51 protein-coding genes, 5 tRNA genes and 2 pseudogenes (2 of these 58 cut by a window edge) are annotated in these 57,049 nt (G+C 65.8%); 51 read left to right on the top strand and 7 right to left on the bottom strand.

The features are described 5' to 3' along the window. The 11 genes and pseudogenes from ACTODO_RS05195 to htpX all read left to right on the top strand — a co-directional run. Positions 1-1,290, top strand: the 3' portion of a protein-coding gene (locus tag ACTODO_RS05195; RefSeq protein WP_003792241.1) for an NADH-quinone oxidoreductase subunit G. 1,272 nt of this gene lie to the left of the window's left edge; the window shows 1,290 of its 2,562 coding nt (coding positions 1,273-2,562); the start codon falls outside the window, past its left edge; it ends in the stop codon at positions 1,288-1,290. Then, positions 1,287-2,615 (top strand): NADH-quinone oxidoreductase subunit NuoH, encoded by a 1,329-nt coding sequence (gene nuoH / locus ACTODO_RS05200; protein ID WP_003792243.1) that lies wholly within the window; start codon positions 1,287-1,289, stop codon positions 2,613-2,615. Before ACTODO_RS05195 ends, nuoH begins: the two co-directional genes overlap by 4 nt. Next, positions 2,608-3,258 (top strand): annotated as a pseudogene (nuoI, locus tag ACTODO_RS05205) (NADH-quinone oxidoreductase subunit NuoI). The gene nuoH and the pseudogene nuoI overlap by 8 nt, the downstream one beginning before the upstream one ends. Continuing rightward, positions 3,258-4,235 (top strand): NADH-quinone oxidoreductase subunit J, encoded by a 978-nt coding sequence (locus ACTODO_RS05210; RefSeq protein WP_003792246.1) that lies wholly within the window; start codon positions 3,258-3,260, stop codon positions 4,233-4,235. The pseudogene nuoI and the gene ACTODO_RS05210 overlap by 1 nt, the downstream one beginning before the upstream one ends. Beyond that, the gene (nuoK, locus tag ACTODO_RS05215; RefSeq protein ID WP_003792247.1) at positions 4,232-4,531 is read left to right on the top strand and encodes an NADH-quinone oxidoreductase subunit NuoK; all 300 of its coding nucleotides are present in this window, start codon (positions 4,232-4,234) and stop codon (positions 4,529-4,531) included. Before ACTODO_RS05210 ends, nuoK begins: the two co-directional genes overlap by 4 nt. Before the next feature lie 15 nt (positions 4,532-4,546). Continuing rightward, the gene (gene nuoL / locus ACTODO_RS05220; protein WP_003792248.1) at positions 4,547-6,523 is read left to right on the top strand and encodes an NADH-quinone oxidoreductase subunit L; all 1,977 of its coding nucleotides are present in this window, start codon (positions 4,547-4,549) and stop codon (positions 6,521-6,523) included. Positions 6,524-6,548: 25 nt separating this feature from the next. Beyond that, complete coding sequence (locus tag ACTODO_RS05225) at positions 6,549-8,096, top strand: complex I subunit 4 family protein (RefSeq protein ID WP_003792249.1); 1,548 nt, start codon at positions 6,549-6,551, stop codon at positions 8,094-8,096. Between the two features lie 11 nt (positions 8,097-8,107). After that, on the top strand, positions 8,108-9,661 hold the full coding sequence (nuoN, locus tag ACTODO_RS05230) for an NADH-quinone oxidoreductase subunit NuoN (RefSeq protein ID WP_003792250.1): 1,554 nt from the start codon (positions 8,108-8,110) through the stop codon (positions 9,659-9,661). Next, complete coding sequence (locus tag ACTODO_RS05235; RefSeq protein WP_003792251.1) at positions 9,658-10,671, top strand: polyprenyl synthetase family protein; 1,014 nt, start codon at positions 9,658-9,660, stop codon at positions 10,669-10,671. Before nuoN ends, ACTODO_RS05235 begins: the two co-directional genes overlap by 4 nt. A 786-nt stretch (positions 10,672-11,457) precedes the next feature. Continuing rightward, positions 11,458-12,969: an FAD-dependent oxidoreductase gene (locus tag ACTODO_RS05240; RefSeq protein WP_003792252.1), complete on the top strand. Its 1,512-nt coding sequence runs from the start codon at positions 11,458-11,460 to the stop codon at positions 12,967-12,969. 180 nt (positions 12,970-13,149) lie between these two features. After that, entirely contained in the window at positions 13,150-14,025 is an 876-nt protein-coding gene (htpX, locus tag ACTODO_RS05245; RefSeq protein WP_003792253.1) for a zinc metalloprotease HtpX, read from the top strand. 65 nt (positions 14,026-14,090) lie between these two features. On the opposite strand, the gene ACTODO_RS05250 is transcribed toward htpX, so the two are convergent. Continuing rightward, a complete protein-coding gene (locus ACTODO_RS05250; RefSeq protein WP_003792254.1) occupies positions 14,091-14,594 on the bottom strand; it encodes a YajQ family cyclic di-GMP-binding protein in 504 nt (167 codons plus the stop codon). Between the two features lie 98 nt (positions 14,595-14,692). Here ACTODO_RS05250 and ACTODO_RS05255 point away from each other — a divergent pair. From ACTODO_RS05255 to ACTODO_RS05275, 5 genes are all read left to right on the top strand, one after another. Next, positions 14,693-14,777: transfer RNA gene (locus ACTODO_RS05255), tRNA-Tyr, on the top strand. Between the two features lie 91 nt (positions 14,778-14,868). Beyond that, positions 14,869-14,941, top strand: a tRNA-Thr gene (locus tag ACTODO_RS05260). Between the two features lie 27 nt (positions 14,942-14,968). After that, positions 14,969-15,045 (top strand) — tRNA-Met (locus ACTODO_RS05265). Between the two features lie 54 nt (positions 15,046-15,099). Continuing rightward, on the top strand, positions 15,100-15,270 hold the full coding sequence (gene rpmG / locus ACTODO_RS05270; RefSeq protein WP_003792256.1) for a 50S ribosomal protein L33: 171 nt from the start codon (positions 15,100-15,102) through the stop codon (positions 15,268-15,270). A gap of 83 nt (positions 15,271-15,353) precedes the next feature. Further along, entirely contained in the window at positions 15,354-16,370 is a 1,017-nt protein-coding gene (locus tag ACTODO_RS05275) for a sialidase family protein (protein WP_003792257.1), read from the top strand. Positions 16,371-16,428: 58 nt separating this feature from the next. On the opposite strand, the gene ACTODO_RS05280 is transcribed toward ACTODO_RS05275, so the two are convergent. Further along, positions 16,429-17,088: a FadR/GntR family transcriptional regulator gene (locus ACTODO_RS05280; RefSeq protein WP_081445777.1), complete on the bottom strand. Its 660-nt coding sequence runs from the start codon at positions 17,086-17,088 to the stop codon at positions 16,429-16,431. Between the two features lie 172 nt (positions 17,089-17,260). Between ACTODO_RS05280 and ACTODO_RS05285 the strand changes: the two genes are divergently transcribed. The 10 genes from ACTODO_RS05285 to ACTODO_RS05330 all read left to right on the top strand — a co-directional run bounded on the left by ACTODO_RS05285 (position 17,261) and on the right by ACTODO_RS05330 (position 28,995). Next, on the top strand, positions 17,261-18,835 hold the full coding sequence (locus tag ACTODO_RS05285) for an ABC transporter substrate-binding protein (RefSeq protein WP_034512145.1): 1,575 nt from the start codon (positions 17,261-17,263) through the stop codon (positions 18,833-18,835). Between the two features lie 117 nt (positions 18,836-18,952). After that, positions 18,953-19,906 carry an ABC transporter permease gene (locus tag ACTODO_RS05290; RefSeq protein ID WP_034464742.1) on the top strand — a complete coding sequence of 318 codons (954 nt, stop codon included), beginning with the start codon at positions 18,953-18,955 and terminating at the stop codon, positions 19,904-19,906. A gap of 3 nt (positions 19,907-19,909) precedes the next feature. Next, positions 19,910-21,958 (top strand): dipeptide/oligopeptide/nickel ABC transporter permease/ATP-binding protein, encoded by a 2,049-nt coding sequence (locus tag ACTODO_RS05295; RefSeq protein ID WP_003792261.1) that lies wholly within the window; start codon positions 19,910-19,912, stop codon positions 21,956-21,958. Beyond that, positions 21,955-22,773, top strand: coding sequence for an ABC transporter ATP-binding protein (locus ACTODO_RS05300; RefSeq protein ID WP_003792262.1), 819 nt, complete (start codon positions 21,955-21,957; stop codon positions 22,771-22,773). The genes ACTODO_RS05295 and ACTODO_RS05300 overlap by 4 nt, the downstream gene beginning before the upstream one ends. 2 nt (positions 22,774-22,775) lie before the next feature. Continuing rightward, entirely contained in the window at positions 22,776-23,693 is a 918-nt protein-coding gene (locus ACTODO_RS05305; RefSeq protein WP_003792264.1) for a dihydrodipicolinate synthase family protein, read from the top strand. A gap of 107 nt (positions 23,694-23,800) precedes the next feature. After that, the gene (locus ACTODO_RS05310) at positions 23,801-24,721 is read left to right on the top strand and encodes an ROK family protein (RefSeq protein WP_003792265.1); all 921 of its coding nucleotides are present in this window, start codon (positions 23,801-23,803) and stop codon (positions 24,719-24,721) included. A gap of 9 nt (positions 24,722-24,730) precedes the next feature. Next, positions 24,731-25,405 carry an N-acetylmannosamine-6-phosphate 2-epimerase gene (locus tag ACTODO_RS05315; RefSeq protein WP_003792266.1) on the top strand — a complete coding sequence of 225 codons (675 nt, stop codon included), beginning with the start codon at positions 24,731-24,733 and terminating at the stop codon, positions 25,403-25,405. Between the two features lie 92 nt (positions 25,406-25,497). After that, entirely contained in the window at positions 25,498-26,739 is a 1,242-nt protein-coding gene (locus ACTODO_RS05320) for an MFS transporter (protein ID WP_003792267.1), read from the top strand. Positions 26,740-26,859: 120 nt separating this feature from the next. Then, positions 26,860-27,849: an NADP-dependent oxidoreductase gene (locus ACTODO_RS05325; RefSeq protein ID WP_003792268.1), complete on the top strand. Its 990-nt coding sequence runs from the start codon at positions 26,860-26,862 to the stop codon at positions 27,847-27,849. Positions 27,850-27,906: 57 nt separating this feature from the next. After that, entirely contained in the window at positions 27,907-28,995 is a 1,089-nt protein-coding gene (locus tag ACTODO_RS05330; protein ID WP_003792269.1) for a UDP-N-acetylmuramate dehydrogenase, read from the top strand. Positions 28,996-29,180: 185 nt separating this feature from the next. Here the strand turns inward: ACTODO_RS05330 and ACTODO_RS05335 are convergent, their stop codons facing one another. Both ACTODO_RS05335 and ACTODO_RS05340 read right to left on the bottom strand, forming a co-directional pair. After that, positions 29,181-29,576 (bottom strand): ribonuclease HepT family protein, encoded by a 396-nt coding sequence (locus ACTODO_RS05335; protein WP_208853688.1) that lies wholly within the window; start codon positions 29,574-29,576, stop codon positions 29,181-29,183. After that, positions 29,573-30,043 (bottom strand): helix-turn-helix domain-containing protein, encoded by a 471-nt coding sequence (locus tag ACTODO_RS05340; protein WP_003792271.1) that lies wholly within the window; start codon positions 30,041-30,043, stop codon positions 29,573-29,575. The genes ACTODO_RS05335 and ACTODO_RS05340 overlap by 4 nt, the downstream gene beginning before the upstream one ends. A gap of 63 nt (positions 30,044-30,106) precedes the next feature. Here ACTODO_RS05340 and ACTODO_RS05345 point away from each other — a divergent pair. After that, positions 30,107-30,286, top strand: a pseudogene (locus ACTODO_RS05345) (UDP-N-acetylmuramate dehydrogenase); the annotation flags it as partial. 473 nt (positions 30,287-30,759) lie between these two features. Here ACTODO_RS05345 and ACTODO_RS05350 read toward each other — a convergent pair. From ACTODO_RS05350 to ACTODO_RS05360, 3 genes are read right to left on the bottom strand one after another with little or no spacing between them, the layout of a single operon-like run. Beyond that, positions 30,760-31,839, bottom strand: a complete 1,080-nt coding sequence (locus ACTODO_RS05350) for an adenosine deaminase (RefSeq protein ID WP_034512149.1) — start codon at positions 31,837-31,839, stop codon at positions 30,760-30,762. Between the two features lie 3 nt (positions 31,840-31,842). Continuing rightward, positions 31,843-32,652 (bottom strand): alpha/beta hydrolase, encoded by an 810-nt coding sequence (locus ACTODO_RS05355; RefSeq protein WP_003792277.1) that lies wholly within the window; start codon positions 32,650-32,652, stop codon positions 31,843-31,845. Further along, the gene (locus ACTODO_RS05360) at positions 32,652-33,857 is read right to left on the bottom strand and encodes a pyridoxal phosphate-dependent aminotransferase (protein WP_034512154.1); all 1,206 of its coding nucleotides are present in this window, start codon (positions 33,855-33,857) and stop codon (positions 32,652-32,654) included. Before ACTODO_RS05360 ends, ACTODO_RS05355 begins: the two co-directional genes overlap by 1 nt. A gap of 181 nt (positions 33,858-34,038) precedes the next feature. On the opposite strand from ACTODO_RS05360, the gene ACTODO_RS05365 reads away from it, so the two are divergent. The 24 genes from ACTODO_RS05365 to ACTODO_RS05480 form a co-directional block, all read left to right on the top strand. Then, positions 34,039-34,111: transfer RNA gene (locus ACTODO_RS05365), tRNA-Trp, on the top strand. A gap of 35 nt (positions 34,112-34,146) precedes the next feature. After that, positions 34,147-34,443: a preprotein translocase subunit SecE gene (secE, locus tag ACTODO_RS05370; RefSeq protein WP_003792279.1), complete on the top strand. Its 297-nt coding sequence runs from the start codon at positions 34,147-34,149 to the stop codon at positions 34,441-34,443. A 77-nt stretch (positions 34,444-34,520) separates the two neighbouring features. Then, a complete protein-coding gene (gene nusG, locus ACTODO_RS05375) occupies positions 34,521-35,291 on the top strand; it encodes a transcription termination/antitermination protein NusG (protein ID WP_003792280.1) in 771 nt (256 codons plus the stop codon). 161 nt (positions 35,292-35,452) lie between these two features. Then, positions 35,453-35,884 carry a 50S ribosomal protein L11 gene (rplK, locus tag ACTODO_RS05380; protein WP_003792281.1) on the top strand — a complete coding sequence of 144 codons (432 nt, stop codon included), beginning with the start codon at positions 35,453-35,455 and terminating at the stop codon, positions 35,882-35,884. Positions 35,885-35,952: 68 nt separating this feature from the next. Next, positions 35,953-36,660: a 50S ribosomal protein L1 gene (gene rplA, locus ACTODO_RS05385; protein WP_003792282.1), complete on the top strand. Its 708-nt coding sequence runs from the start codon at positions 35,953-35,955 to the stop codon at positions 36,658-36,660. Between the two features lie 194 nt (positions 36,661-36,854). Next, a complete protein-coding gene (locus tag ACTODO_RS05390; RefSeq protein WP_003792283.1) occupies positions 36,855-37,454 on the top strand; it encodes an MptD family putative ECF transporter S component in 600 nt (199 codons plus the stop codon). After that, positions 37,447-38,223 carry an energy-coupling factor transporter transmembrane component T gene (locus ACTODO_RS05395; protein ID WP_003792285.1) on the top strand — a complete coding sequence of 259 codons (777 nt, stop codon included), beginning with the start codon at positions 37,447-37,449 and terminating at the stop codon, positions 38,221-38,223. The genes ACTODO_RS05390 and ACTODO_RS05395 overlap by 8 nt, the downstream gene beginning before the upstream one ends. Then, a complete protein-coding gene (locus ACTODO_RS05400; RefSeq protein ID WP_003792287.1) occupies positions 38,220-39,677 on the top strand; it encodes an ABC transporter ATP-binding protein in 1,458 nt (485 codons plus the stop codon). Before ACTODO_RS05395 ends, ACTODO_RS05400 begins: the two co-directional genes overlap by 4 nt. Then, positions 39,674-41,494, top strand: a complete 1,821-nt coding sequence (locus ACTODO_RS05405) for an ABC transporter ATP-binding protein (RefSeq protein ID WP_003792288.1) — start codon at positions 39,674-39,676, stop codon at positions 41,492-41,494. Before ACTODO_RS05400 ends, ACTODO_RS05405 begins: the two co-directional genes overlap by 4 nt. A 1-nt stretch (position 41,495) precedes the next feature. Then, positions 41,496-43,259, top strand: a complete 1,764-nt coding sequence (locus tag ACTODO_RS05410) for an ABC transporter ATP-binding protein (RefSeq protein WP_003792289.1) — start codon at positions 41,496-41,498, stop codon at positions 43,257-43,259. A 272-nt stretch (positions 43,260-43,531) separates the two neighbouring features. Next, positions 43,532-44,053, top strand: a complete 522-nt coding sequence (rplJ, locus tag ACTODO_RS05415; protein ID WP_034512158.1) for a 50S ribosomal protein L10 — start codon at positions 43,532-43,534, stop codon at positions 44,051-44,053. 92 nt (positions 44,054-44,145) lie between these two features. Continuing rightward, positions 44,146-44,526 (top strand): 50S ribosomal protein L7/L12, encoded by a 381-nt coding sequence (rplL, locus tag ACTODO_RS05420; protein WP_003792291.1) that lies wholly within the window; start codon positions 44,146-44,148, stop codon positions 44,524-44,526. 139 nt (positions 44,527-44,665) lie between these two features. Next, entirely contained in the window at positions 44,666-45,460 is a 795-nt protein-coding gene (locus tag ACTODO_RS05425; protein WP_003792292.1) for a MerR family transcriptional regulator, read from the top strand. A gap of 222 nt (positions 45,461-45,682) precedes the next feature. Further along, positions 45,683-45,754: transfer RNA gene (locus tag ACTODO_RS05430), tRNA-Asn, on the top strand. Positions 45,755-45,812: 58 nt separating this feature from the next. Continuing rightward, positions 45,813-46,994 carry a hypothetical protein gene (locus ACTODO_RS05435; RefSeq protein WP_003792293.1) on the top strand — a complete coding sequence of 394 codons (1,182 nt, stop codon included), beginning with the start codon at positions 45,813-45,815 and terminating at the stop codon, positions 46,992-46,994. 37 nt (positions 46,995-47,031) lie between these two features. After that, positions 47,032-47,388: an MGMT family protein gene (locus tag ACTODO_RS05440; RefSeq protein WP_003792294.1), complete on the top strand. Its 357-nt coding sequence runs from the start codon at positions 47,032-47,034 to the stop codon at positions 47,386-47,388. 189 nt (positions 47,389-47,577) lie between these two features. After that, complete coding sequence (locus ACTODO_RS05445; RefSeq protein ID WP_003792296.1) at positions 47,578-49,095, top strand: sugar ABC transporter ATP-binding protein; 1,518 nt, start codon at positions 47,578-47,580, stop codon at positions 49,093-49,095. Further along, positions 49,092-50,105, top strand: a complete 1,014-nt coding sequence (locus ACTODO_RS05450; RefSeq protein WP_003792298.1) for an ABC transporter permease — start codon at positions 49,092-49,094, stop codon at positions 50,103-50,105. Before ACTODO_RS05445 ends, ACTODO_RS05450 begins: the two co-directional genes overlap by 4 nt. 93 nt (positions 50,106-50,198) lie before the next feature. Further along, the gene (locus ACTODO_RS05455; protein ID WP_003792299.1) at positions 50,199-51,257 is read left to right on the top strand and encodes an ABC transporter substrate-binding protein; all 1,059 of its coding nucleotides are present in this window, start codon (positions 50,199-50,201) and stop codon (positions 51,255-51,257) included. 189 nt (positions 51,258-51,446) lie between these two features. Further along, positions 51,447-53,210, top strand: a complete 1,764-nt coding sequence (locus ACTODO_RS05460; RefSeq protein WP_003792300.1) for an L-fucose isomerase — start codon at positions 51,447-51,449, stop codon at positions 53,208-53,210. Between the two features lie 171 nt (positions 53,211-53,381). Continuing rightward, positions 53,382-54,791: a rhamnulokinase gene (locus ACTODO_RS05465; RefSeq protein WP_003792301.1), complete on the top strand. Its 1,410-nt coding sequence runs from the start codon at positions 53,382-53,384 to the stop codon at positions 54,789-54,791. Next, positions 54,766-55,761 (top strand): LacI family DNA-binding transcriptional regulator, encoded by a 996-nt coding sequence (locus ACTODO_RS05470; protein WP_003792302.1) that lies wholly within the window; start codon positions 54,766-54,768, stop codon positions 55,759-55,761. Before ACTODO_RS05465 ends, ACTODO_RS05470 begins: the two co-directional genes overlap by 26 nt. 13 nt (positions 55,762-55,774) lie before the next feature. After that, the gene (locus ACTODO_RS05475; protein WP_034467793.1) at positions 55,775-56,206 is read left to right on the top strand and encodes an RbsD/FucU family protein; all 432 of its coding nucleotides are present in this window, start codon (positions 55,775-55,777) and stop codon (positions 56,204-56,206) included. Between the two features lie 332 nt (positions 56,207-56,538). Further along, positions 56,539-57,049, top strand: the 5' portion of a protein-coding gene (locus tag ACTODO_RS05480; protein WP_003792304.1) for a DeoR/GlpR family DNA-binding transcription regulator. It continues 239 nt past the right edge of the window; only the first 511 of its 750 coding nucleotides appear in the window; the start codon lies at positions 56,539-56,541; the stop codon falls past the right edge of the window.

Genomic DNA, 57,049 nt, shown 5'->3' on the forward strand with positions numbered 1-57,049 from the left:
CTGGCCTCCTACGTGGCGGGCTCCGGCCTCGAGACCACGTACGCGGACCTGGAGAGCGCCGGCCAGGTGCTGCTGGTCGCCCTCGAGCCCGAGGACGAGTGTGGCGCCATGTTCCTGCGCCTGCGTAAGGCCACGCGTAAGTCGGGCCTGAAGGTCGCGACCGTCGCCCCCTTCACCTCCGCGGGTTCGCGCAAGATGAAGGCTCGCCTCCTGCACGCCGCCCCCGGCTCCGAGCCGGGCGTCGTGGACGCGATCGCGGCAGGCGGTGCCTACGCCGACGTGGCTGAGGCGCTGTCGGGCGGCATCATCCTCGTGGGCGAGCGCGCCGCGCAGACCCCCGGCCTGCTCTCCTCCGTCGTCGCTCTTGCCGAGCGCACGGGCGCCCGCCTCGCGTGGGTCCCGCGCCGCGCGGGTGACCGCGCCGCCATCGAGGCGGGCCTCCTTCCGGGTCTGCTTCCCTTCGGCCGTGGCCTTGACGAGGCCGGCGCACAGTCCCTGGGTTGGGGCGAGCTTCCCGGCCGTGGCCTCGACGCCGAGCAGATGATCGAGGCCGCTGCCTCCGGTGAGCTCCAGGCTCTGGTCGTCGGCGGCGTTGACGTCCGCGACTTCGACGAACCCGCCGCCGTGCGCGAAGCCCTCGAAGAGGTTCCCTTCCTCGTGTCGCTTGAGGTTCGCGCCTCGGAGATCACCGACCGCGCGGACGTCGTCCTGCCGGTCGCTCCCGCGGTCGAGAAGAACGGCACCTACATTAACTGGGAGGGCCGCCTGCGCCCCTTCGGCCAGGCCCGCTCGGCGACGTCCCTCACGGACCGCGACGTGCTCGTGCGCCTCACCGAGGAGTTCGACCTCGACCTGGGCATCACCGCCCTGGCCGACCTCTACGAGGAAGTCAACCCCCTCATGGAGTGGGACGGCGCCCCGCAGGAGTTCACGCCGGTGTCGGCGCAGGCTCCCGCTGCAGCCGGTAAGGGTCAGGTTGTTCTGGCCTCCCACAAGCCCATGATCGACGCGGGTCGTCTCCAGGATGGCGCCCCGTGGCTGGCCGGTTCGGCCCGCCGCCCCGTCCTTCTGGCCTCGGCCGCGACGCTGGCCGCCGCTGGCATTGCCCCCGGCGCCGACGCGACGCTCGAAACCGAGCGCGGAACGATCACCCTCCCGGCCGCCATCGCGGACCTGCCCGACTCCGTCGCGTGGGTGCCCGAGTGTTCGACCGGCTCCGTTATTCACGAAAACCTCGGCGGTGCCGGCACCGTCGCAACCCTGCGCGCCACGCAGGAGGTGGCACGATGACACTCGTACCCTTCGCAGTCCCGGAGTACACCGCCGCGGACTTTAGCCAGGAAACCTGGTGGCTCAGCCTCATCAAGGCTGTGTTCACCATCGTGTTCCTGATCGCCAACGTGCTGCTCGCCCTGTGGGTCGAGCGCCGAGGCCTGGGCCGCATGCAGACGCGTCCCGGCCCGAACGTCGCGGGCCCCCTCGGCCTGTTCCAGGCGTTCGCCGACGCAGGCAAGCTCCTTTTCAAGGAGGACATGTGGACCCGTCGGGCTGAGAGGTTCCTATACTTCCTGGCCCCCGCGATCGCGGCGTTCGCTGCGTTCAGCGTCTACGCGGTTATCCCGATGGGCCCGAACGTGAAGATCTTCGGCCACTCCACGCCGCTGCAGCTGGCCGACATGCCCGTCGCCTCCCTGTACATCCTGGCGATCGCATCGCTGGGCCTGTACGGCATCGTCCTGGGTGGCTGGTCGACTCGCTCGACCCTGCCGCTGTACGGCGCCGTGCGTTCCTCCGCGCAGGTCATCTCCTACGAACTGGCCATGGGCCTGTCCCTCGTGAGTGTGTTCCTCATGTCGGGCTCCATGTCCACCTCGCAGATCGTCGCAGCCCAGGGGCAGTTCTGGTGGGCATTCACCCTGTTCCCTGCGTTCGTCATCTACTGCATCAGCGCCGTCGGTGAAGTCAACCGTCTTCCCTTCGACCTTCCCGAGGCCGAAGGCGAGATCGTCGCCGGTCACATGACCGAGTACTCGTCGATGAAGTTCGGCTGGTACTACCTGTCCGAGTACGTCAATATGCTCAACGTCTCGGCCGTGGCCACCACGATGTTCTTCGGCGGATGGCACGCCCCGTGGCCGCTGTCCCACGTTGAGTTCCTCAACTCCGGCTGGTGGGGCATGCTCTGGTTCTTCCTCAAGATCTGGTTCTTCATGGTCCTGATGATCTGGACGCGCGCCACGCTGTTGCGCTTCCGCTACGACCAGTTCATGAATCTCGGCTGGAAGCGCCTTATGCCCATCGCCCTGGGTTGGCTCGTGCTCGTCGCCCTGGTGCGTGGCATCACCCAGTTCGTGCAGCTGCCCAACCACGTCCTCTTCGGTGCCGTCGGCGTCCTCTTCCTGATTGCCCTCGCGATCATCTGGCTCACCGACAAGTCCGAGCCCGAGGAGATCCCCGCCTCCGAGCGCGAATACACCGGCTTCGAGGACGGATTCCCCGTTCCGCCGCTGCCCGGACAGACCCCCGTTGCCTCGCCGCGAGGCCTCGCCACCATTGAGGGCGAGCTGGCCCCGGCCGCGGCAATCGACAGCCCGAAGGAGTCCACCGATGAGTGAGAAGACCACCGACGAGGAAATGCTCTTCGAGCATGACCCCAAGGGTGCGTTCGCCCAGTTCGTCGCGCCCATGGCCGGCTATGGAGTCACCATGGCTTCCTTCTTCCGGCCCACCGTGACCGAGCAGTACCCGCGCGAACCCGCGCGCGTCATGCCCCGCTTCCACGGTCGTCACCAGCTCAACCGCTACGACGACGGCCTGGAAAAGTGCGTCGGCTGCGAGCTGTGCGCCTGGGCGTGCCCCGCTGACGCGATCTTCGTCGAGGCCGCCTCGAACACGCCCGAGGAGCAGTATTCTGCGGGCGAGCGTTACGGCCGCGTCTACCAGATCAACTACCTGCGCTGCATCTTCTGCGGCATGTGCATTGAGGCGTGCCCCACGCGCGCCCTGACGATGACGAATGACTTCGAAATCGCCAAGTACACCCGCGAGGACGACATCTACTAGAAGGAAGACCTCCTGGTCCCGCTCTCCGATGGCATGCTCGCAGCGCCCCACCCCATGGTCGAGGGTAAGAACGACATCGACTACTACCGCGGGGAAGTCACCGGCCCCACCGCCGCCCAGGTTGACTGGGTCGCGAGCCGCCGCCCCGACGACCCCTCCCTCAAGACGGTACGAGTCGCCGAGGAGGCACACTGATGAACCTGTCCAACGGTTGGCCCATGATGGGGTCAACGGGGGAGATCATCCTCTTCGCATGCACGGCCATCCTCATGGTCGCCTGCGCTCTGGGTGTCCTCTTCTTCAAGAAGGCCGCGCACTCGGTCATCTGCATGGTCGGCGTCATGCTCGGCCTGGCAGTCCTGTACATCGCGAATAGCGCCCCCTTCCTGGGCGTCGCGCAGATCGTCGTGTACACCGGCGCGATCATGATGCTGTTCCTCTTCGTCATCATGCTGATCGGCATCGGCACCTCCGACGACTACGCCCGCCAGAGCCGCGGTGCGATCGTTGCGGCGGTGCTCGGTGGTCTTGGCCTGATCGTCATCGTCACGACCGCGATCCTCAAGGCCGTGCCCGCCCCGCACAAGCCCGTTGAGGTTGACCCCTACTCCAACCAGCCGATCACCGACCTGGCGATCACGCTGTTCCAGGAGCACTGGCTGAGCATGGAGCTCGCCGGCGGCCTGCTGATCACGGCCGCCGTCGGCGCGATGCTGCTGACCCACTCTGATCGCCTCACCCCGAAGGCCGACCAGTTCGAGACAGCCCGCAACAAGATGCGCGCGTTCGCCGAGAAGGGCGCTCGCATCGGCCAGCTGCCCGCCCCCGGTGTCTACGCCCAGTCGAACGCGGCCGACGTGCCCGCCGTCTCCGGCGAGACCCTCGGCCCGGTCGAGGAGTCGGTGCCCCGAGTCCTGCGCGTGCGCGGCCTCACCCGCACGATCGGCGAGGTCACCCCGGAGGTCTCCGAGCAGCTCGCCCTCGCGCGCACCGATACCGCGGCGACCGACGCGATCGACGAGTCGCCCTACACCATCGGGCGCACGCCCGACGTCCCCCGCTCCGGCGCCTTCGGCATGCCCGGCGCGGACGCGCCCACCGGTCTGGCCCAGCCCCGGGCCCGCAAGGCGCGCACCACCACCCCCATTGAGAAGAAGGAGGAGAGCAAGTGAGCCTCGCCTGGTACCTCATCCTTGCGGGTGTGCTGTTCGCCATCGGTGCGACCACGGTCCTCGTGCGCCGCAGCGCGGTCATCGCGCTCATGGGCGTCGAAATGATGCTCAACGCCGCGAACCTCGTCCTCGTGACGTTTGCGCGCATTAACTCCAACGTTGACGGCGAGATCATGGCGTTCTTTGTCATGGTCGTCGCGGCCGCCGAAGTTGTCGTTGGCCTGTCGATCATCGTGTCCATCTATCGTTCGCGCTCGACCACGAGCATGGACGATCTCAATCTGCTGAAGAACTGAGGGAGGACGTAACTCATGACCACCTTCATTTCCCCGCAGACTCTCACCGTCTACGATACGGTCGCGCCCACCGGAGCCGCTGCCTACGCGTGGCTGCTCATTCTCATCCCGCTGGCCAGCGCAGGCCTGCTCCTGCTGCTGGGCCGCGCCTCGGACAAGTGGGGCCACCTGCTGGCAACCCTCGCCTCCTGGTCCACCTTCGTGGTCGGCGCGCTGATCGCCGCCCAGATGTGGAACGCCCCCGTGGAGGCGCGCCGCTTCGGCCAGACGCTGTTCACCTGGATCCCCGCCGGTGACTTCACCGTCGACTTCGGTCTCCTCGTGGACCCGCTGTCGATCACGTTCGTCATCCTGGTGACCTTCGTCGGTTCGCTCATCCACGTGTACGCGATCGCCTACATGGAGCACGACGCGGCCCGCCGCCGTTTCTTCGCCTACCTGAACTTCTTCATCGCGGCGATGCTGACCCTGGTGCTCGCGGACTCCTACGCCGGCCTCTTCGCCGGTTGGGAAGGCGTGGGCCTGGCGTCCTACCTGCTGATCGGCTTCTGGAACCACGTGCCCGCATACGCGGTCGCAGCCAAGAAGGCGTTCGTCATGAACCGTGTCGGTGACATGGGCATGCTGATCGCCATGATGGCGATGGTTGCGTCCTTCCACTCGGTGTCCTTCTCCGAGGTTTCCGCCAAGGTTGGCTCGATCCCCACGGCGTCTGCGACCGTCATCGGCATCTTCCTGCTGGTCGCCGCCTGTGGTAAGTCCGCTCAGTTCCCGCTGCAGGCGTGGCTGGGCGACGCCATGGCTGGACCGACCCCCGTCTCCGCGCTCATTCACGCGGCCACGATGGTCACCGCCGGCGTCTACCTGATCGTCCGTTCCGGCGATGTCTTCATGGCCGCCCCCATCGCGGCGACCGCCGTCGCCATCATCGGCGCGATCACGCTCCTCTTCGGCGCGATCGTCGGTTGCGCGAAGGACGACATGAAGAAGGTCCTCGCCGCCTCCACCATGAGCCAGATCGGCTACATGATGCTGGGTGCGGGCCTGGGCCCCATCGGCTGGGCGTTCTCGATCTTCCACCTCTTCACCCACGGCTTCTTCAAGGCCCTCATGTTCCTCGGCGCCGGTTCCGTCATGCACGGCATGGGCGACCAGGTGAACATGCGTCGCTTCGGTGCCCTGCGCGGCGCCATGAAGGTCACGTGGCTGACGTTCATGATGGGTTGGCTCGCCATCCTCGGCGTTCCTCCGTTCTCCGGCTACTGGTCGAAGGACAAGATCATCGAGGCCGCCTTCAGCGCCGACAGCTTCGGCGGTAACACTGCTCTGTGGGCTGGCTGGGTCTACGGTCCCATCGCGATGATCGGTGCGGGCATCACCGCGTTCTACATGTCGCGCCTCTTCTTCATGACGTTCCACGGCAAGGCCCGCTGGACCACCGAGGCCGAGGGCGCGCCCGTGCACCCGCACGAGTCCGGCCCCCTCATGACGATCCCGATGATCATCCTCGCCATCGGCGCGGTCGCCCTCGGTGGCGCCCTCTCCGTGGGGAACATCTTCACCGAGTGGCTGGTCCCCTCGATCGGTCACGTCACGCACGGCGACCCCGTCCTTAACGAGTACGTCATTCAGGGAGCCACCCTCGCCCTCGTCATCCTCGGCGCGGCTGTCGCGTGGATGAAGTACGGACGCGACGAGGTTCCCACCTCCGTCCCCGCAGGCAACGCCCTGACCGAGGCCGCACGCCGCGACCTCTACCAGGACACCGTCAACGAGACCCTGTTCATGATGCCCGCCAAGGGCCTCGTCACCGTCGCGACCGTTGGCGATGCGAGCGCCATCGACGGTGCACTGAACGGCCTCGGCTCCGGCTCGCAGCTGCTCGGACGCATCGTCGGCATCACCCAGAACGGCCTCGTGCGCACGTACGCCGCCTACATCCTGGGTGGCGTCATCCTCGCCCTGGCCATCGTCCTCGGATTCAGGCTGTAAGGGGTACACGACAATGGAAAGTGCAATGATTGCTGCTAACTTCCCGTGGCTGTCCGTCCTCGTGGCCATTCCGGCTGCGGGCGCGGCCCTCCTCGGCTTCGTCCCGCCCCTGAGGCGCGCCGCCGGGCGCGTCGTCGCCCTGGTGGTCTCCCTCGTCGAGCTCGCGCTCGGCGTGTACGTGGCCGCCTCCGTGTTCGACTGGTCCGCCCCGGCCTCGTACCAGGTGTACGAGTCCCACCTGTGGATCCCCCAGATCGGCATCACCTGGTCCCTCGGCGTCACCGCGCTGGGCCTCGTCATGATCCTCCTGGCGATCGGCCTCGTGCCGCTCGTGCTGATTGCGGGTTGGGACGAGGACGATGCCGCGGACTGCGGCGCCTACCCGGCGCTCGTCCTGGCCCTCCAGGCGTTCATGGTCGTCATCTTCGCGGCCTACGATCTGACGGTCTTCTACTTCGCCTTTGAGGCGATGCTCGTGCCGCTCTACCTCATGATCGGACGCTACGGCGTCGGTGACGAGGCCGCGCGTCACAAGGCCGCCATGAAGTTCCTGCTGTACTCGCTGTTCGGTGGGCTGGTGATGCTCGGTGGCATCCTCTACCTGTGGGCGAAGGGTTCGCAGGCGTTGCAGGACGTGTCGACGTTCTTCCGCATTGACACGCTCGCCCAGATCCTGCCGAGCGCCCCGCTCGCCATTCAGATGGTCGTCTTCGTGACCTTCATGGTTGCCTTCGCGATCAAGGCTCCCATGGTCCCGGTGCACACGTGGCTGCCCGACACGGCCGCCGTCGCCCGCCCCGGCACCTCGGTGCTGCTCGTCGGCGTCCTGGACAAGATCGGCACCTTCGGCATGATCGCCCTGTGCCTGCAGCTGACCCCCGGCGCGGCCGTTTCCGCGAAGTGGGTCATGTGCGTGCTCGCCGTCATCTCCATCCTGTGGGGCGGCCTGGCGGCGAACGGTCAGAACGACATCATGCGCCTCGTGTCCTACACCTCGGTGTCGCACTTTGGCTTTATGGTCCTGGGCATTTTCATCGGCTCGCAGATCGCCCTCGTTGGAGCCATGTTCTACATGGTCGCCCACGGCGTCTCGATCGCCGCGATGTTCCTGCTCTCCGGATGGCTGTCGCGCCGCGGTGGCACGCAGGACATGCGCGAGTACGTGGGCATGCAGCGCGTGACGCCGGTCCTCGCGGGCCTGTGGCTCGTGTCCGGCCTCGCGTCCATCGCGCTGCCCGGCCTGTCCGGCTTCGTCCCCGAGTACCTCGTGCTCATGGGCACATGGTCGGTCAGCGGTCCGCTGGCGATCTTCGCGGTTCTCGGTGTCGTCATCGCCGCCCTCTACGTGCTCATGCCCTACCAGCGTGTCTTCACCGGTGCGCCGGGCAAGGGCAAGGAGGAGCTGGCTGACCTGGCGACGCGTGAACGCGGCGTCATGGTGCCGCTCGTGGCCGCGATGCTCATCCTTGGTATCTGGTCGGCGCCTCTCGTGAGCGCCCTGACCCCGGTTGCTTCAGACCTCGACCTGACCAACTCGCAGGTCCCGGCCGCCGCTGAAGGGAGCGCACAGTGAACGTTCTACCCATGGCTAACTTCCAGGCCCCCGAGGTTCACTGGGTGAGCCTCGCGCCCATCCTCATCGTGCTGGGCGGCGCGGTCCTCGGCGTCCTCGTCGAGGCCTTCGCCCCCGCGAAGGCTCGTCGCCCCCTCGTGATCGCCCTGTCGATCCTGGCGACCGCCGGCGCGTGCGTCATGCTCGCCCTGCGCTGGGTCCCCGTCCTGGAGACCCCGGTGACGCTGGGGGAGTACATGGAGGATCCGCTGACGATTGCCGCTCAGTTGGCACTCGCCGTCATCGGCTTCTTCGCCGTCCTCGTGATGGCCGACCGCACCTCCGTCGGTGACGGCGCGTTCGCCGGCCAGCCGTCGGATCGTCCGGACTCGGCCGCCGAGGAGCTGTCGGAGCGCAAGGGCTACCAGCGCTCCGAGATCTTCCCGCTGACCCTGTTCTCGCTGGGCGGCATGATGATCTTCCCCGCCGCGGATAACTTCGTGACGCTGTTCGTGGCCCTCGAGGTGATGTCGCTGCCCCTGTACATCATGGCTGCTACGGCCCGCCGTCGTCGCCAGCTGTCCTACGAGTCGGCTCTCAAGTACTTCGTGCTCGGCGCCTTCTCTTCGGGCTTCCTGCTGATGGGCTCCGCCTTCCTCTTCGGCTTCTCCAACTCGCTGCGCATCTCTGCGCTGGCCGAGGCCATCTCCACTCACACGAACATGGAGTGGATGGTCCTCGTGGGCGTGTTCTGCGTGATGGTGGGCCTGCTGTTCAAGGTGGGCGCTGCCCCCTTCCACGCGTGGACCCCCGACGTCTACACGGGCGCCCCGACCCCGGTGACGGGCTTCATGGCCGCCGCCGTGAAGATCGCGGCCTTCGCTGCGATGATCCGCTTCTACACGGTCGCCGCCGCCTACCTGCAGTGGGACTTCCTGTACATCTTCACGGCCGTGGTGGTCCTGACGATCCTCGTCGGTACCTTCGCCGGCCTCGTGCAGGATGACGTCAAGCGCATGCTGGCCTACTCCTCGATCGCCCACGCGGGCTTCATCCTGATGGGTATCCTCGCGATCCAGAAGGGCGGCACGGGCCATGTGTTGTTCTACACGCTCGGTTACGGCCTGGCGACGGTCGGTGCCTTCGGCGTGGTCACGCTGGTGCGCGGCCGCGACGCGGACGGCAACGTCCTGGGCGAGGCGACGAGCCTGCGCAAATGGGCGGGTATCGGCCGCACCAACCCGTGGATCGCGGGCGCGATGCTGATCTTCCTGCTGTCGTTCGCGGGCATCCCGCTGACGGGCGGTTTCATTGGTAAGTTCGTGATTTTCTCGGACGCGATCAAGGCCGGCATCGGCTGGCTCGCGATCGTCGGCCTCGTGGCCTCGGCGATCACCGCGTTCTACTACTTCCGCCTCGTGCGCCTGATGTTCTTCACCGAGCCCGGTGAGGAGTCCGTTGTCGTGAAGTCGGAGGGCCTGTCCGCTCTGGCGATCGCCGTGTGCGCGATTGGGACGCTCGCCCTGGGCGTCTTCCCCGGTCCCGTGTTGAGTCTGCTCGAAAAGATCGTCATACTGATCCCGTGAGCGCTCAAACACCCGATCTTCATGTTCCCGACCTCGAGTCCCGTATTACCCCGGGGCTCGAGGTCGTCGAGCGTCGTCTCCTCGACGCTGTCTCCTCGTCTCGTGACCTGACGGACGAGCTGACTCGTCACCTCGCGGTTGCGGGCGGCAAGCGGATGCGTCCGCTGCTCACCCTTGTGTGCGCGCAGCTGGGCGAGCCCGAGCGTGCGCTCGACGAGCAGGTCATCACGGCCGCGACGGCGGTTGAGCTCACGCACCTGGCGTCCCTGTACCACGACGACGTCATGGATTCGGCTCCCACGCGTCGCGGTGTTCCCTCGGCTCAGCACCTGTGGGGCAACAACCGCGCGATTCTGGCCGGTGACATCCTGTTCGCTCGCGCGTCGCTGCTGGTGGCCTCGCTGGGGCCCGAGATGGTCGCGCACCACGCGCGCACGTTCGAACGCCTGTGCGAGGGCCAGCTCAACGAGACCTTCGGTCCGACGGATGGCGCCGATCGCGTCGACTTCTACCTGCAAGTCCTGGCGGATAAGACGGGCTCGCTCGTGTCCACTGCCGCGTCCTTCGGCGCGCTCCTGTCGGGCGCCGGCAAGCTGATGGCGGACGTGGTGAGCGACTTCGGTGAGAAGGTAGGCGTCGCCTTCCAGATCGCCGACGACGTGCTTGACCTGGCGTCCTCGGGCGAGCAGTCGGGTAAGACGCCCGGCACCGATCTGCGCGAGGGCGTGGACACCCTGCCCGTCCTTCTCCTGCGTCGCCGTGAGGCGGCTGGCACGATCGACGAGGTTGGCGCGCGCATCCTGCGCGAGCTGACGGGTGACCTGTCCTCGGATGAAGCCCTGGCCTCAGTCGTCGAGCAGTTGCGCAGCCACGACGTGCTCGAAGAGACCCGCGAGCTCGCTCGCACCTGGGCGAACGACGCGGTCGCCACGCTGGCGCCGCTGCCCAAGGGTGAGGCGAAGACCGCGCTCGAGGCGTTCGCGAACCTGATGGTGGATCGCCTGGTCTGATTGTCGATAACGAGGCCGGGGCTCGGCTGCGCGTGATTACGTGGCTGGCCCCGGCCTCGTCGTATGTGAGCCCCGCGCCCGGGCTTGTTGTGTGTGAACCCCGCGCTGGGGTTCGGCGCCGCGCAAGCGACGCGCCGCGAGCCGCCCGCTCGCTGCCAGCGCCGCGAGCCGCCCGCTCGGCGCGTCGTCTCGAAGCCCCGCCTGGCCCTGCCGTCCCTGTGCCCGGCACCTGTCGGGTCCGTCGACGTCCATTCGGGCAGGTCCGCGGGCTTGTTACGGGGGTGGTGCACCCGATCCGTAGGCATTGCACCCTTTCTGATCGGGTGCACTGCCCCTTAACGGGTGCACTGCCCCTTAACGGGTGCACTGCCCCTTAAGGGGTGCACTGCCCCGTAACGGGTGCATAGGCTCACGACCTGTATCGGTCTTGGCCGGATCGTGTATGGAGCATCGTCATGGTTCCCCAACAATGTCGCATGCAATTTCCCTATCAACCTTTTGGGTATTGAAATAGTCTCGTTGCGATTCCAACGTTTCTGGGTGATGAGAAAAATTTGGTCAGCCGAATTGCATGCGACTTTTGGGTGGACAGCGCAGAGGTTGCCTCTGGACCGAACATGCCAAGGCCACGTACGTGGGGGAGAGACCGCGCCCCGGCCTCGTCGTATGCCCGGGATCCTTGAGGTGTGTGAGGGGTCTCAGCTAAGGTTGCCCTTGGCAACGGCGCGCTAGACTTAGTGCCCAGGTGCGCGCACACGCGCGCGGTCACGAAGAAGGAGAAATTGGTTGGCACCGCTCAACGTCGCCGTCATCGGCGCTGGTCCCGCTGGCATTTATGCGTCGGATATTCTGTCCAAGTCGGGGCTCGAGGTGAATATCGACCTGTTTGAGCGTCTTCCCGCGCCCTACGGTCTCGTGCGCTACGGCGTCGCTCCGGATCACCCGCGTATCAAGCAGATCATTGTGGCGCTGTACAAGATCCTGCAGCGTGGCGACATCCGTCTGCTCGGCAACGTTGAGGTCGGCCGTGACGTAACGATCGACGACCTGCGTGACCACTACGACGCGATCATCATTGCCACGGGTGCGGACCGCGATCACCCGCTCGATATTCCGGGCGTGGACCTGCCCGAGTCTTACGGCGCCGCCGACTTCGTGTCCTGGTATGACGGCAACCCGGACTACCCGCGCACGTGGCCGCTGAAGGCCCGCGAGGTTGCCGTCCTGGGCGTCGGCAACGTGGCGCTGGACGTGGCTCGCGTCCTGGCCAAGCACGCCGAGGATATGCTCAAGACGGAGGTTCCGGCCAACGTGGCCGAGGCCCTTGCTGAGAATCCGATCACCGACGTGCACGTGTTCGGTCGCCGTGGCCCGGCCCAGGTGAAGTTCACGCCGCTGGAGCTGCGCGAGCTGGGCAAGGTGCCGGACGTGGACGTCATCGTCTCGGAAGAGGACTTCGACTTCGACGAGGGCTCGGAGGAGGCGCTGCGCGCGTCGAACCAGCAGCGTCAGGTCGTAAAGACCCTGACGAGCTACGCGATGGCGGATCCGGAGGAACACACAGCCTCGCGTCGCATCCACATTCACCTGTTCCAGGCCCCGGTTGAGATCGTCGCGGACGAGAACGGCCACGTGAAGGCGCTGCGCACCGAGCGTACTGCCCTGAACGGCGACGGAAGCGTGTCGGGTACGGGCGTCATCACGACGTGGCCCGTGCAGGCCGTGTACCGCGCGGTGGGCTACTACTCCTCGCCGATCCCGGGCCTGCCCTTCGACGAGCGCGCCGGCGTCGTGCCGAACGTTGAGGGCCGCGTCATCGAGGGTGACACCACGAAGGACGAGTCCGCCCCTGTCATCCCGGGCGTGTACGCGACGGGCTGGATCAAGCGTGGCCCCGTTGGCCTCATCGGATCGACGAAGTCGGACGCCCAGCAGACGATCTCCCACCTCGTCGAGGATGCCTCGGAGGGCCGTCTGCACGCGAACACCGCCGAGGTGGGCCACGAGGCCATGGTGGCGCTCCTGGAGTCCCGTGGCGTCGAGTTCACGACGTGGGAGGGCTGGGAGCTCCTGGATGCCTACGAGCAGGCTCTGGGCGAGGCCTACGGCGAGCTTCCGGGCGGCCGCGGCACGCGTGAGCGCATCAAGGTCGTGTCGCGTCGCGCGATGACGGACATTTCGCGCGGCGCACAGGTGGATCCGCAGGCGACGGATCTTATCGGCGAGATGGGCGAAATGGGCGTGCCGAGCGCCCCTGAGCGCTTCGATGACTACACGGGTCCGGGTCGCCGTCACTGAGCGTCCCTGATCGTTGCGAGGCCGTGGCCGGGTTGTCCGGTCGCGGCGTCGTTGTGTGGGGGAGCGGGGCTGTGGCGGATCTTGGTGCGCCTGGTGGCGTGGAGCGCAGATGGTTGTTTCCCATTGGAGCTTCGGCTGGTTCTCAGCAGCTTCTCAGGTAATCCCCATAGGATCGCCTGTATGGTGCACCGCAACTATCACAACGGTCTGAAGACGACGCTCCTGCTGGGAGGCATGTGGGCGCTGTTGCTCGCTATTGGTGCGATGATCGCCGCAGGTACGGGGCGTGCCGTGTGGTTGTTTGTGTTCGCGGGCATTGGGCTCGTCCAGACGGCTTATTCGTATTGGAATTCTGCGACGATCGCGCTCCGTTCTATGGGTGCATACCGGGTGAGCGAGGTGCAGTACCCGCAGCTGTACGCGATCGTTCGTGAGCTGGCGGCGCGCGCACAGCAGCCGATGCCGTCGATCTGGGTGGCGCCGTCGCTGACGCCGAATGCCTTTGCGACGGGGCGTAACCCGAACAATGCGGCGGTGTGCTGCACGGAGGGCATCCTGGCTATTCTCAATGAGCGTGAGCTGCGCGGAGTGCTGGGGCACGAGCTGATGCATGTCTATAACCGCGACATTCTGACGACGTCCGTTGCTGCGGCGATGGGCGGTCTGATCACGTCGATCGCGCAGGGACTGCTCTTCTTCGGAGGGGGGAACCGTCGAGAGGGCGGGGGAGTGGGCTTCCTTGGCCTCCTTGCGATGAGCATCATGGCACCTTTTGTGTCGATGCTTATCCAGTTCTCGCTGTCGCGTACGCGTGAGTTCGATGCTGACGAGGATGGCGCGATGTTGACGCAGGATCCGCTGGCTCTGGCGTCGGCGCTGCGCAAGCTGGAGATGGCAACGGACCGGCGTCCGATGGAAGACACCCCGCGCACGCGCAACGTGGCCGCGATGATGATCGCGAACCCCTTCCGCGGGCAGTCTGTTATGCGCCTGTTTTCAACGCACCCGCCGATGGAGCAGCGCATTGCGCGACTGGAGAAGATTGCGGGCTATTAAGCCTTGTTAACGCGGTGGCGGGCGGCCGGAATCAACCGGCCGCCCGCCACCGTATGACGCTTTGCTCAGCGGTAGTTCACGAACTGGAGGGCGACGTCCAGCTCCTCGCCCTTGGGGCCCTTCAGGAGAGCGATGACGGCCTGCAGGTCGTCGCGTGACTTCGAAGAAACGCGAAGTTCGTCACCCTGGATCTGTGCCTTGACGCCTTTGGGGCCTTCCTCACGGATGAGCTTGGAGATCTTCTTGGCGGTGTCCTGGGGAATGCCTTCCTTGAGGGGACAGGCGAGCTTGAAGAGCTTGCCGGAGGCCTTGGGTTCGCGGTCCTTGTAGTCCAGGACCTTGAGGGACAGGCCGCGACGGATCAGCTTGGACTGGAGGACATCGAGGATTGCCATGACGCGGGAGGCGGAGTTCGCCTCCATTGCAATCGTGTCGCCGCTGAGGGTGATGGCAGCGTCGACGCCACGGAAGTCGTAGCGGTTGGCGATCTCCTTGGCGGTCTGGTTGACGGCGTTGTCGACCTCCTGACGGTCGAGCTTGGAGACAACGTCGAAGGAGGAGTCTGCCATGGGTGCACCTTTCGTTGGAATTTAGCCAATCGTTGTTCCGATTGGCGCTCGGGATCATTTTAATGCTATTCTTTCACGGCACCGCGAGAGCGGCGCACGGCAGGTTACCAAAGCGGCCAAATGGATCTGACTGTAAATCAGACGCTTCGTGCTTCGGGGGTTCGAATCCCTCACCTGCCACCACTCGCTGGTCCCAGTGAGTAACGCCTGTGATGTCATTCTCAGGCTCCGGGATTGCTTCGGCGGTCGGAGATGAGATAGGCTTTCCGGCGTTGCCCCGATAGCTCAGTAGGCAGAGCGTCTCCATGGTAAGGAGAAGGTCAAGGGTTCGATTCCCTTTCGGGGCTCCGGTCGCGGATTCGTCCGCTTCCGGCGGCGGGGTAGCTCAGCTGGTCAGAGCGCACGACTCATAATCGTGAGGTCGCGGGTTCGAGCCCCGCCCCCGCTACCAATTCTTTGATCCGACAGGTCGCGTGAGCGACGAAACTAAGCGAGGGAAACAACCGTGGCAAGCAAGTCCCAGGACGTTCGCCCCAAGATCACTCTGGCCTGCTCGGAGTGCAAGGAGCGCAACTACATCACCAAGAAGAACCGTCGTAACACGCCGGATCGTCTCGAGCTGGCGAAGTACTGCCCGCGCTGCCACAAGTCGACGGCGCACCGCGAGACCCGCTGACGGCTTCCGTCTCAAAGCCCCGAGGAACACTGGTTCCCCGGGGTTCTTTGTATCAGGGCGGGCGTCTCGATTATCCTGCATATATGACTGACTCTGTCGACTTCTGTTGCATCGTCGCTCCGAAGGGCGCGGGCGAGGCGCGCATCCCCGGCCTCGTGACGCTCGCGGATGAGCGCACCGTCCTGTTCTTTGACGAGCGGCCGGCCCCGACCTCGGGCACGGGATCTGACTTCAACGGGCTGACGATGGCCTCGGATCTACCGAATCCGAACCGTATCCTGTGGATGGAACGCGAGGGCTCGGGACGGTGGAGTGAGTCGCACCCGCTTCCCGCCGGCGGCCCGCCCGTCTCTTCGGATGCGTGTGTCGGCGTGGACGGCGACGGGCTCATGCATCTGGCGTTCGCGTCGACGGATGGGCGCGTGGGCTACATGGACTCGCGTGCGGATGGCGAGCGACTGCGCGCCTGGTGGGCGTGGGGGAGTGGCCCAGGAGACTTCGCCTATGTGGACATGACGGACGAGCTCTATGAGCTCACGGGCGCCGACGCGCTGTTTGCGACGTCTGGCGGCACGGTCGCGCTTGACGGGGCTGTGGCTCTCCCCTACGTCGTGCGCGTGGGGGATGAGACGCACGTGCGCGTCGCGTACGCCCGCGCGGGTCGCCTCGTCGGTGCGGCGGACCCGCTTGTTGGCGACGGGGGAGTGCTCCTCGACGAGACGACGCTCGGCGTGTGGGACGGTCGCCTCGTCGCGAACTGCCGTATCCAAGGTTTTGAAGGCAGGGGCTCGGGTGCCCGCTGCCTCGCGTGGGGCGATGGGCGCACCTGGGAGGGCGCGTGCCTCTGGGAGCTGGAGGACCCCGGCTGCAACGCCCGCATGATCGGGGATCTGTTCGTGCATCCCGGACGCCGCGACGCCCGTGCGGGTGGCGAGATCCTGCGCCTCACCCCGCCGTGGGAGGGTGAAGTGCGCGCCGAGGTGGTCTCCTCCTTGGGCGATGGCACGTTCGGATACAGCGACGTGACCTTCGTCGGGGACGAGGCCGTGGTGGTCTTCGAGCGCGACCGCGGCCTGTGGGAGGCTACCGTTCGTCGCTAAGTGGATACAGAAAACCCGGTGCGCGTGCCCCCACAACGCTCCGGGTTTTCTGTGCGCTCTAGCGACCTTCGATGATCGCGAGGAGCGGGGCGTAGTGCGCCTCGACGGCGGCGGTGTATGCCTCGAGGTCGCCGGCCTCGCAGGCTCGCAGGATAGCTGCGTGGGCCTCGGCGGTGTCTTCCATTTCCTGGCGCGACGCTGCGGCCAGCTGAGGAGTCACGCTCTGATGGACGAGCCACATGGCGGCCACCAGCTGGTGCATGAGTTCGTTCTCGACGTAGGCGAGGAGGCCGGAATGGAACGCGATGTCCTGCTCCAGGTAGGTCGAACCCGAGTGTGCGTACTCGGTCATCGCCTCGACGAGTTCCCACAGGTGCGGGTTCGTCGTGCCCTTCATGGCCCGGGTGAGTGGGACCGCGATCCCGAGGTCGAGGGCCTGGCGCGTGTCGATGATCGCGTGCAGGGACTGCGCGCCGTTGATCTCGTCGAGGGCGGCGCGCAGGACGAGGGTTTCGACGAGCGGCTGCATCGACATCTCGCCGACGTAAGACCCCGAACCCTGACGGACCGTCACGATATCGAGGGCCTGGAGACGTCGGAGAGCTTCTCGCACGGACGAGCGCGAAACGCCAAGGTCGGCGCATAGTGCCGATTCTGTCGGGAGGCGATCGCCCGGATGTAATCCATGTCGCAGAATATAGGACTTGATCGCATCCATTGTTACCGAGGATCTTGAGTCAATCTGTGTCGGTACGGGTCGTTTATTGCTGGTTCCTGGGGGCGATTGTGGTGATATCGCTTGCGCTAATTTGTCAGACAACATAGAGTTAGTATAGCGAGCGGAACAACAGAACCGCACGTCCCAATTCTCGAAGATGAGGAGCGAGAACATGCGAATGCGCAAACACTTCGCAACCGGCGCTGCACTGACCGCAGCTGCCGCCATGATCCTGACCGCGTGCGGCGGCGGATCGTCCACCAGCACCACGTCGACCGACGGCGGCTCGAAGGCTTCCGACGGACCGAAGGGTACGATCACCGCCGGTGTCGCCTACGAGACCACCGATTACGGCCCGATCACCACCTCGGCTCTCGGCATGGGTGCGAACTGGCAGGTCCTCGAGGGCCTGTACCGTTTCAACATGGCCGACTACTCCGTCAGTCCCGCGCTGGCCGCCGGTGACCCGGAGAAGATCTCCGACACCGAGTACGAGGTGAAGCTGCGCGACGGCGCGAAGTTCTCCGACGGCACCCCCGTGACCGCCGCCGACTTCGTGGCCTCCTACGAGCGCGCGACCTCCGAGAAGTCGATCTACCGTCAGTTCTTCACCTTCGTCGACTCCGTCGAAGCCAAGGACGACAACACCATCACGATCAAGCTCAAGCACCCCTTCGCCAACCTGAAGGAGCGTTTCGTTAACGTCCGCGTTGTCCCCGCGTCGATGGACGAAGACTCGCTCAAGGCGAAGCCGATCGGCACCGGCCCCTACAAGTACGAGAACATCACGGCGACCGAGATCACCGCTGTTCCGAACGAGAACTACACCGGCAACGAGCCCGCGAAGGTCGCCACCCTCAAGTGGCAGTCCCTCAAGGATGACTCCGCCCGCCTCGCCGCCGCCATCGGTGGCACCGTCGACATCATGGAAGCCGTTCCCGCCTCCGCGCAGGATCAGCTCAAGGGCGCTGGCTGGAACGTTGAGTCCAAGCCCGGCTACGGCAACCCCTTCCTGATGTTCAACACGCAGAAGGCTCCCTTCGACAAGCCCGAGGTTCGCCGCGCGATCGTCAAGGCCGTCGATAAGCAGAAGCTGATCAGCTCCTCGCTCGAGGGCCAGGCCGTTGAAGCTACCTCCTTCCTGCCCGAGGCGAACCCTGCCTACAAGAAGCCCTCGACCGATCTGTCCTACGACAAGGACGCCGCCGCCAAGCTCCTGAGCGACGCTGGCGTCTCCGGCCTCGAGGTGAACCTGGTGTCGACGGACCACCCGTGGGTCCTCTCGCTGGTTCCCCAGATCAAGTCCGACCTGGAGGCCCTGGGTCTGAAGGTCAACCACACTCAGATGGCTTCGTCTGACCTCTACGCCAACGTCACCGACGTTGACAACCCCACCTACGACATCGTCCTGGCCCCCGGCGACCCCTCGGTCTTCGGCACCGACCCCGGCATCATCATCTCGTGGTGGAACGGCGACAACGTCTGGACCAAGAAGCGCGACGGCTGGCAGGCCTCGGACCCCGAGTCCTTCAACAAGCTGCAGTCCATCATGGACGAGGCCGTTCAGCTCGACGGTGACGCCGCCAAGGCCAAGTGGGGCGAGGCTCAGGATCTGCTCGCTGAGAAGACCGTGATCTTCCCGCTCGTGTTCCGCAACATGATCACCGGATCCAACCCCCAGAAGGTGGAAGGATTCCAGCCGATCTCCTCCACCGGCCTGCAGCTGCTCGGTGTGAGCGCTAAGTAAGTCCCCTCGAGGGACCACAAGAGAGGAGGGGTGGAGCCCCGCCCTGAGGCAGACGCCACAGTCGGGCGCCACCCCTCCTTTCCTATTGCCAAAATCCGTTGAAATGGAGGTCTAGCAGTGAATAACCTTCTGCGACTCATCGGACGACGTTTGGTAGCCCTGCCGATCATGGTGGTCGGCGTGTCCTTCCTCGTCTTCTTCATTATGTCGCTGTCTCCCATTGACCCGGCCTACTCGGCACTGGGTGAGACCGCGACCCCCGAAGCTCTCGAAGAGTACCGTGTGCAGCATGGTCTCAACGACCCCTTCTTCGTTCAGTACGGTCACTACCTGTGGAACATGCTCCACGGTGACCTCGGCACCTACGGCGTTGGCACGTCCAACCACGTGACCGATCTGGTTGCTCAGGCTCTTCCGATCACCCTGCAGCTCACCTTCCTCGGCCTGTTCTTCGCCGTCATCATCGCTTTCCCCCTCGGTGTTCTCGCCGCTCTGTACCGCGACCGCTGGCCCGACCAGGTCATCCGCGTGTTCTCGGTCATCGGCATTGGCACCCCGTCTTTCTGGCTGGCAGCGCTGCTGGTCCTGGGATTTGTTCAGAAGCTTCCGGTCTCCGGCCCGCTGCCCGCGTTCAGCGAGGATCCGAGCGGCTGGTTCCTGCGAATGCTCCTTCCAGCTATCGCCCTGGCGGTTCCCGTCATCGGTCAGATGACGCGAGTCGTGCGTACCTCAATGGTTGAGGAACTGGATCGCGATTACGTCCGCACCGCGGTTGGCGCCGGTATCCCCAAGCGCATCGTCGTGGCCCGCAACGTGCTGCGTAACGCGCTCATCACGCCCGTGACCGTCCTCGGTCTGCGCATCGGCTACCTGATGGGTGGTGCGGTCGTCATCGAAATTATCTTCTCCATCGATGGAATGGGTAAGGCGGTCCTGCTCAAGGGCATCCAGGAAAACTGGGTCACCCTGGTGCAGGGTGGCGCGCTCGTCGTCGCGATCGCGTTCATCGTCGTCAACATCATCGTTGACATGCTCTACCTGCTCATCAATCCGCGTATTAGGTCGGTGTGAGGCATGAATCAGAAAGAAAAGCTCGGCAAGGTCACCGCGAAGGGCGCACGTTTCTCGCGCATCAGTGCGATGTCCACCGGATCGAAGATTGCGATGGGCCTCCTTGCCCTCATCGTCCTCGTCTCGATCCTGGCGCCCTACGTTTCTCCCTACGGTCCCGATGACATCTTCGACAAGTGGAGCGCCCCTTCCGGTGAGCACCTGTTCGGAACCGACCACGTCGGCCGTGACATCTTCGCTCGCGTCCTGTTCGGCGGACGTTTCTCGCTGATGATCGGTCTGTGCTCGACCCTGATCGCCCTCTTCTTCGGCGCGATCATCGGCTCGATCGCAGCGGTCGTGCGCAAGTCCTTCTCCGAAGCGATCATGCGCGTCATGGACATCGTGATGGCGGTGCCCGGTATCGCCATGGCGGCTGTCTCCGTCCTGGTCTTCGGGCGCACGCTGTCCAAGTCCGGCAACACCTTCGGCCTGGTCATCGTTATCATCTGCTCGATTGCCTTCGTCTACATCCCGCAGCTGTCGCGCATCGTTCGCGCGAACGTCATGGCCGCCTACGGTGAGGACTACGTCCGCGCGGTGATCGTCTCCGGCGCCCGCGCTCCGTGGATCCTCACCAAGCACGTCATGCGCAACACGGCCGCCCCGGTGCTCGTGTTCGCGACCGTCCTCGTCGCCGACGCGATCATCCTCGAGGCCTCCCTGACCTTCATCGGTTCGGGCCTCCAGGCGACCACCGTAGCCACGTGGGGCAACGTCCTGTCCGAGGCCTCGTCGAACCTGTCGGTTCTGCTGGGCAAGTGGTGGACCGCGTTCTTCCCGGGCCTGTTCATCATGATCACGGTCCTGTGCCTCAACATTCTGTCTGAGGGCATCACCGACGCCATGGTGGCGGCTCCCGCGTCTGCGGCGGTCGCTCAGGTCGACAAGGATACCGACCGCGAGGCCGACAAGCTCCTCCTCGACCCGCGCCGCGCCTACGCCGAGCAGGCCGAGTCCCTGCAGGCCCGCCTCGACGACCTTGAGTCCGTCGAAGGCAAGCGCACCGACCGCTTCGAGGCGCACCTGGAGAAGACCCCGCTGCTCGAGGTCAACGACCTGTGCATCAAGTTCGAGCGTCACGGCGACGTCAACGTCGTCGACCACGTGTCCTTCAAGGTCCGCCCCGGCGAGACTATGGGCCTCGTGGGCGAGTCCGGCTGCGGCAAGTCGATCACGGCCCTGACCATCATGGGCCTCATCGACCCCAAGGCGCAGATCACGGGCGAAATCCTCTACCAGGGTGAGAACCTGCTCGAGAAGTCGGCCGAGGAGCGCCGCGCGCTGCTCGGTCACGAGATGGCCATGATCTACCAGGACGCCCTCTCGTCCCTGAACCCCGCCATGCTGATCAAGGCTCAGATGAAGCAGCTGACCAGCCGCGGTGGTACCCGCAGCGCCGAGGAGCTCCTCGAGCTCGTGGGCCTGGATCCCAAGCGCGCCCTCGAGTCCTACCCGCACGAGCTCTCGGGCGGCCAGCGTCAGCGTGTTCTCATCGCCATGGCCCTGACCCGCGACCCGAAGCTCATCATTGCGGACGAGCCGACCACCGCTCTGGACGTGACCGTCCAGAAGCAGGTCATCGCACTGCTCAACGAGCTGCGCGAGAAGCTCGGCTTCGCCATGATCTTCGTGTCCCACGACCTGGCGCTCGTCGCCGAGGTGGCACACCACATCACCGTCATGTACGCCGGCCAGGTCATTGAGCAGGCCCCCACCAAGGAACTGCTCACGCACCCGACCCACGAGTACACGCGCGGCCTGCTGGGCGCCGTCCTCTCGATCGAGTCCGGCTCCGGCCGACTCCACCAGGTGCCCGGCACCGTGCCCTCGCCTCGCGACTTCCCGAAGGGCGATCGTTTCGCCCCCAGGTCCTCGCACCCCGATTACGGACTGGACATCCGCCCGGTCCTCACCGAGGTCGGCCCCGAGCACGTGTACGCGGCTCTCCCGCCCCGCGACGAGGCTGATGGCTTCGCGCAGGAAATGAACGGTCAGGAGGAAACGCGATGAGCGACAACACCCCGATCATCGAACTGAAGGACGTCGAGGTGACCTTCACCTCGCGTACCGGCTCCCTGTTCAAGCCCAACAAGGTCTACGCGGTGCGTGGCGTCAACATGCGCATCGAGCGCGGACAGATGCTGGGCATCGTCGGCGAGTCCGGCTGTGGCAAGTCCACGACCGCGAACGTCATGTGTGGCCTGCAGATGCCGACCGCCGGCCAGGTGTTCTTCAACGGTAAGGAGGTCACGAAGCGTAGCGCCGCCGCCCGCCGGGAGATCGGTCGCGTCGTCTCCGTGGTCTTCCAGGACCCCGCGACTGCCCTGAACCCCCGTATGCACGTCCAGGATCAGCTCGCTGACCCGCTGCGCGTGCACGGCATCGGCGACGAGGCCTCGCGAGCCAAGCGCGTGCGCGAACTGATCTCGCTCGTTGGCCTTCCCTCGAGCGCGCTCGACGCGCTTCCTGGACAGCTCTCGGGTGGCCAGCGCCAGCGCGTGGCCATTGCCCGAGCCCTGTCCATCGGCCCGGATGCGATCATCGCAGACGAGCCCACCTCCGCACTTGACGTGTCGGTGCGAGCACAGATCCTGAACCTGCTCACGGACCTCAAGAAGGAACTGGGTCTGGCGATGGTCTTCATCTCGCACGACATCCAGACCGTGCGTTACGTGTCTGACCGGATCGCCGTGATGAACGGCGGCAAGGTCGTCGAAGAAGGGCCGGCCGCACAGCTGTTGTCCGACCCGGAGGACCCCTACACCCGCAAGCTCCTGGGCGCCGCGCCCTCGCTCTTGCATCCCAACCTCGAAGGAGAGAAGTAATTATGTCTTCGAACATCCGCGGCGTCGTGCCGCCCCTGGCCATTCCGCTCAAGGACGGCGAGCTCGACGTCCCTTCGCTCGAGCGTCACATCAACCGCCTGATCGAGGCCGGCCTCGACGGCCTGTTCGTGTCAGGCTCCACCGGTGAGGTCGCCTTCTCGACCGCCGAGCGCCGCGCCCAGATCCAGCGCGAAGCCGTGCGCATCGTCGACGGCCGCATCCCGCTCCTGGTCGGCGTCATCGACACCGAGACCGAGCGCGTCATCGAGAACATCAAGGCCGTGGAAGAGATCGGTGGCGCCACCGGCGTCGTCGCGACCGCCCCGTTCTACGCCCTCGGCGGCGAGACCGAGGTTGAGCGCCACTTCCGCCTCCTCAAGGAGAACACCAGCCTCGAGCTGTGGGCCTACGACATCCCCGTGTGCGTGCACACGAAGCTGTCGCCCGACCTGCTCATGCGCCTGGGCCGCGACGGTATCATCGACGGCGTCAAGGACTCCTCCGGCGACGACGTCGCGTTCCGCTGGCTGTGCCTGGCGAACGAGGCCGCCGGCCACCCGATGCAGCTGCTCACCGGCCACGAGGTCGTTGTTGACGGCGCCTACATGTCCGGCGCGGACGGCTCCGTGCCCGGCCTGGCCAACGTGGACCCCGAGGGCTACGTGCGCCAGTGGCAGGCCTATGAGCGTCGCGACTGGGAGGCCGTGCGCACCGAGCAGGACCGCCTCGCGGAGCTCATGCGCATCGTCCAGGTGAAGGGCGTGCAGGGCTTCGGTGCGGGCGTCGGCGCCTTCAAGGCCGCCCTGCACCTGCTCGGCGTCTTCGATTCGCCTGAGATGCCACGCCCGGTTGCCGCTATCGAGGGCGACAACATGGAGCATGTCGCGTCCGTGCTGCGCGCGGTTGACCTGCTCTCCTGATACGTCGACGAGGCCGGGGCAGTTCCGTTCCGCATATTGCGCGCCTTCGGGCGCGCGCCCCGGCCTCGTCGATTTTCTTATACCCCTGACTTTTCGTAAGGATCCTCATGACTACGCTCCTTGCCCTCGACATCGGTGGCACCAAGGTCGGGTGGGGCATCGTCGAGGCCGGTGACACCTACGAGGTCACCGAGCGTGGATCGATCCCCACCGACGCGATGCGCGGCGGAGTGGACGTGGCTGCTCGCATCTGCGACCTCGCTTCGTCCCTGGTCGCTTCTCACCCGCAGGTCGCGGGTGTCGCGGTCGCCAGCGCCGGCGTCGTCGACCCGTCGACCGGCGATATCATCTCCGCCACGGGCACGATGCCCGGTTGGGGAGGCACACCCCTGGGCGCTCTGCTTCAGGAGGCAACCGGCCTGAAGGTGTGCGTCCTCAACGACGTGCACGCGCACGGCCTGGGCGAGGCCACGCTCGGCGCCGGCCAGCCCTACCGCACCGTCCTGTCGATCGCCGTCGGCACCGGCATCGGTGGTGCCCTCGTCGAAGACCACCAGGTCTCCTTCGGGTCGCGCGGCATCGCCGGACACGTGGGCCACATCCACCACCACTTCGCCCCCGACATGACGTGCTCGTGCGGACGCAAGGGCCACATCGAGTCCTTCTGCTCCGGCTCGGGCATCACGGCCTGGTACGACTCGCTGCGCAGCGACTCCGACCCCGAGGTCGACGGTGGGCGCGCCCTGCAGGAGCTTGCCGAATCCGGCAACGCCCTGGCTGCCGCTTGCTTCTCCCGCTCCGCGTTCGCGCTCGGTGAGGCCACGGCCTCGTTGGTCAACTGCGTGGACCCGGCCGTCGTCATCCTGTCCGGGTCCATGACCCGCTCCGGGGACATCTGGTGGGACGCCCTGCGCGAAGGCTTCGCGGCCTCCGCGATGACGCCCGTCGCCGACACCCCCATCCTCGTTGGTTCCCTCGGTGGCGACGCGCCGCTGCTCGGAGCCGTTTCCTTCTTCCTGCACGCATAGGAGTTCACCATGCACCCGCTCATTGCAAACCTGAAGGGCAAGCTCATCGTCTCCGTCCAGGCGTACCCGGGCGAGCCCATGCGCCACCCCGAGACGATGGCGCAGATCGCCCGCGCCGCCGAGATCGGTGGCGCCGCTGCCATCCGCTGCCAGGGCCTGTCCGATATTTCCGCGATCAAGGGCCGCGTGGACGTGCCCGTGATCGGCCTGTGGAAGGAAGGCCACGAGGGCGTGTACATCACCCCCTCGCTGCGCCACGCCCGCGCCTGCGTCATGGCCGGCTCCGACATCGTCGCCCTGGACGCGACGGGTCGCCCGCGCCTCGACGGCCTGAGCTTTGCCGAGACCGTTGCGGCCCTGCGCGAGGACGGCACCCTCGTCATGGCTGACTGCGGTTCCTTCGAGGACGCCCAGCGCGCCGTCGACGCCGGCGTGGACATCGTGTCCACGACCCTGGCGGGCTACACGGGCGACCGCGTGAAGACCGACGGCCCCGACCTGGAGCTGCTGCGCGAGGTCGTCGCCGCGTTCCCGGACGTCCCCGTGATCTGCGAGGGCCGCGTCCACACGCCCGAGCAGGCCGCCGCCGCCATGGAGGCGGGCGCCTTCGCCGTCATCGTCGGCACCGCCATCACGCACCCCACGTCGATCACGACGTGGTTCAAGGCAGCCGTGGAAGGCTGATCCTGTCGCTGTTGCGACAGTGCGCGGGCGGGTGACCAACACCCGCCCGCGCACTTCGTTTTTCTCCCGGGAATGCGCGTATATTACCCAGCATGTCTGTCCCGTACTCTCGCGCTCACGCCGCCCTTCGCGCTACCGGCATCGTCTACGTGTGCCTCGGTTTTGGCACATCCGCGTGGCTCTCGCGCCTGCCCGACGTGCGCGATGACCTCGGGCTGACTCCTGCGACGATCGGCACGATGCTGCTCATCGCCTCCCTCGGCTCTCTGCTCACCCTGCCGACCTCCGGCCCGATCGTCACCAAGATCGGCGCGCGGGCCTCGGGCCGCATCGGCGTGCTCATCTGGGCTCTCGGCATTGTCTGCGCGGGGGTGGGGGCGCTCAACGTGTCGATCCCGCTGGCTACTCTTGGCCTCGTGCTCCTGGCCGCGGGTAACGGCCTGTGGGGCGCGACCATGAACATCGAGGCCGGCCTCGTGCAAGCCGCCGTGCGCCGCACCGTCGTTCCTATCATCCAGGCGATGTACGCGGTCGGCATGCTCGGTGGCGCCCTCCTCGGCGCGCTCGCCTCCCAGATGGGCCTGCCCCTCGGCGCCCACCTCTTCGGCCTGGCCGCGCTCGAGCTTCTCGCCTGCGGCACTGCCGTCGGCTTCTACCTGACGAAGGAAGAGGTCGCGGCCCTCGCGCCCGCTCAGGACAAGGGCGACGGGGGAGAGGCCTCGTCGAACAAGGCGAAGGGCCTCACGCGCGTCGCCTGGCGCGAGAAGCAGACCGTGCTCATCGCCCTCATGGTCATGAGCGCGGGCCTCATGGAGGGCGCGGCGAACGACTGGCTCAACCTGTCCATGGTCGACGGCTACGGATACTCGACGGCAGCGGCCTCCGCTGCTTTCGCGTTCTTCCTGCTCATGATGACGGTCGTGCGTTTCGCGTCCCCGCGTCTCGAGGCCTGCCTGGGATCGCCCATGCTGCTGCGGATCACCTTCTCCGGCGCGGTCGTCGGCCTGCTGCTCGTGGCCTTCGCGCCGCACCACCTGTTCGCGGTCGCGGGCATCGCGCTGTGGGGCATCGGGTCGGCCCTTGGCTTCCCGCTGGGCATTTCGGCGCTGTCCGTCGACCCCGTGATGACGCCCGCGCGCGTCTCGGTGCTGTCGACCGTGAACTACGGCGCGGCCCTCATCGGCCCGCCGCTCCTCGGCCTTATCGCCGACCACATCGGCTACCACCGTGCGCTGGCCTTCGTGGCCCTGCCGGTCCTCCTCGCGATTGTGCTCGCCGGGCAGGTGCCCGACCGCCGCGGGACGAAGCGCACGGACCTCGCCTTCGGCGACTAGGCAATCGGTGCCTCTGGCCTGTCTTTGAGCCTTCCGTCCGCGGCTGCGCGGGCGTATCCTGGTGTACGAGCGCGCTTGTGACGCGGCGCTCAGTCTCGCTGCGACGGAAGAAGGGGAATCATGGCGCGAATTATTGGATACCGTCGTTTCGGAGGCGTTGAGGTGCTCGAGGAAGGCTCGGTGTCACTCCCCGCGCCCGGAGAGGGGCAGGTGCTCGTCACAGTGCGGGCCGCCGGCATCAACCCTGTTGACTACAAGCTCTTCGGTGGATTGACGAGGCCCCTCGAGGTCCTCCGCACCATCGTTCACCCTGCCCGTTGGTTCGCTCGCGGGGCGGACCGGCCGCTGCGCGGCGTCGGGCAGGATTTCGCGGGCGTCGTGGCGGCCGTGGGCCCGGGCGTGAGCAACGTGGGGGTGGGCGACGAAGTCATCGGTCTCCTGCGCGCCGCCCCCTGGCAGGTGCGCGAATACGGTTCGCTCGCGACCCAACTCGTTATTTCGGCCGACAACGTCGTCCCCAAGCCCGCCTCCATGAACTTCGACGTCGCCGGAGGGCTGGGCGTTGCCGCGCAGACCGCGATGGGTGCGCTCCGCCGTGTGAGGGCGGAGGCGGGTGACGTTATCGTTGTCGCGGCAGCTGCCGGGGGTGTGGGAGGCCTCGTCACGCAGCTCGCTCGTGCCCGCGGGGCGAGCGTTATCGGTATCGCCGGTCCCTCTAACGCCGACTACCTGCGGTCCCTTGGCGCGATCCCCGTGGCCTATGGCGAGGGCCTGGAGCAACAAATCAAGGACGCGGCGCCCTCGCCCGTCACTGCCTTCATCGACTGCTTCGGCGGATACTCGTCGCTGGCCCATAGTCTCGGTGTGCCGGGAGAGCGCGTGGGGAGCCTCGTGCCGACGCCTGCGATCGCCCTGCGGCGCGCGCGCTTCACGGGCGGGCGCGACGGAAAGATCTCCGACATCGCGATGGTTGCGGGTCTCGTGGAACGCGGCACGGTGACCCTGACCATTGCGCGTACCTACCCGTTCGAAGTGGGGCAGGTACGCGCCGCGTACACGGAGCTCATGGGCGGTCACGTGCGAGGCAAGATCGTCATCACGATGGACTGAGCCCGTCGCGCTGCCGGGGTTAGGCCGAACGCGCGCTGTGCGACTAGGCTTAGGGGCATGACGACCCTTGCTGATCTGACGACCCTGCGCGTGGGCGGGCCCATCGCCGAGCACGTGCGTGTTTCTACGACCGACGCCCTGGTGGATGCCGTCGCCGCGGCCGACGCCGCCGGCAGCCCGCTCCTCGTCGTCGGCGGAGGGTCGAACCTCCTGGCGTCAGACGCCCCCTTTGAGGGTACGGTCGTCGATGTGCAGCCTTTCGATGAGGTTGCCTCCATCATCCACGAGGACCCTGCCGGCTCGGTCGTCGTGCGCACCGGCGCGGGCACGGTCTGGGACGCTTTCGTCTCCTGGACGTTGTCTGAGGGGCTCTGCGGCCTCGAGGCGCTCTCCGGCATCCCCGGGACCGTCGGTGCCTCCCCGGTGCAGAACGTGGGCGCCTACGGCCACGAGGTCTCCGAGACCATCGAGAGCGTCGAGGCCTACGACCGCCTGACGGGCATCGTCGTGCGCCTGCTGCCCACCGACCTCGGTTTCGCCTACCGCTCCTCGGCGATCAAGCGCAGCGTCGGCGAGCCCGGCCTGGGCGACCGCCCCTGGGGGCCGACTGGCCGCTGGGTGGTCCTGTCCGTGGACTTCCGCCTCGAGCGCTCGCCCCTGAGCGCCCCCGTCATGTACGCCGAGCTGGCGCGCCGCCTCGGCGTCGAGGCCGGGGAGCGCGCCGACGCGTCCCTGGTCCGCTCCACCGTCCTGGATCTGCGCAGCGGCAAGGGCATGGTCCTGGATGCGGAGGATCACGACACGTGGAGCGCCGGTTCCTTCTTCACGAACCCGATCCTGCCCGAGGCCGTGGCCGCCTCCCTGCCCGAGGACGCGCCTCGCTTTAGCGCGGGGGAGGGCCTCGTCAAGACGAGCGCCGCCTGGCTCATCGATCACGCGGGCTGTGGCAAGGGCTTCCACCTGCCCGAGGCCGGGGACCCGCCGCGCGCGTCCCTGTCCACCAAGCACGTGCTGGCCCTGACGAACCGCGGCGGTGCGACGGGCGCCGACATCGAGGCCCTGGCCCGCGCCGTGCGCGAGCGGGTCTTTGAGGCATTCGGCGTGACCCTGGTGCCCGAGCCGGTCACGGTCGGCATCAACTGGTAGCGGGTGCGCCTGAGGGACGCTTTGCCCGTAGGTAGTTGGGGAACGGTCGGTTCCGGCATCAGCCGTATCTGCGCTTTTCGAGTCGCCGCTACACGGATAGGTTGTCACGATGCGGATAGGTTATGCGCATCCGGATAGGTTAATAACCTATCCGCATCTTTATAACCTATCCGCGTGCTCATAACCTATCCGCGTGAGGCTGCGGCGCGCAGGCGCTCGATCATGTCGGGTACGTTGCGGGTGACGGCCGTCCACAGGAGCTGGTCGTCCATGCTCTGGTACCCCGAGTGTGCCGCGATGTTGCGGGTCGTGCGCAGGGCGCGCTTCTCGGGTGAGGTCAGGGCGTCCATGTAGGGTGCGTACTCTTCGCGTTCCAGGAACGCGGCCAGCCGGATGATCACCATGCAGGCGGAGTCGTACTCCGGGCAATCGGCACTGAAGGTCTCGACGGGGACAGTGGCAACTCTCTTGACGCGGTGGGCGATGACGTCGAGTTCGCGCAGGAAGTTCTCAGCGTCGAAACTGGGCGCATGTCTGCGTGCCACTCGCGGTCGAGGGGTGAAGGGAGCAGGGTCACTCATAGTGCCACGGCCTCGTCAACGGCAGCTCGCAGTGCATCGGGCACGTGTGTATCCGCGTGAACCTCCGTCGGGAAGCCTGTGAGCTCGCTTGCGAACGAGGCAATGTCCGCCAACTCGAACAGTGATAGCTCGCGGGTGGGCGTGCCGATTAGGTCAATGTCTGACTCGAATCCGTCCGTGCCCCGGGCGACCGAGCCGAAGACGCGGAGGGTGCCGAGGCCTCGTTCCTGGGCGTAGGTGGTGATCGAGGACGCGTAGCGGGCGAGCGGTACGGAGGGGCGGTAGTCGGCGGTGCGGAGGATGCGTTCGAGCAGCTCGGAGGAAACTGCGCGCTTGCCGGACTCGATCTGCGCGAGGGTCGACTGGCTCATCCCGGTCATCCCCGCCAGCTCGGCCTGTGTGAGGGATGCGTCCTGACGTGCAGCACGCACGAGGGACGGCGCGTCGTGACGATGAAACCGGCTCATGTCTCCATGATAGTGCACGCGTGCACTATTGGTGAAGTGGTCGTCGTGTGTAGGCCCAGGTGCGAGGCCGGGGACCCGCCGCGCGCGTTCCTGTTCACCAAGCACGTGCTGGCCCTGACGAACCGCGGCGGCGCGACGAGCGTCGACAAAGAGGCCCTGGCCCGCACCGTGCGCGAGTGTGTCTTTGAGGCCTTCGGCGTGACCCTGGTGCCCGAGCCGGTCACGGTTGGCATCGCCTGGTAGCGGGTCACCTGGTCGTTGTTTGCGGCGTCTGTCGCTGGCCGGGTAGCGGCGTTCACGTGGGTACTGTCAGCTACCGACTGTGTTCGCTGCTTTCTAAGTTGCCGCTAAGTGGATAGGTTGTCACGATGCGGATAGGTTATGCGCATCCGGATAGGTTAATAACCTATCCACATCTTCATAACCTATCCGAGTGTTCATAACCTATCCGTATGTGAGCCGCCATTCGCCATTAGCTTGCGCCTCCATACATTCTGCACGTAATTCCCCGGAGTATGTTGTGAAGCGCACTCTCAAAACCGCAGAATATCAACGTTCTGGTTTCAATGTTTGAAAGAGGCGTGGGGGAACTGTGTGCGAGATTGAGGGGCGTATGGAATCTCGCGAGTGTTGAGGAGAATCTGGCCAGCGCTCGCGGTCGGCCGAGCGCCCAGCCAGCAGTGTTCCTAGACCGCAGTCGGTTTCGCGGCAGGTACCTACGCCGCAGGCGTCGCCAGCCACGCGTCTATGTCGGCCTTCCAGGCCTCCTTGCGCGTCGGCGAGGCCAACGACGCGTCGATGGAAGACCGCGCCAGGTCGGCCAGAGCCTGGTCGGACAGACCGAAAACGTCGCGGGCGACCTCGTACTGGGCGACCAGGCGCGAGCGGAACAGCAGCGGGTCGTCGGCCGCCAGCGCGACGGTAGCCCCCGCCGAGATCAGCGTCGGCAACGGCACCTGCGAAAAGTCCGTGTAGACGCCCAGGTGCACGTTCGACGTGGGACACACCTCCAGGGCGATGCCCTCGTCGATGACGGCGCGCAGGAGCGCCGGATCTTCGCTGGTACGCACCCCGTGCCCGAGGCGGGCGGGGGCCAAAGCGGAGACTACCTCGCGCACGGAGGACGGGCCCAGGAGCTCGCCGCCGTGCGGAACACCTACGAGCCCGGCGCGGCGCGCGATGCGGAACGCAGGGGCAAACGACGCCGTGGAGCCGACGCGCTCGTCGTTGGACAGGCCGAAACCCACGACGTCGCCGGGGCCATCCCCAGCAAACGACGCGGCCAGGCGCGCGAGCGTGCGCGCGTCCAACGGGTGCTTCATGCGCGACGCCGCGACGATCACCCCGATGTCGACGCCGGTATCGCGCGAGGCCAGGCGGGCCTCGTCGATGATGATCTCCAGGGCCGGGGTGATGCCCCCGACGTAGGGCGCGTAGGACGTGGGGTCGGCCTGGATCTCCATGCGCACGGAGCCCTCGGCGGCGTCGTCCTCGGCGGCCTCGCGGATGAGGCGGCGCATCGCGGCCTCGGAACGTACGAGGTGGCGCGCGGAGTCGTAGGCGCGCTGGAAACGGAACCAGCCGCGCCCGTCGGCCGGCATGGAGGCCGCGTCGATGTGCAGCAGATGAGGAGGTAGTCGCACGCCCTGTGCGCGCGCCATCTCGACCATGGTCGTGGGCCGCATGGCCCCCGTGAAGTGCAGGTGCAGGTGAGCCTTGGGGAGGGTTGCGAGGTCACGCCTGCCCGGTGGGGTGGGGCGCGGGGCCGTCAGGTTAGGGACAGCGGGCGCTTCCACGGCCTAGTGCTCCCCGAGCCAGATGATGATGTCGCGGATCAGGCCGGGGCCCTCGGGCTCGTTAAGGAGCTCGTGGTAGGCGCCGTCGATGATGCGCAGGTGGATGTCGGCGTCCGGGTGCGCCGCGCGTGCCCCGCGCACGAGCTCGCGCGAACCGCGCAGGTCCGCCATCAGGTCGTTCGACCCGTGCATGACGAGGGTCGGAGTGCGCAGGCGTGCGGCGCGCGCAACGACCTCGTCGCCCTGAATGATCATCGTCGCGCCCGTCAGGATCGGCACGCCGCCCTTGTAGGTGAGCGGATCCGCGTCGAAGTCGCGCTGAACCTCGGGGTCGCGCGACAGGGGAGAAACCTCCATGTCGGACGCGCCCTTCGCCACGACGAGGCCGGGGCGCAGCCGGGCGATCGGCAGCAGCCTGCGCGCCTGGGACGGGGAGACGTGGGGGAGGGGACGCAGCGCGGGCGCGGATAGGACCGTGCCGCGCAACCGCGTAGGGTCCAGGATCGTGGAGGCGGCCGCGATGATGCCGCCCATCGAGTGTCCGAACAGGAACAGGTCCGGCGTGCGCGCGTGTGCGAGGGTCGCCCGGCGCGCGTCACCGAAGTCGCGGATCAGCGCGCCCACGTCCACGCGGGCGAGGGGACCCTCAGAGGTCCCGTGGCCCGCGTGGTCGTAGTAGGCGACGTCGTAACCGGCACGGGTGAGCGCGGAGCGCAGGTGGGCGTAGCGCCCGCTGTGTTCCGCGTACCCGTGGGCGAGGAGGACCGTCCCGAGGGGGGCCTCCTGCGCTGTCCGTTCGAACGAGACGTGCATCAGGCGAAGAGCTCCTGCACGCGGGTGATGCCCTCGACGAGGTCGTCGTCGGCCAGAGCGTAAGAGAAGCGCAGGAAGCCGGAGGGGCCGAAGGCCTCGCCCGGAACCGCCGCGACCTCGACCTCGTCGAGAATCAGGTCGGCGAGCTCGCCCGACGTGTTGGCCACGCGGCCTCGGATCTCGCGACCCAGCAGGCGCTCGACGGAGGGGTAGACGTAGAACGCGCCCTTGGGGGTGGGAACGTCGAAACCGTCGATCTGGCGCAGCATGTCGACGATGAGGCGGCGGCGACGGTCGAAGGCGACGCGCATCTCGTCCACGGCGTCCAGGGAACCCGACACGGCGGCGCGCGCGGCCTCCTGGGCGACATTGTTGACGTTGGAGGTCAGGTGTGACTGGAAGGACAGCGCAGCCTTGATGACGTCGGAGGGGCCGATCATCCAGCCCACTCGCCAGCCGGTCATCGCGTAGGTCTTGGCAACGCCGTTGAGGATCACGGCCTGGTCGGCCAGCTCGGGCACCAGCTTGACGATGTGCGCGGTCTGCGCGTCCTCGTACAGCAGGTGCTCGTAGATCTCATCCGAGATGACCCAGATGCCGTGCTCGAGGGCCCACTGGCCGATCGCGGTCAGCTCCTCGGGCGTGTAGACGCTGCCCGTCGGGTTGGACGGCGAGCACATGAGGAGGACCTTCGTGCGCTCGGTGCGCGCGGCCTCGAGCTGCTCGACGGTCACCTTGTAGTCCTGGTCGGCGCCCGCGAACACCTCGACGGGGGTCGCGCCGGCGAGCTTGACGACCTCGGGGTACGTGGTCCAGTACGGGGTCGGCAGGATCGCCTCGTCGCCGGGGCCCAGCAGCGCGGCGAAAGCCTGAAAGACGGCCTGCTTGCCGCCGTTGGTCACGACGATATCGGCGGGGGAGACCTCGTAGCCGGAGTCACGCAGGGTCTTTTCCGCGATGGCCTCGCGCAGCGCGGGCAGGCCGGCGGCGGGCGTGTAGCGGTGCATCGCGGGGTTGCGCGCGGCCTTGACGGCGGCCTCGACAATGTAGTCGGGCGTGGCGAAGTCGGGTTCGCCGGCGCCGAATCCGATCACCGGGCGGCCGGCGGCCTTGAGAGCCTTGGCCTTCGCGTCCACGGCCAGGGTCGCGGACGGGGTGATGGCGTTGAAACGATCAGAGACACGGGTGCGAGGAGTATTGGTCACCCCTCCATGGTCCCACGTCGCGCGCGCGTGTGGCGGAGAGCGCACACGATGCGTGCGTGGGCTACCTCTCATTTACGAGGTCGGGGCTGGTATCACGCGGCATGCGACCCGCCGACGCGCATCTCGGTTGGACAAAGCGCCGCCTTATCCACTAATGTTCGTCAGGCAGGTTTTCCTGCGTAGGGCAGTGGCGCAATTGGTAGCGCACCGGTCTCCAAAACCGGCGGTTGTGGGTTCGAGTCCCGCCTGCCCTGCGGATTAGGCTGATCATTTTCGTAGGAGGATTCCCATGGCCGATCGTGTTGCCTCGGATGCTGAATCCTCGCGCCGAGATCGCACTAAGAACGAAGCTACCCGCAAGCGTAGCGCCGCCACCAAGGAGCAGACGAAGCGTCCTGGATTCTTCGGTGGCATCTGGCTCTTCTTCAAGCAAGTCATTGACGAAATGAAGAAGGTTACCTACCCCACGGGATCCGAGACCTGGACCTACTTCCTCGTCGTCGTTGTGTTTGTCGCCGCAATCATGCTTTTCGCTGGCCTACTCGACTTCGGATTCGGTAAACTAAGCGCATTGATCTTCGGCTGAGACCGACGAACCCGCCCGCAGGACACTGCAGGCGGGTTTCTTCTACGGTCCGGCCCCACTCGCAGGAGGGAAACGTCGTGAGCGACGAACAGTACACCGAGGACCAGGTCCTCGAGGCCGCCCAGGAAACCGTTGAGCAGGAGACCGTCGAGGCTCCGGCTCGGGATACTGTTGAGGAGGTGACCGAGGAGGTCGCCACCGAGGACACCGTGTCCGAGGAAGAGGCCCCGGCCTCGGTCGAAGAGGAAGCGATCGCCAAGCTGCGCCGCAAGCTCTACATGTCCCCCGGCGACTGGTACGTCATCCACACCTACTCCGGCCACGAGCGCAAGGTGAAGGCGAACCTCGAGCAGCGCATCACCACGCAGAACATGGAAGATTACATCTTCGCCGTCGAGGTTCCGGATGAGTATGTCATGGAGTATCGCGGCAACGCGAAAAAGCGCGTGCGCCACGTGCGCATCCCCGGCTACGCGATCGTCTGCATGGACTTCAACGAGGCCTCGTACCGTGTCGTCAAGGAAACCCCCGCCGTCACCGGCTTCGTGGGCGACCAGCACAACCCCGTGCCGCTCTCGATCGACGAGGTCGTCATGCTCCTGACGCCCAACGTCCTCGAGGAGGCTGCCGAGGCTGCCAAGGATCAGCCCGCCCCCGTCCAGGCCGTTCAGACTCAGTTCGAGGTCGGTGAGATCGTCACCGTCACCGACGGACCTTTCGAGACCATGTCGGCCACGATCTCCGAGATCATGCCCGAGGCTCAGAAGCTCAAGGTCCTCGTCACCATCTTCGAGCGCGAGACGCCGCTCGAGCTCGGCTTCGACCAGGTAGAGAAGCTCGAGCAGTGACATCACGCACCCGGACTTGGGATCAAGCCCGGAATCGCGTTATGATTCACTTTTGTGTGCGTAGGGCGCACTATGCCCACTGAAACCCAGTGAGCTGACGCCAAACGCTCCGCCCTGACCGGCACCCGTCGGCCAGAACTTCAGAAGAAAGACCCGCATTCATGGCACCGAAGAAGAAGGTCACCGGCCTGATCAAGCTTCAGATCGCAGCCGGCGCCGCTACCCCCGCACCGCCCGTCGGCCCCGCTCTGGGCCAGCACGGCGTGAACATTGTTGAGTTCACCAAGGCTTACAACGCGGCCACCGAGTCGCAGCGTGGAAACATCATCCCCGTTGAGATCACCGTCTACGAGGATCGTTCCTTCACGTTCGTCCTCAAGACGCCGCCCGCCGCTGAGCTCATCAAGAAGGCTGCTGGCATCCAGAAGGGTTCCGGCACCCCCAACACCGTCAAGGTTGGTTCGATCACGATGGATCAGGCTCGCGAAATCGGCCAGTCCAAGATGGCTGACCTCAACGCCAACGATGTCGAGGCTGCTGCCAAGATCATCGCCGGCACCGCCCGCTCTATGGGCATCAACGTCGAGGGCTGACCTCAACCAACCCCCCGTGGTAGGGCAGGCGCTGCCCGACACCCACGACTGCAAGGAGAAGAAGCAGAATGACCAAGCGCTCCAAGAGCTACCGCGCAGCGGCCGAGAAGGTCCACGCGGACGTGCTGTACACCCCCTTCGAGGCCATGAAGCTGGCCAAGGAGACCACCGTCACCAAGTTCGACTCGACCGTTGAGGTCGTCTTCCGACTGGGTGTCGACCCCCGCCAGGCGGACCAGATGGTCCGTGGCACCGTTTCCCTGCCGCACGGCACCGGCAAGACCGCCCGGGTCTTGGTCTTCGCCGTTGGTCCGCGCGCCCAGGAAGCGATCGACGCAGGCGCCGACGAGGTCGGCGGCGACGAGCTCATCGAGAAGGTTGCCAAGGGCTACACCGACTTCGATGTCGCCGTTGCTACCCCCGACCTCATGGGCAAGGTTGGCCGCCTCGGCCGCGTCCTCGGCCCCCGTGGCCTCATGCCGAACCCCAAGACGGGCACCGTGACCATGGACGTCGCGAAGGCCGTCAAGGAGATCAAGGGCGGTCGCATCGAGTTCCGCGTCGATAAGCACGCCAACCTGGCGTTCATCGTCGGCAAGGCCTCCTTCACCGCCGAGCAGCTGACTGAGAACTACGCCGCTGTCCTGGACGAGGTGCTGCGTCTCAAGCCGACCTCCTCGAAGGGCCGCTACCTGCTCAAGGGCGCCGTCGCCACGACGATGGGCCCCGGCATCCCGCTGGATGTCACCAAGGTCAAGGACCTCATCGAGAAGTGAGCGTCGCTCGCTGATCAAGCATTCGGGCCCCGCGCAGCACTGCTGCGCGGGGCCCGGCTTTGTCTGGGGAGTGTTTGTGGGATCAGCTGGTGACATCCCGAACAAAGTAAGGGACATAGGTCACATACTATTGGCACGGAATAGGGTAACCTTAATTTGCTTCTATAAACCTATGTTCGTGAAGGGTCGCGATAATGTCTCAGGTTGCGGGTTCGGGTGTCACGAAGGCGCGCTCGGCCGTCACGATTGGTGCGTTTACCGCCGTCTACTTCGTCCTCATGTGGTGCTCGGGGATGCTGGGCTTTTTCGGCCCGGTGTTCATGTTCGTCGGCTGGATTGTCGGGCTGCTGCTCAACGGATCCGTCGTCATGCTGATGCTGGTGCGTTCGCGTATGTTCGGCACCCTCACGATCATGGGAGGCATCGTTGCCTTCCTCATGGTGGTGACCGGGCACGCGTGGGTGACCATTCCGGTTGCCCTGATCCTCGGCTTCCTGGGTGATCTCATCGCCAACGGTGGCGGTTACGTCAGTGCCCCTCGAAACATTGCGGCATACATGCTGTTCTCCCTGTGGATGATCGGTCCGCTCGCTCCGATTTTCTTTGCTCCCGACCCCTATTACGAGGACGTCGCGTCCCAGATGGGCCAGGACTACGCGGATAGCATGCGAGCCCTCTTCAGTCCCGCAGTCATCAGTGTGTGGGTCGTCGTTGCGATGATCGTCGCGTTGCTTGGCGGACTCATCGGTCGTTTCCTGCTGCGCAAGCACTTTGCGAAGGCCGGAGTTGCCTGAGATCTCGCTCGCCGAGGCTGCCCCAGGCGAGGCGACGAGCAAGCTTGATCCGCGAACGAAACTTCTGGCCCTCCTCGTCCTCAACGCGCTCGTCATGCGTGCGAGCCCCACGTCCACGCTCCTTGCGGTCCAACTGCTTGCGGTGGTCGCGCTCGCGTGGGAGGCCGGCGGTCGGGCGGCGGTGCGCACCGGGCTTGGGTGCCTCGTCTGCGATGCGTGCAGTCTTGGGTCGCCTTTCCTCGTTGCGTGGCTTGAGAGTGTGGGCTCGCCGCGTGGCCTCGTTCTCCTGATCGGCACGTGCAGCGCGATCGCGTTCTGGTTTGCGCGCTTCTTCGCGGGCTTCGGCCTGGCGCTCTACGTGTACCGCACGACGAGAATCGGTCAGATGAAAGCGGCGCTACGCGCGGTTCACCTGCCGCGCGTATTCGTCGACGCTCTCGCCGTTGCTTTCCGCGTGATTCCGACGGTGGGCTCAGAGGCGGTGGCCATCCGTGAGGCGATGGAGATGCGCGGCGTCGACCTCGGGGTGCGCGGAGTTCTCCGTCACCCCCTCGTGATCGCCGAGCGCTTTCTGGTTCCCCTGCTGTCCTCTATCGCGCGTGTGGCCGACGACCTGGCTGCCTCGAGCGTCATTCGAGGCCTCGGCGGCCCGACGCGCCCCACATCGCTGACGCGGCTGCGCGCCACCGCCTGGGATGCGCTCGCACTCGCGTGCATCGCTGGCGTCGTCGCCATCGAGGTCGGCGCGTACCTCGGAGTACTCCCATGATTGACGTTGAATCCCTGTCGTTCTCCTACGTGAGCGAGCTGACTGGGGACCGCGTCAAGGCCCTGCACGGGGTCGACGTGTCCGTCCGGCCGGGCACCCTCACGCTCGTGTGCGGCTCCTCCGGCTGCGGAAAGTCGACGCTCATGCGGGCGCTCACCGGCCTCGTCCCACAGATGACCCCGGGAGAGCTGGATGGTGTGGTGCGGATTGATGGGCGCGACCTCGCCGAGGTCCCCCTGACCGAGGTCGGTCACCTGTGCTCGTCAGTCTTCCAGAATCCGCGCACACAGTTCTTTTGTGACACCGTCTCCGAGGAGCTTGCGTTCTGCGGCGAGAACTACGGCCGCGATCACGAGGCCTTGATCGAGGAAAGCACGCGTGCCGCCGAGCTCATGGGCATCTCGCACCTGATGGACAGGAAGCTGTCGAGCCTGTCGGGCGGGCAGCTCCAAAAGGTTGCACTCGCCTGCGCGCTTGCCTCCGGGGCGCCGGTACTCCTGGCCGACGAGCCAACCTCGAACTTGGACCCCGATGCCATCGCCGACGTGCGGCGCGCACTCGCGATCCTCAAAGAGCAGGGGATGACGATCGTTGTCGTCGAGCACCGCCTCCACTTCCTGCGGGGGCTCGCCGACCTGGTTCTCCTCATGGAGGGCGGAGAGGTCACGTGCGCGTGGAGTGGTGAGGAGTTCTACGCGATGGATGACGCGCAGCGGCAGTCGCTCGGACTGCGTACCCTCGTGGATCCTGGCCCGCCCGAGGCATGGGTGCCCTCGCGGAACTCCGACAAGGAGGCCTCCCATGAAGGGGGAGTGCGCCTGTCCTGCCGGGATCTGAGCTTCTCCTACGGGAACACCCCTGTGTTCGACGGGTTGAACGCGGACTTCCCGGCAGGACAGATCACCTGCATCGCGGGAATGAACGGCGTTGGGAAAACGACCCTCGTGCGCGTTCTGTGTGGGCTGGCCGCTCCCGGATCCGGGACGATCACCCTGGACGGGCGGGCTACCAATCGTCGGCAGCGCCGGGCCGCGTGCGCGCTCGTCATGCAGGACACCGGACGGCAGCTTTTCTCCGACACGCTTGCGGGTGAACTCACGATCGGAGCCTCGGAGGCGAGCGGCGAGGATGCGGACAAGCTCCTGGGCGACTTCGACCTCGCACACCTGGGGGATCGGCACCCGCTGAGCCTGTCGGGGGGCCAAAAACAACGCCTCGTCATCGCAGCCGCGCGTGCCACCGGGCGTCGCATCGTCATTCTTGACGAACCCACGTCAGGGGTCGACGCGCGACACCTCACCTCGATCACGTCCACCCTGCGCCGCATTGCCGACGAAGGTGCGGCCGTCATCGTCGTTACCCACGACGGCGAGTTCGCCTCGGCCTGCGCGGATCGACTCATCACACTCACGCCGACGGGTGCCATCTGCGCCCGCGAAGGAGACCACCAATGACCGACACTGACGAGCGCGAGGACACCACTGCCTCGTCCCCGAGCGATCCGCACGCTGACATGATCGCTGCTGGCGACCCGCGTGCGGCGCACCTAGCGGGCCAGCGCGCCTTCAAGGAGCTGACCGCTCCCATCCGTGGATCCATGATGCTCTCCCGGGTGCTCGGCCTCATCTACGGTGCGCTCGCGGTTGCCCCCTACGTCATCCTCGTCCAGCTTGGGGAGGTGCTGCTGGAGGCGGCCCGCTCGGGTGCCTCGCCTGATCGCGCCGAGGTGATGACGCTGCTCATGTGGCTGACCGGTGCGTTCGGCCTCCGATACGGCATCTACTTCATCGCGCTGACCGTCACTCACTTCGCGGACGTGCGTTTCGGGCACATCGTGCGCTCCCGCATGGTGAGTGTGCTCGCCGCAGCGCCCCTCGCCTGGTTCACATCCACGAACTCGGGGGCCGTGCGCAAGGCGATCCAGGACGACACGCACGACGTGCACACGGTCATTGCGCACGCTCCCGTCGAATCCGCGGCCGCCGTCAGCGCACCGCTGTCCCTGCTCATCTACGCCTTCGTCGTCGACTGGCGACTCGGACTCCTGTCGATCGCCACGCTCCCCGTCTACGGACTCCTCAACGCGTGGATGATGCGAGGCATGGGGGAAAAGACCGCCGAGATGGACCGACACCTGACGCGGGTCTCGTCCACGATGGTCGAGTTCGTCTCCGGTATCAGCGTCGTCAAGGCGTTTGGGACCGTGGGGCGCTCGCACGAGCGATTCACCCGGGCCGCCGAGGACTTCTCCCGCTTCTACGTCGACTGGTGCGGCCCCCTGCTGAAAGGCTCTGCGCTCGGGCAGGCGACCGTATCGCCCTCCCTGATCTTGCTCATCTCGACGGCGGGAGGGTCCGCGCTCGCGGCCTCGGGCATCGTGAGCCCGGTCCAGGTGATCACCTGCGCGCTCATCGCCCTCGTCATCCCGGCGGCCATCGAGGTGCTGGGTACGACGACCTGGGCCTACCAGATCGCCGGGGCCGCCGCGCTGCGCATCGTGGACCTACTTTCGGTCGCACCGTTGCCTGCCGAGGGGAGTTCAGTGCCGGGGGGAGCCGACATCGAGATTGATGGCGTGTCCTTCTCCTACGGGGCAACCCTCGCGCTGGACGACGTCAGTCTGACCATCCCCGAGGGCTCGGTGACCGCCCTCGTGGGTTCCTCCGGCTCGGGAAAGTCAACGCTCGCGACGCTGGTCGCGCGCTTCGCTGACCCGGACCAGGGGAGCGTGCGTATCGGCGGGGTCGACGCTCGCGACATCGCCCCCGATGCTCTCTACCGGCACGTCTCCTTCGTCCTCCAGGATCCGCAGCTCCTCGACATCTCCGTGCGCGACAACATCGCGCTGGGAGTCCCGGGCGCCAGCGACGAAGCGGTGTGGGCGGCCGCCGGGGCCGCGCGCATCGACGACTACCTGCGCTCCCTGCCCCGAGGCCTCGGCTCCGTCATCGGGGAGGACGCCCACCCCTCGGGTGGCCAGGCGCAACGAATTGCGATCGCACGGGCTCTCCTCGTCGACGCCCCCATCCTCGTTCTCGACGAGGCGACTGCCTTCACCGATCCGGAGGCCGAAGCCGATATCCAGGCGGCGCTGACCCGCCTCGTTCAAGGAAAGACGGTCCTGGTCATCGCGCACCGCGCAGCATCCATCGCCGGCGTCGACCAGATAGCCATCCTCGACGCGGGCCGCATCATCGCGGTGGGCACGCCCGACGAGCTCGCCGATCACCCGTATATGCGGCGCATGAGCGCGCCCGCGAAAGGACACTGACATGTTCGGCCTCATCTCACGGCTACGCGAACCCCTCTCCGAGCAGGGGCGAGCCGACTTCGCCCAGGCGAGCGTCCTGTCCTGCATCGTCGGCGTGGTGCGCGGAGTCTCCCTGGTTGCTTTTATCCCGGCCGCTATTGCTCTGACCTCGGGGAATCCCGCGTGGGGCATGAGCCTGGGTGCCTGGCTCGTTGTGCTGGGCGTGTGTGCCGGTACCTCGTTCATCGTTGAGTACCTGCTCGCCATGCGCTCCTACTCGGTGGCCTTCGACTTCCTGTCGAACATGCACCGCGCGATCGGCGACAAGGTGGCGTCCCTGCCGCTCGGCTCCTTCCGCGCGGACACGGCCGGAAAGACATCCCGCCTCGTCTCGCGTGAGCTCATGGTCCTGGGCGAGATCTTCGCGCACATGTACTCGCCTCTCATCGCCGCGATTGTCACCTCTGTGACGATGCTCGTCGGCATCACCGTGTTTTCGCCGGTACTCGGACTGGTGTGCTTGGCGGCGATCCCGGTCATCGGCGGGGGAGTGTGGGTGGCGCGCCGATGCCTGCAGTCCGGGGCGTCCCTGAAAGAGCCTCCCGCTCGCGAGCTGTCCCACCGCATCGTTGAATACGCGACCAAGCAGGGCGCCCTGCGCGCGTGTGGACGCTCCTCCTCCTACGAGCCCCTCATGCGAGCAGAGGACGCATACGGAGTGGCCGCGCGACGCTCACTCATGAGGGAGACGGTTGGCCAGATCGTCAACGGCATGGCTGCCCAGACGGTCGTCGTGACGCTCATCTGCGCGATTGGCTGGCTGTCGGTCGCCGGGACCGTCGGCCCGGTGGAGGCGGTCGTCTCCATCGGCCTGCTGCTGCGCTTTACGCAGATCCTCGTCGATATTGGGGCGCTCGCCTCCGCCTTCGAGACCCGGCGCCCCGTCCTAGACCTCAGCCACGACATTCTTTCCGCCCCCGAACTGCCCACGCACAACGGCGGGCGATGCGGGGACGAGGCCCCGGCCTCGTCGGGCGCGTCCGTCGCCCTTGAGGGCGTGTCCTTCTCCTACGAGGCCGACCATCCGGTCCTGCAAGGCGTGTCCTTCCGGGTGGAACCCGGAACGATGACGGCGATCGTCGGCCCCTCGGGGTGCGGCAAGACCACCATCGCGCGCCTCATCGCACGCTTCTACGACGTGGACGCCGGACGTGTGCTCGTTGGCGATGGGGATGTTCGGGACTGGGACACTGCCGACCTCATGGCACAGCTGTCCCTTGTCTTCCAGGACGTCTACCTCTTCGATGACACTCTCGAGGCCAACGTCGCGGTCGGTCGCCCCGACGCGACCCGGGCTGACATTGAGGAAGCGGCACGTCTGAGCGGAGTCGACGAGATCGTTGAACGTCTGCCCCTCGGCTGGGAGACCCCCGTCGGCGAGGCCGGCCGAGCCCTGTCAGGCGGCGAACGCCAGCGTGTCTCCATCGCTCGCGCACTCCTGAAAGCCGCGCCCATCGTCCTCTTCGACGAGGCCACGAGCGCCCTCGACCCCGAGAACGAATCCCGCGTCACCGACGCCATGGCAGCCCTGAGGCGCGACGCGTCCCTCATCGTCATCGCGCACAAGCTCGACACGATCACCGCGGCCGACCAAATCGTTGTCCTCAGCGAGACTGGACGCGTCGCACAGATCGGCACGCACGAGCAGCTCTACACCCAGCCGGATGGCCAATACCGGGCATTCTGGGACGCTCGCTCTCGGGCAGCGGGATGGAGGCTTGTCTGACTGGTGGCGGGGCCAAGCTCGCGCATCTGCCCAGAGGCGGACTGTGCGCGCGGCCGGCCCCGGCCTCGTCTGTGATGCTCGCCCCGTTGCTTGCAAGCCCTAGCTGGGCCTGTTAAGCTGATCCTCGCCGAAGACCGTTGGTGTCCACACTAGTGGAGGAAAATCCAACGCAGGTGAGTGAGCAGCCCTGTGCTGCAATCGAGCGTATGCCCGACACGATCCTGCGTGTCGGGTTTTTTCTTACCTACGGTCACGTATCTGGAAGGAGGACCATGGCGAAGTCCGACAAGGTGGCAGCAGTTGCCGAGCTCGTGGAGCGTTTCCGCGCAGCCGACGCTGTCCTGCTGACCGAGTACCGCGGCCTGACCGTCGGCCAGCTGAAGCAGCTGCGTCGCGGCCTGGGCGAGAACGCGACCTACGCCGTGGCAAAGAACACGCTGGCGCGCCTGGCGGCCAAGGAGGTCGGTCTCGACTTCCTGGCTGAGGACCTCAAGGGTCCCACGGCCATCGCTTTCGTCTCCGGCGAGCCTGTTGAGGCTGCCAAGACCCTGCGTGATTTTGCTAAGGACAACCCCGCCCTCGTGCTGAAGTCCGGCGCGATGGACGGCGCTCAGCTGAGCGCCGAGGCTGTCAAGAAGCTTGCCGATCTCGAGTCCCGCGAGGTCCTGCTGGCCAAGGCCGCAGGCGTCCTCAAGGCCAAGATTGGTCAGGCGGCGTTCGCATTCAACGCTCTGCCCGTCAAGGCAGTGCGCACCATCGATGCTCTGCGCGAAAAGCAGGGCGAGGCGGCCTGACGAGACAGGCCATGTTCCACGCCGCCACCCCGGCTGCGTGAAACTACCCAACAATCTGCACTCGTGCAGGCCAATTAGGAAGGATGCCACTCATGGCTAAGCTCTCCAATGACGAGCTCATCGCAGCTTTCAAGGAAATGACCCTCATCGAGCTCTCCGACTTCGTGAAGCTCTTCGAGGAGACCTTCGACGTTGAGGCCGCTGCCCCCGCAGCCGTCGCCGTTGCCGCCCCGGCCGCCGACGCCCCCGCCGCCGAAGAGAAGGACGAGTTCGAGGTCGTCCTCGAGTCCGCCGGTGACAAGAAGATCGCCGTCGTCAAGGTCGTCAAGAACCTGGCCGGCCTGGGCCTCAAGGAAGCCAAGGACCTGGTTGACTCCGCGCCCTCCACCATCTTCCCCGCCGCGAAGAAGGAAGACGCCGAGAAGGCCAAGGCTGAGATCGAAGAGGCCGGCGGCAAGGTCACCCTTAAGTGACTTTCCCCGTCTGAAGCGTTCAGACTTTCACCCCTCGGTGGGTGAGCGAGCCCCGTCCCGCATCCGCGGGGCGGGGCTCAGTGCTCGGGCATACGCCCGACTTGACCATGACGCGACGTGAGGCTTCAGAATCATTTCCATGAGCGACGAGAACACTTTCTACACCGTCGGCGAGGTTGCCGAGCGATTCTCCTTGACGGTGCGAACGCTGCATCACTGGGAGGCCCGAGGCCTCCTCGCTCCCGCCGAGCGAAGCTGGTCGAACTACCGGCTCTACTCAGCCGAGGATTGTGCCCGCGTCCAAAGGATCATCATCTACCGGGCGACTGGGATGAGACTGACGGACATCAAGGCTCTTCTCGATTCTGGCGAGTCGGGGATCTCCCACCTGAAGCGGCAACGAGAAAGGCTCATCGCTCACCGTCAAGAGACGGACATGATGATCGAAGCACTCGACATACTTCTGGAGGATGCAATGAACGACAACGCACTGACCGTCGAACAGATCGGGGAGATTCTGGGGGACGCCGACTTTGCGGCCCACCAGGCGCGAGCCGAGGAATGCTACGGCGAGACCGACGACTGGAAAGAGTGGCACCGCCGCACCGCCTCGTGGCAGACGGGCGACTGGCAGGCGAGCACCGAGCGAATCCGCAGGATCGAATCGGACATGATCGATGCCATTCGCGCACGCGTCGCCACCGGTAGCGACAGGGCCGCCGAGCTCGTTGATGCACACCGGGACGCGCTGAGCGAGTACTTCCCCGTGAGCCCAGCGAAGCACTACCTCATTTCTCGTGCTTACCTGTGCGATGATAGCTTCCGCTCCCACTACGACTCTCAGCAGGAGGGCTTTGCTCAGTGGCTCGCGGACGCAATCGAGCACGTCGCAGTTGCGCGCGGCGTCGATACGGACGACCCGCAGTGGCGTTGATGCGGAGCCTCCCGCTCTGAGAGTGCCGGACCCGCAGCCTCGAGTGAGGGCTGCGGGTCCGGCGCTTCGACTATCCGCACAAGCCTGAGCGGCACGGAGAAGTGCGTGCCTCCTAGGGGCGCAGCCGCAGCCGTCCTCCCGCGTGATGCGCAGCATAGCGGCGGAGCTGTATCCGGCTTGCCAGTTTCGCGCCGCCTCTGCTACTATCTTCTCTTGTCGCAATCCTGCGTAGCTCAACGGCAGAGCATCCGACTGTTAATCGGACGGTTACTGGTTCGAATCCAGTCGCAGGAGCAGATGCCCCGAGTTCTCATGAACTCGGGGCTTTTTGTTGATCGGGGAGGAGTGAAACATGCAGGCGATCGCTGATCACGCCTACCACATTCTGATCATCGCCTTTGTTGCTACCACGATCGTCCAGGCGGTCGTCACGATCATGAGCAAGCCCCGCAATAAGAAGCGCGGACCCGTCGCCCCCAGGGAGAGCGCAGTCGATCGTGAGAAGCGCATGCGAGAGCGATACGCAGCTTTCGGGGAGCGTTGGCGGGAGTGGCTGGATCAACCGCGGAGGAGAGGTGACGCTGACCGTCTCGTGACGGCCGCGAGCATCTGGGGCAGCCCGGAACAGGGAGCTTCCTTTCCCCGGCGCTTCCATGCCAGTCAGCTCGGCAAGGTCACGGTCAATAGGCGCAGCTACCTGGCGATGCTGGACGTCCCCGTCGACGCTGTCCAACCGAGGCGTGAGCTGGCCCCGACGTCATGGGCGAAGGTGCGTCTCGACGTGTCGGCGCTCCACTCCAAGGCCGCGCAGAAGCCCCGTCTCATGCGCGTGTCGCTCAGTAGGGATCGTGCGCTCGTGGAGCTGCATCGCACGCGCGTCGTCAAGGTTGACGAGATTCTCCCCAGTGAGGTCGTCGGCTTTGTCCGAGGCTTCACACGCCTCGGCCCACGCACCGGCAAAGTGGATGGTCTGCGTTGGCTGCCCGCCGAGACAATGGAGTTGGGAGCCAAGCCCCTGTGGAAGACCTTCCGCGCGATGCGCGACATCTCCTGCGTGGCTCCCGAGGGGTCGACCGTTGCCGATGCCTTGAATGCTGTGGACTTCCATGCCTTTGCCTTCGTCGCCTTCCGCGCCGAGAGCGCGTGGAAGGAGCCCTGTGCCCACTTACGTGTTCTGGATTGTTCCGGCGTGACCTACCAGGTGGGTGATGCATTCTCGCAGGATTCCTCCGATGAGCGGTGGGCGCCCCCTGGGGATGATGCGGCGCCCTCGATGGGTGCGGATGGTGGGGAGGGTGCTCGGGCTTCTCGACGAGGCCGTGGCCGCCCGAGCAGGGGCCGTAGCCTGAGAAGAAGGCGTAGTGTGGCGGAGGAAGCGGTTGCATCCGCCAGTGACGACCAGAAGGTTGGGAAGTCGCAGTCCGTCGAGTCGCACGACCGCGAACCCGAGCCGCTGGCTGACACGGACCTCGCCGTGGTGCCGATCGATCCTCGCGAGGTGCTGTGGGCCGTGGAGAAGATGGTCGAGCTGTGACTGTTCATTGCTGTGTGCAGATGAGGAGGTACGAACGGTGGGGGAAGAACTTGTTGAGGCTGTCCTGCGGGTCGTGGAGGAGATCCCCGAGGGGCGTGTGGCTACGTACGGCATGATCGCCCGTGCGGTTGGTACCGGTCCGCGCGTCGTCGGGCGGATTATGCACGACTGGGGCGGTGGGGTCCCGTGGTGGCGTGTCGTGAGCGTTCACGGAACTTTTCCAACAACTGTGCGGGGTGAGGGATTCTCCGAGTGGGAACGAGAGGGGATTCCTCACGATCCAACACGTGGAAAAGTGTTGATCAAAGAGTGTGTGGTGGAGCAGGACTGGCTGAACGCTGTCGCGCGCCCCATCATTGAAAACATGCAGAATAATGCGGAATTGTCAGACTGAACCCCCTCGAGATTCGATTACGATTTGGTTACGCGTGAGTGAATTTAGCTCGCGCAGATCACTGTGATGCTCTACTCTTAGGAGGACGCCGAAGAGGGCGATTCTCCGGAACAGTGACCGTTAACGTTAACGAAGCCGGGGGAGCAAACTCCAGAAACAGAGAAGTTACTGGTACCCAAGGGGTGAGAAGTGACGAACTTACTAGAGCTAAAGGGGATCTCAAAGACGTTCCCCGGTGTGAAGGCGCTGTCCGACGTGGACCTCGACCTTCGACCCGGTGAAGTCTTGGGTCTCTGCGGTGAGAACGGAGCGGGCAAGTCCACGCTCATGAAGGTGCTCACCGGTATCCACAAGTCCGACCCGGGCGGCGAAATCTGGCTGCAGGGGGAGAAGGTCGACATCCAGTCGCCGGAGCACGCACGTGACCTCGGCCTGTCGATCATCCACCAGGAACTCAACATCGTTCCTGACCTGACCGTCGCCCAGAACCTGTACATCGGTCGACCCGGCACGTCCAAATTTGGCTACGTCGACGACCGCAAGATGGTTCGTGATGCGCGCGAACTTTTCGAGCGCCTCAACATGGACATCGACCCCACCGCACACTGCCGTGACCTGCCGGTCGCGCGTCTGCAGATGGTGGAAATTGCGCGTGCGCTGTCCTTCGACTCGAAGATCCTGGTCATGGACGAGCCAACGGCTCCGCTGACCACGACCGAGACGGAGTCCCTGTTCGAGCTGGTGCGCGACTTCGTGTGCCCGACGACCGGCCTGATCTTCATCACGCACCGCATGCCCGAGCTCACCGAGCTCACCAACCGCATCTCGGTCCTGCGCGATGGCAAGTACATCGGCACGGTGGACACGGCCACCACCCCCATGAGCGAGGTCGTCAAGATGATGGTCGGTCGCGAGGTCCCTGCGGACGCTCGCCCCACCACCAAGCCGCTCTCCGACGAGGCCATCCTGCGCGTCGAGCACCTCTCGACCGTCAAGGCCGTCCACGACGTGTCCTTCGAGGTCAAGAAGGGCGAAATCTTCGGCTTCGCGGGCCTGGTCGGCGCCGGCCGCACCGAGGTCGCCCGCGCGCTGTTCGGCGCTGACCCCCACACCTCGGGCGACATCTACGTCCACGGCAAGAAGGTCAGCATCAAGGGTGCGAACGATGCCGTGAAGAACGGCATCGGCTACCTGTCCGAGGACCGCAAGCAGTTTGGCTTGCTCCTCGACAAGGACCTGTCCTTCAACACTGGCATGGCAGCCATGGAGCACTTCACGAGCGCGTCGGTCGTTGCTACCAAGAAGCTGCGTTCGGTTGCTCAGGACTACGTGAAGAAGCTGCGTACGCGCACCCCCAGCGTCGACGTCGAGGTCCGTAGCCTCTCGGGCGGCAACCAGCAGAAGGTCGTCGTGGCCAAGTGGCTCGAACGTGATACCGACATCCTGATCTTCGACGAGCCGACGCGCGGTATCGACGTGGGCGCGAAGGACGAGATCTACACGCTGCTCGAGGACCTGGCGAAGCAGGGCAAGGCGATCATCGTGATCTCCTCGGAGCTGCCCGAGGTCCTGCGTCTGGCGAATCGCATCGCCGTCATGGCCCATGGCCGCATCATCGGCACCCTCGACAACGAGGAAGCCACCCAAGAAAACATCATGGAACTGGCCACCGTCGGCCAGGAGGAAGCGAACGGAGTACACGCGTGAGCACCGCCGTCGTCGATAACAAGGGCCTGGAGGCGCCGTCGCGTTTCAAGACCTTCATGAAGAACAACATGCAGCTGCTGCTCGTGACGCTGGCGCTGCTGGTTGTTCTGGCATTCTTTAGCTTTGCAGTGCCCAACTTCGCGTTCGTGAATCGTGAGGTCTATCTGGGCATCGTCCTTCAGTCGGCCTACACGGGCGTCATGGCGCTCGGCGCCACATTCGTGATCGCCACTTCGGGCATCGACCTCTCCGTCGGTACGGGCCTGAGCCTCGTGGCGGTTATGGCCGGCGTTTTCCTGGCGGGCGACAAGATGAACCTGCCGCTCGGCCTCGGCCTCGTGCTGACGCTGCTGGTCGGCATGGCGATCGGCCTGGTCAACGGCCTGAACGTCTCGATCCTGGGCCTGCCGCCCTTCATCGCAACACTCGCCATGATGATGGTCGCCCGAGGCCTCGCGCTGATCATCTCCGACAAGGCCTCGATCTCCATCGCCAACCCCGGCTACAAGTTCATTGCCTCGGGCACGCCCATCCCTTACGTTGCCAACGCTGTCATCATCTTCGTGGTCCTCACGGTCCTGGCGACCTTCCTCATGAACAAGACCCTGCTGGGGCGCTACGCCCTCGCGATCGGCTCCAACGAAGAGGCCACGCGCCTGTCCGGCGTCAACGTCCGCCTGTGGAAGATCATCATCTACGTGGTCGCGGGTGCGTTCATGGCTATCGGCGCGATCCTGTACTCGGCTCGTAACGGCCTCGTCCAGCCTGCTGAGGGTGTGGGCATGGAGCTCAACGTCATCGCCGCGGCCGTCATCGGCGGTACCTCCCTGTCGGGTGGCCGCGCCTCGATCCCCGGCGCCCTGGTCGGCGCGATCCTCATGGAGACCCTGAAGAAGGGCCTCACGATGATGGGTATCGCCGCCGAATGGCAGTTCGTCGTCACCGGTATCGTCCTGCTCCTTGCGGTCGTTATCGACAACCTGCGTCGCATCCGCGAAAACGCAGCCTGATTCTTACCCATTCAATTCACCCATCGTGGACCGACGTCGGTTCACACACACCAAGGGCGGGAATGACCCCGCCACCCCACGAAAGGAAAACCAATGCGCCCCATCGGACGTATCTTCGCCGCCGCCGCCGTCGGCTCCATGGCCCTGGGCCTTGCTGCCTGCACGACCTCGACGGATTCCTCCTCCTCTTCCGACGCCAAGCCCAGCGCGTCCTCCGGCTCCGCCAAGGTTGACACCTCCGGCAACGCCCAGGATTGGGAGAAGGCTGCGGTCAAGGGCGATGGCACCAAGACCATCTACCTGGTCTCCAAGGGCTTCCAGCACCGCTTCTGGCAGGCCGTCAAGGAAGGCGCCGAGCAGGCTGGCGAGGAGCTGGGCTACAAGGTGAACTTCGTCGGCCCGCAGGACGAGACCAAGGTGACCGAGCAGACCGACCAGCTGAAGTCCGCTCTGGACTCCGGCCCGGCCGCCATCGGCTTCGCCGCCCTCGACTCCAAGGCTGCCGCCGACCTGCTCACCGAGATCAACGGCAAGGGCATCCCGGTCGTCGCCTTCGACTCCGGTGTTGAGTCCGACATCCCCGTCACCACCGTCCAGACGGACAACAAGGCCGCCGCCGCCGAGGCCGCCAAGCACATGATCGAGCTGCTCAAGGACAAGAAGGGCTCGGTCGGCATGGTCTGCCACGACTCGACCTCCACCACGGGCAAGCAGCGTTGCGAGGGCTTCAAGGAGTACTTCAAGGCCAACGCTCCCGCCGACCTGAAGCTCCTCGACGAGCAGATCGCCGGTGAGGTCACCAAGGCCGCCGACACCTCGCTGTCCATCATCCAGGCCAACTCCGACATCGTCGGCATGTACGGCTCCAACGAGGCCGCTGCCTCCGGCATCGTCCAGGGTGTCGCTGAGTCCGGCAAGGACGTCACCGTCGTCGGTTTCGACTCGGGAAAGACCCAGATCGACGCCATCAAGGCCGGCACCGAGGCCGGCGCCGTGACCCAGTCGCCCGTGAAGATCGGCTACTACACGGTCAAGGCCGCGGTCGCAGCGCTCAACGGCGCTGAGCTGCCCAAGGTCATCGACTCGGGCTTCGCCTGGTACGACAAGACCAACATCGACAACGCTGACATCAAGGCGAACCTCTACGAGTGAGCCGATAGCTCCATCGGGCACGAGGCCGGGGCTGGGGAAGTGACAAACTGAACCGGTGGCCCGCCGCGGGTCCCGCTCCACGACTGTGGGGTGGGACCCACGGACCCGGCACTTTTCCATTCGAAGGATCCGAGGGGGCGAGCGCCCCCGCGCTCCGACATCGACGTCTTCAAGAGGGATGAAGGAATAATGACAAACCACCCCCGCATCGGAATCCGCCCCACTATTGACGGCCGCCGTAAGGGCGTTCGTGAGTCGCTCGAAGAGCAGACCATGAATATGGCGAAGTCCGTCGCCGAGCTTTTCACCTCCAACCTGCGCTACCCGGACGGCAGCCCTGTCGAGGTCGTCATCGCTGATACCACGATTGGCCGCGTCCACGAGGCCCAGGATTGCGCCGCGAAGTTCCGCGCGAACAACGTCGGCCTGACCCTGACGGTCACCCCCTGCTGGTGCTACGGCACCGAGACCACCGACATGGACCCCGCGATGCCGCACGCCATCTGGGGCTTCAACGGCACCGAGCGCCCCGGCGCCGTGTACCTCGCCGCCGCCCTGGCCGGCCACGCCCAGATCGGCATCCCCGCCTTCGGCATCTACGGCGAGCACGTGCAGGACGCTGACGACACCTCCATCCCCGAGGACGTGCGCACCCGCCTCCTCGACTACGCGACCGCCGGCCTGGCCGTTGCGCAGATGAAGGGTGAGGCCTACCTGTCCATGGGCTCCGTCTCCATGGGTATCGCCGGCTCCGTCGTCGACCCCGACTTCTTCGGCTCCTACCTCGGCATGCGCAACGAGTACATCGACATGAGCGAGTTCACCCGCCGCATCGAAGAGGGCATCTACGACCCCGAAGAGTACGAGCAGGCCTACCAGTGGATCCGCGAGAACTTCAAGCAGGGCAAGGACTGGAACCCGCCGGAGTGGCAGTACCCCGAGAAGCACGAGGACTGGTGGAAGTTCGTCACCAAGATGACGATCATCGCCCGTGACCTCATGCACGGCAACCCCCGCCTGGCTGAGCTGGGCTTCGAGGAAGAGGCCGGCGGCCACGGTGCCATCGTGGCAGGCTTCCAGGGCCAGCGCCAGTGGACCGACCACTTCCCCAACGGCGACGTTCTGGAGACCATCCTCAACACGAACTTCGACTGGACCGGCATCCGCCAGCCCTCCGTCGTGGCCACCGAGAACGACTCGCTCAACGGCGCCTCGATGCTGTTCGGCTACCTGCTGACCAACACGCCGCAGATCTTCTCCGACGTGCGTACCTACTGGAGCCCCGAGTCCATCGAGAAGGCCACCGGTTGGAAGCCCGAGGGCCGCGCGGCCGCTGGTCTGCTCGACCTGCGTAACTCCGGCTCGACTACGCTGGACGGCGCCGGTAAGGCTGTTCGTGATGGCGAGAATGTCATCAAGCCCTGGTACGAGGTCACCGAGGAAGACCGCGAGGCCACGCTCGCGGCCACGACGTTCCACCCGGCCTCGACCGGCTACTTCCGTGGCGGCGGCTTCTCGACCCACTTCCGTACCTCCGGCGAGATGCCCGTGACGATGTGCCGCATCAACCTGGTGCGCGGCCTCGGACCGGTCATGCAGATCGCCGAGGGCTACACGGTCGAGCTGCCCGACGAGGTTGCCTTCACCATCGAAGAGCGCACCAACATCGAATGGCCCACCACCTGGTTCGTCCCGAACCTGACGGGTGAGGGCGCCTTCAAGAGCGTCTACGACGTCATGAACGCATGGGGCGCCAACCACGGTGCGATCTCCTACGGCCACATCGGCGGCCAGCTCATCACGCTGGCGTCGATGCTGCGCATCCCGGTCAACATGCACAACGTCCCCGCGGAGCGCGTGTTCCGCCCCAAGGCGTGGTCGCTGTTCGGCACCGAGTCCCTCGAAGCCGCGGACTTCCGCGCCTGCGAGACCTTCGGTCCGATGTACCGCTGATACAACCACCGGTCGGGCTCGGGTGTCCTCTCTCCCCGAGCCCGACCGGGCTCGCCCCCACGCGGGGCACCACCACCGGGATCGAAGCCCCGGCCTCGCCGATGAGGAAAGCCGCACAAGAACCCAACGACGGGACACGCCGACCCAGGGCGTATCTGGAGGAGACCTTCAATGACCACCGTACTTGCTGTTGACCTTGGATCCGCATCCGGACGAGTCCTCGCCGGAACGCTGCACGACGGCCGCCTTGACGTCACCGACATCCACCGCTTTAAGCACGAGGCCCGCCGCCGCGAAGATGGCACCCTCACGTGGGACGTGGCCACGATGGAGGCCGAGACGATCACCGGCCTGAAGAAGGCCCTCGAACAGTTCCCGGACGCCCGCGCGGTCTCCATTGACACATGGGGCGTGGACTGGGCTCCCCTCGACGAGAACGGTGAGCTCGTTGGTGACGTTATTGCCTACCGAGATGAGCGCACCTCCCGCACCCTTGACGCTTTCCGTGATCGCATCGGCGACCGCGAGTTCTTCGACCTGACCGGCAACCAGCCGGCCACCATCAACACGGCGAACCAGCTGTTCGCCTACCTGCAGGAAAACCCCGCCGACGCGCAGCGCGTCGCTGCCGCCCTCTTCCTGCCCGACTACTTTGCGTACCGCCTCACCGGCGTCGTCGGCTGGTCGCGTACGATCGTCTCGACCTCCGGCCTGCTCACCCCGGGCGGCGGCGACTTCAATGACGAGGTCTTCAACCGTCTCGGTATCCCGCGCGGCTGGTTCGGGGACCTCGCCGCCGACCGCACCGTCGTCGGCCCCTGCACGGTCCCCGGCCTCGAAACCCTCACCGTCGTGCGCGGCGGTGCCCACGACTCCGCGTGCGCCGTCCACGGCCTGCCCATCGAGGAAGGCAAGCGCGCCTACTTCCTGTCCTGCGGCTCCTGGTCCGTCCTCGGCGCGATTGAGGATGAGCCCCTCATGAGCGACGCCGCCTTCGACCTGGGCATCACGAACGAGGGTCGCACCGACGGGGGAGTGCGCCCGCTCTTTAACATCACCGGCATGTGGATCCTTCAGGAGATTCAGCGCCAGTGGGAGCGCGAGGGCACGCCCACCGACACCGACGAGCTGGTCGCCCAGGCTCGTGAACTGCCCGCCGCCTCCGGCGTTTTCGATCCCGACGAGGAAGCCTTCGCCACCCCCGGCGACATGCAGCGCAAGATCGACGAGGCCCTGGACGCCCAGGGCGCGGCACGTCCCGACTCCATGGCCGGCTACGTGCGCGTCATCATCGAGTCCTTCGCCCGCCGGTACGCCCGTGCGATCGGCGAGCTGACCGAGGCCACGGGGAAGGCTCCCGACCAGCTCAACCTCGTGGGCGGCGGCGCACGCAACCGCCTCCTGTGCGACCTGACCGCCCAGATCTCGGGAGTGACCGTCGTGCGAGGCCCCATCGAGGCATCGACATTCGGTTCCCTCCTCGCCCAGCTCGAAACCATCGGCGCCCTCGCCGAGGAGGACCGCGCCACCGTCATCGCAGCCAGTGCAGCAACCCATGTCCACGTCCCGACCCGCAGCTAAGAAAGTCTCGCTCGCCGACATCGCGCGGCGCGCAGGTGTCTCGACCAACACGGTCTCGCGCGTCGTGCGCGGGGATCCTGAGGTGTCGGAAAAGACGCGCGCGCGCATTGCGAAGCTTGTCGAGGAACTGGGCTACGTGCCCAACTACGCGGCGCGAGCGCTCGCGGCCAAACGCACCAACGTCCTGCAGGTCGTCCTGGCCGCCCCCATGTTCCACGGACACGGGCGCGTGCTGCTGTCGATCCTCAACGCCTCGTCGCAGGCCGGCTATCACGTGTCCCTGTCCTACGCCTACGGCCCGGACGGGCAGTTGCGCAATGACTTCGCTCCCTTCGACGTCGACGGAGTCATCATCCTGGGTGGTCAGGACCCGACGATCGACGTAGCGATCGAGGCGGGCAAGCGTTTCCCAACCGTCCTCGTCCTGACGAGCGAAAAGGGGCTCGACGGCATCTCCACCGTCGCGGTCGACAACGTGCGAGGTGCGCGCCTGGCGACCGAGCACCTTCTCGCCCAGGGGCTCACCGACGTCGTTCACATCTCGGGTCCCGTCGGCTGGTCGGACGCGCAGATGCGGCGCATCGGCTACGAGCAGGCGTGTGCGTCCTACGACATCGAGCCCGTCGTGCTTGAGCCCGACTCGTGGGACTCGCGTGACGGCTACGACGTCATGCGAGCGGCCGGTCGTCTGCCCCAGGGCGTACAGACCGCCAACGACCAGCTGGCCCTGGGCGCCATGCGCTACATCTACGAGCGCGGGGGAGTAGTCCCTCGCGACGTGCGAGTCGTCGGCTTCGACGACATCGACGGCGCAGACTCCTACGCGCCCCCGCTCACGACGATTCACCAGCCCTTCGACCGCCTGGGACGCACGGCCGTGCGCCTCGTGCGTTCGCTCATGGACGGCGGTCCCTCACAGGACATCGTCCTCGACCCCGAGCTGGTCATCCGGGCCAGTTCACACCTGTAAGAAAGGCACGTTCATGCTCTATGGACCTATGACGCACCCGCAGTTCCTGCGCGCGCTCGCGGCCGCCGGCCACGGCTCGAAGATCCTGCTGGCGGATGCGAACTACCCGCACACGACGGGTGTGAACCCGCGCTGCGAACTCATTTCGCTCAACCTTGCCCCGGGTCTCCTGGATGTCAGCCAGGTTCTCGACGTCCTCAAGCGCACGATTCCGATCGAGCGCGCAGAGATCATGACCCCCGCCCCCGACGCTGATCCGGTGGAGATCCCGATCCACGACGAGTTCCGCGCGGCTCTGCCCGGTGTGGAGTTCGGCGAGATTTCCCGCTGGGACTTCTACGATGCCGCGCGTGACGAGAACGTCGGCATCATCGTTGCGACGGGCGAGCAGCGCCTGTACGGCAACCTGCTCCTGACGGTCGGCGTGCGCCAGCCCGGGGAGTAAAACCCGTTTGCCGCCCCAGGGCGTGCCTTGTCGCATCGGTGACGAACGCTTTCGTTTCGTTTTCGTTTCAACTAGATGGTGGCTCCGGGGTAGAGAAGACAGTTTCATCGCTGGTGGGTGGCTCGTAAGAGCTGCCCACCAGCGCGTTTATCCTTGCAATATCTTTGAATAATGAAAGATGAACGGCGTTGTCCTGAACGTTTGTGCGCCCTGTGTGCACCTGTGTGACTCCTCTTCTCGTGATGTTGCATACTTTCGTTTTAGTGACTATTCTTTTCTTAACGAAAGAGAAAGCGACAAAGAATGTTGCTGATTCTGTGAAGAGGTGTCCTATGGGACGTGCAGAAGAACGCACGAACTACATCCTGGATCGCCTCGCCCGGGAGGGTGAGGTGAGCGTCGCGCAGCTTGCCTCCGATCTGGGAGTTTCGCCCGTCACCGTGCGCGCATCGCTCAAGTCTCTCGACGAGCAGGGCTACCTCGTGCGCACGCACGGAGGAGCGCGTCCCACCACCTTCCGCAACATTCACCTGCGCCAGAACGATCGTGTTGAGATCAAGGAGCGCATCGCTCGCGCCGCCGCCGACATGATCCACGACGACGATCGCATCATGATCGAGGCCGGCACCACCTGCGCCCTCATCGTCAAGTACCTCGCCGGCAAGCGCGGGGTTCAGGTTCTCACCAACTCCGTGCTGGTCTTCGCGAACGCCCGCTCCAACCCGAACCTCAACATCACGCTGACGGGTGGGCACTTCCGCGCCGAGTCCGAGTCCCTCGTGGGGCCGGTCGCCGAGCGCGCCATCAATGACTTCAACGCACGCGTCGCGTTCCTTGGGACCG

Source organism: Schaalia dentiphila ATCC 17982 (assembly GCF_000154225.1).
GTDB classification, from domain to species: Bacteria; Actinomycetota; Actinomycetes; order Actinomycetales; family Actinomycetaceae; genus Pauljensenia; species Pauljensenia dentiphila.

Excerpts from the sequence above, each read along its gene's own strand:
- ACTODO_RS05325 (WP_003792268.1), top strand. The coding sequence starts at position 26,860 with ATGGCGCGAATTATTGGATACCGTCGTTTCGGAGGCGTTGAGGTGCTC.
- ACTODO_RS05295 (WP_003792261.1), top strand. The coding sequence starts at position 19,910 with ATGAATCAGAAAGAAAAGCTCGGCAAGGTCACCGCGAAGGGCGCACGT.
- ACTODO_RS05310 (WP_003792265.1), top strand. The coding sequence starts at position 23,801 with ATGACTACGCTCCTTGCCCTCGACATCGGTGGCACCAAGGTCGGGTGG.
- ACTODO_RS05465 (WP_003792301.1), top strand. The coding sequence starts at position 53,382 with ATGACCACCGTACTTGCTGTTGACCTTGGATCCGCATCCGGACGAGTC.
- ACTODO_RS05280 (WP_081445777.1), bottom strand. The coding sequence starts at position 17,088 with ATGGATGCGATCAAGTCCTATATTCTGCGACATGGATTACATCCGGGC.
- secE (WP_003792279.1), top strand. The coding sequence starts at position 34,147 with ATGGCCGATCGTGTTGCCTCGGATGCTGAATCCTCGCGCCGAGATCGC.
- ACTODO_RS05425 (WP_003792292.1), top strand. The coding sequence starts at position 44,666 with ATGAGCGACGAGAACACTTTCTACACCGTCGGCGAGGTTGCCGAGCGA.
- ACTODO_RS05340 (WP_003792271.1), bottom strand. The coding sequence starts at position 30,043 with ATGAGCCGGTTTCATCGTCACGACGCGCCGTCCCTCGTGCGTGCTGCA.
- nuoH (WP_003792243.1), top strand. The coding sequence starts at position 1,287 with ATGACACTCGTACCCTTCGCAGTCCCGGAGTACACCGCCGCGGACTTT.
- ACTODO_RS05275 (WP_003792257.1), top strand. The coding sequence starts at position 15,354 with ATGACTGACTCTGTCGACTTCTGTTGCATCGTCGCTCCGAAGGGCGCG.
- ACTODO_RS05335 (WP_208853688.1), bottom strand. The coding sequence starts at position 29,576 with ATGAGTGACCCTGCTCCCTTCACCCCTCGACCGCGAGTGGCACGCAGA.
- rplL (WP_003792291.1), top strand. The coding sequence starts at position 44,146 with ATGGCTAAGCTCTCCAATGACGAGCTCATCGCAGCTTTCAAGGAAATG.
- rplK (WP_003792281.1), top strand. The coding sequence starts at position 35,453 with ATGGCACCGAAGAAGAAGGTCACCGGCCTGATCAAGCTTCAGATCGCA.
- ACTODO_RS05470 (WP_003792302.1), top strand. The coding sequence starts at position 54,766 with ATGTCCACGTCCCGACCCGCAGCTAAGAAAGTCTCGCTCGCCGACATC.
- nuoN (WP_003792250.1), top strand. The coding sequence starts at position 8,108 with ATGGCTAACTTCCAGGCCCCCGAGGTTCACTGGGTGAGCCTCGCGCCC.
- ACTODO_RS05300 (WP_003792262.1), top strand. The coding sequence starts at position 21,955 with ATGAGCGACAACACCCCGATCATCGAACTGAAGGACGTCGAGGTGACC.
- ACTODO_RS05400 (WP_003792287.1), top strand. The coding sequence starts at position 38,220 with ATGATTGACGTTGAATCCCTGTCGTTCTCCTACGTGAGCGAGCTGACT.
- ACTODO_RS05410 (WP_003792289.1), top strand. The coding sequence starts at position 41,496 with ATGTTCGGCCTCATCTCACGGCTACGCGAACCCCTCTCCGAGCAGGGG.
- ACTODO_RS05250 (WP_003792254.1), bottom strand. The coding sequence starts at position 14,594 with ATGGCAGACTCCTCCTTCGACGTTGTCTCCAAGCTCGACCGTCAGGAG.
- ACTODO_RS05285 (WP_034512145.1), top strand. The coding sequence starts at position 17,261 with ATGCGAATGCGCAAACACTTCGCAACCGGCGCTGCACTGACCGCAGCT.
- ACTODO_RS05455 (WP_003792299.1), top strand. The coding sequence starts at position 50,199 with ATGCGCCCCATCGGACGTATCTTCGCCGCCGCCGCCGTCGGCTCCATG.
- ACTODO_RS05435 (WP_003792293.1), top strand. The coding sequence starts at position 45,813 with ATGCAGGCGATCGCTGATCACGCCTACCACATTCTGATCATCGCCTTT.
- ACTODO_RS05390 (WP_003792283.1), top strand. The coding sequence starts at position 36,855 with ATGTCTCAGGTTGCGGGTTCGGGTGTCACGAAGGCGCGCTCGGCCGTC.
- ACTODO_RS05405 (WP_003792288.1), top strand. The coding sequence starts at position 39,674 with ATGACCGACACTGACGAGCGCGAGGACACCACTGCCTCGTCCCCGAGC.
- htpX (WP_003792253.1), top strand. The coding sequence starts at position 13,150 with ATGGTGCACCGCAACTATCACAACGGTCTGAAGACGACGCTCCTGCTG.
- ACTODO_RS05320 (WP_003792267.1), top strand. The coding sequence starts at position 25,498 with ATGTCTGTCCCGTACTCTCGCGCTCACGCCGCCCTTCGCGCTACCGGC.
- ACTODO_RS05460 (WP_003792300.1), top strand. The coding sequence starts at position 51,447 with ATGACAAACCACCCCCGCATCGGAATCCGCCCCACTATTGACGGCCGC.
- rplA (WP_003792282.1), top strand. The coding sequence starts at position 35,953 with ATGACCAAGCGCTCCAAGAGCTACCGCGCAGCGGCCGAGAAGGTCCAC.
- ACTODO_RS05475 (WP_034467793.1), top strand. The coding sequence starts at position 55,775 with ATGCTCTATGGACCTATGACGCACCCGCAGTTCCTGCGCGCGCTCGCG.
- ACTODO_RS05210 (WP_003792246.1), top strand. The coding sequence starts at position 3,258 with ATGAACCTGTCCAACGGTTGGCCCATGATGGGGTCAACGGGGGAGATC.
- ACTODO_RS05225 (WP_003792249.1), top strand. The coding sequence starts at position 6,549 with ATGATTGCTGCTAACTTCCCGTGGCTGTCCGTCCTCGTGGCCATTCCG.
- ACTODO_RS05315 (WP_003792266.1), top strand. The coding sequence starts at position 24,731 with ATGCACCCGCTCATTGCAAACCTGAAGGGCAAGCTCATCGTCTCCGTC.
- ACTODO_RS05355 (WP_003792277.1), bottom strand. The coding sequence starts at position 32,652 with ATGCACGTCTCGTTCGAACGGACAGCGCAGGAGGCCCCCCTCGGGACG.
- ACTODO_RS05330 (WP_003792269.1), top strand. The coding sequence starts at position 27,907 with ATGACGACCCTTGCTGATCTGACGACCCTGCGCGTGGGCGGGCCCATC.
- ACTODO_RS05305 (WP_003792264.1), top strand. The coding sequence starts at position 22,776 with ATGTCTTCGAACATCCGCGGCGTCGTGCCGCCCCTGGCCATTCCGCTC.
- nuoL (WP_003792248.1), top strand. The coding sequence starts at position 4,547 with ATGACCACCTTCATTTCCCCGCAGACTCTCACCGTCTACGATACGGTC.
- rplJ (WP_034512158.1), top strand. The coding sequence starts at position 43,532 with ATGGCGAAGTCCGACAAGGTGGCAGCAGTTGCCGAGCTCGTGGAGCGT.